The 55,183-nt window shown below is 71.5% G+C and carries 53 protein-coding genes and 2 pseudogenes (2 of these 55 running past the window's edge); 33 read left to right on the top strand and 22 right to left on the bottom strand.

Features of this window, described 5'->3' with window-relative positions; translation table 11 throughout:
- Nucleotides 1-650, top strand: the final stretch of a protein-coding gene (locus OEIGOIKO_RS15380; RefSeq protein ID WP_125054536.1) for a DUF2786 domain-containing protein. 679 nt of this gene lie to the left of the window's left edge; only the last 650 of its 1,329 coding nucleotides appear in the window; its start codon lies off the left edge, out of view; it ends in the stop codon at nt 648-650.
- Between the two features lie 60 nt (nt 651-710).
- On the opposite strand, the gene OEIGOIKO_RS15375 is transcribed toward OEIGOIKO_RS15380, so the two are convergent.
- Nucleotides 711-1,154: a MerR family transcriptional regulator gene (locus tag OEIGOIKO_RS15375; protein ID WP_125054535.1), complete on the bottom strand. Its 444-nt coding sequence runs from the start codon at nt 1,152-1,154 to the stop codon at nt 711-713.
- 59 nt (nt 1,155-1,213) lie between these two features.
- Here OEIGOIKO_RS15375 and OEIGOIKO_RS15370 point away from each other — a divergent pair, with 59 nt between their 5' ends.
- Entirely contained in the window at nt 1,214-2,167 is a 954-nt protein-coding gene (locus tag OEIGOIKO_RS15370) for an NAD(P)-dependent oxidoreductase (protein ID WP_125054534.1), read from the top strand.
- On the opposite strand, the gene OEIGOIKO_RS15365 is transcribed toward OEIGOIKO_RS15370, so the two are convergent.
- Nucleotides 2,164-2,616: an acyl-CoA thioesterase gene (locus OEIGOIKO_RS15365; RefSeq protein ID WP_125054533.1), complete on the bottom strand. Its 453-nt coding sequence runs from the start codon at nt 2,614-2,616 to the stop codon at nt 2,164-2,166. The two genes, OEIGOIKO_RS15370 and OEIGOIKO_RS15365, sit on opposite strands and share 4 nt — an antisense overlap.
- A gap of 109 nt (nt 2,617-2,725) precedes the next feature.
- Between OEIGOIKO_RS15365 and OEIGOIKO_RS15360 the strand changes: the two genes are divergently transcribed.
- Nucleotides 2,726-3,082, top strand: coding sequence for a DUF1330 domain-containing protein (locus OEIGOIKO_RS15360; protein WP_125054532.1), 357 nt, complete (start codon nt 2,726-2,728; stop codon nt 3,080-3,082).
- On the opposite strand, the gene OEIGOIKO_RS15355 is transcribed toward OEIGOIKO_RS15360, so the two are convergent.
- Nucleotides 3,076-3,492 carry a hypothetical protein gene (locus OEIGOIKO_RS15355; protein ID WP_125054531.1) on the bottom strand — a complete coding sequence of 139 codons (417 nt, stop codon included), beginning with the start codon at nt 3,490-3,492 and terminating at the stop codon, nt 3,076-3,078. The two genes, OEIGOIKO_RS15360 and OEIGOIKO_RS15355, sit on opposite strands and share 7 nt — an antisense overlap.
- Nucleotides 3,493-3,728: 236 nt before the next feature.
- On the opposite strand from OEIGOIKO_RS15355, the gene OEIGOIKO_RS15350 reads away from it, so the two are divergent.
- Nucleotides 3,729-4,898 carry a TerD family protein gene (locus OEIGOIKO_RS15350; RefSeq protein ID WP_125054530.1) on the top strand — a complete coding sequence of 390 codons (1,170 nt, stop codon included), beginning with the start codon at nt 3,729-3,731 and terminating at the stop codon, nt 4,896-4,898.
- A 23-nt stretch (nt 4,899-4,921) separates the two neighbouring features.
- Here the strand turns inward: OEIGOIKO_RS15350 and OEIGOIKO_RS15345 are convergent, their stop codons facing one another.
- The 3 genes from OEIGOIKO_RS15345 to OEIGOIKO_RS15335 form a co-directional block, all read right to left on the bottom strand.
- Nucleotides 4,922-5,293 carry a hypothetical protein gene (locus OEIGOIKO_RS15345; RefSeq protein ID WP_125054529.1) on the bottom strand — a complete coding sequence of 124 codons (372 nt, stop codon included), beginning with the start codon at nt 5,291-5,293 and terminating at the stop codon, nt 4,922-4,924.
- Nucleotides 5,286-5,951, bottom strand: coding sequence for a peptide-methionine (S)-S-oxide reductase MsrA (gene msrA, locus OEIGOIKO_RS15340; RefSeq protein ID WP_125054528.1), 666 nt, complete (start codon nt 5,949-5,951; stop codon nt 5,286-5,288). Before msrA ends, OEIGOIKO_RS15345 begins: the two co-directional genes overlap by 8 nt.
- A gap of 176 nt (nt 5,952-6,127) precedes the next feature.
- Nucleotides 6,128-7,234 (bottom strand): hypothetical protein, encoded by a 1,107-nt coding sequence (locus OEIGOIKO_RS15335; protein WP_125054527.1) that lies wholly within the window; start codon nt 7,232-7,234, stop codon nt 6,128-6,130.
- A gap of 193 nt (nt 7,235-7,427) precedes the next feature.
- Here OEIGOIKO_RS15335 and OEIGOIKO_RS15330 point away from each other — a divergent pair, with 193 nt between their 5' ends.
- A complete protein-coding gene (locus tag OEIGOIKO_RS15330) occupies nt 7,428-8,588 on the top strand; it encodes a cystathionine gamma-synthase (RefSeq protein ID WP_125054526.1) in 1,161 nt (386 codons plus the stop codon).
- Between the two features lie 209 nt (nt 8,589-8,797).
- On the opposite strand, the gene OEIGOIKO_RS15325 is transcribed toward OEIGOIKO_RS15330, so the two are convergent.
- The 3 genes and pseudogenes from OEIGOIKO_RS15325 to OEIGOIKO_RS15315 form a co-directional block, all read right to left on the bottom strand.
- On the bottom strand, nt 8,798-9,049 hold the full coding sequence (locus tag OEIGOIKO_RS15325; RefSeq protein WP_125054525.1) for a hypothetical protein: 252 nt from the start codon (nt 9,047-9,049) through the stop codon (nt 8,798-8,800).
- A gap of 201 nt (nt 9,050-9,250) precedes the next feature.
- A pseudogene (locus OEIGOIKO_RS15320) lies at nt 9,251-9,754 on the bottom strand (sigma factor-like helix-turn-helix DNA-binding protein); the annotation flags it as partial.
- Nucleotides 9,755-10,051: 297 nt separating this feature from the next.
- The gene (locus tag OEIGOIKO_RS15315; RefSeq protein ID WP_125054523.1) at nt 10,052-10,552 is read right to left on the bottom strand and encodes a MarR family winged helix-turn-helix transcriptional regulator; all 501 of its coding nucleotides are present in this window, start codon (nt 10,550-10,552) and stop codon (nt 10,052-10,054) included.
- 156 nt (nt 10,553-10,708) lie between these two features.
- Between OEIGOIKO_RS15315 and ilvA the strand changes: the two genes are divergently transcribed.
- From ilvA to OEIGOIKO_RS15300, 3 genes are all read left to right on the top strand, one after another.
- Entirely contained in the window at nt 10,709-12,115 is a 1,407-nt protein-coding gene (gene ilvA / locus OEIGOIKO_RS15310; RefSeq protein WP_246177352.1) for a threonine ammonia-lyase, read from the top strand.
- A 213-nt stretch (nt 12,116-12,328) separates the two neighbouring features.
- A complete protein-coding gene (locus tag OEIGOIKO_RS15305) occupies nt 12,329-13,477 on the top strand; it encodes an ATP-binding cassette domain-containing protein (protein ID WP_170251705.1) in 1,149 nt (382 codons plus the stop codon).
- Entirely contained in the window at nt 13,474-14,274 is an 801-nt protein-coding gene (locus OEIGOIKO_RS15300; RefSeq protein ID WP_050510703.1) for an ABC transporter permease, read from the top strand. Before OEIGOIKO_RS15305 ends, OEIGOIKO_RS15300 begins: the two co-directional genes overlap by 4 nt.
- Nucleotides 14,275-14,445: 171 nt before the next feature.
- Here the strand turns inward: OEIGOIKO_RS15300 and greA are convergent, their stop codons facing one another.
- Together greA and OEIGOIKO_RS15285 are read right to left on the bottom strand one after the other, a co-directional pair.
- Nucleotides 14,446-14,943, bottom strand: a complete 498-nt coding sequence (greA, locus tag OEIGOIKO_RS15295) for a transcription elongation factor GreA (RefSeq protein WP_031007894.1) — start codon at nt 14,941-14,943, stop codon at nt 14,446-14,448.
- 382 nt (nt 14,944-15,325) lie between these two features.
- A complete protein-coding gene (locus tag OEIGOIKO_RS15285; protein WP_125054521.1) occupies nt 15,326-15,733 on the bottom strand; it encodes a DUF4307 domain-containing protein in 408 nt (135 codons plus the stop codon).
- A 95-nt stretch (nt 15,734-15,828) separates the two neighbouring features.
- Here OEIGOIKO_RS15285 and mca point away from each other — a divergent pair, with 95 nt between their 5' ends.
- Both mca and OEIGOIKO_RS42765 read left to right on the top strand, forming a co-directional pair.
- Nucleotides 15,829-16,701 carry a mycothiol conjugate amidase Mca gene (gene mca / locus OEIGOIKO_RS15280; protein ID WP_125054520.1) on the top strand — a complete coding sequence of 291 codons (873 nt, stop codon included), beginning with the start codon at nt 15,829-15,831 and terminating at the stop codon, nt 16,699-16,701.
- A gap of 4 nt (nt 16,702-16,705) precedes the next feature.
- Nucleotides 16,706-17,020: a hypothetical protein gene (locus OEIGOIKO_RS42765; protein WP_246177351.1), complete on the top strand. Its 315-nt coding sequence runs from the start codon at nt 16,706-16,708 to the stop codon at nt 17,018-17,020.
- A 202-nt stretch (nt 17,021-17,222) separates the two neighbouring features.
- Here OEIGOIKO_RS42765 and OEIGOIKO_RS15270 read toward each other — a convergent pair whose 3' ends face one another.
- A complete protein-coding gene (locus OEIGOIKO_RS15270) occupies nt 17,223-20,510 on the bottom strand; it encodes a tetratricopeptide repeat protein (RefSeq protein ID WP_125054519.1) in 3,288 nt (1,095 codons plus the stop codon).
- Between the two features lie 242 nt (nt 20,511-20,752).
- Here OEIGOIKO_RS15270 and OEIGOIKO_RS15265 point away from each other — a divergent pair, with 242 nt between their 5' ends.
- A complete protein-coding gene (locus OEIGOIKO_RS15265; RefSeq protein ID WP_246177350.1) occupies nt 20,753-20,911 on the top strand; it encodes a hypothetical protein in 159 nt (52 codons plus the stop codon).
- A gap of 217 nt (nt 20,912-21,128) precedes the next feature.
- Here OEIGOIKO_RS15265 and OEIGOIKO_RS15260 read toward each other — a convergent pair.
- Nucleotides 21,129-21,425 (bottom strand): annotated as a pseudogene (locus tag OEIGOIKO_RS15260) (Uma2 family endonuclease); the annotation flags it as partial.
- A gap of 360 nt (nt 21,426-21,785) precedes the next feature.
- On the opposite strand from OEIGOIKO_RS15260, the gene OEIGOIKO_RS15255 reads away from it, so the two are divergent.
- From OEIGOIKO_RS15255 to OEIGOIKO_RS43510, 3 genes are all read left to right on the top strand, one after another.
- Nucleotides 21,786-23,825: a thioredoxin domain-containing protein gene (locus OEIGOIKO_RS15255; RefSeq protein WP_125054518.1), complete on the top strand. Its 2,040-nt coding sequence runs from the start codon at nt 21,786-21,788 to the stop codon at nt 23,823-23,825.
- 124 nt (nt 23,826-23,949) lie between these two features.
- A complete protein-coding gene (locus OEIGOIKO_RS15250) occupies nt 23,950-24,984 on the top strand; it encodes an MDR family NADP-dependent oxidoreductase (protein WP_125054517.1) in 1,035 nt (344 codons plus the stop codon).
- Between the two features lie 137 nt (nt 24,985-25,121).
- Nucleotides 25,122-25,637, top strand: a complete 516-nt coding sequence (locus OEIGOIKO_RS43510) for a MerR family transcriptional regulator (RefSeq protein WP_125054516.1) — start codon at nt 25,122-25,124, stop codon at nt 25,635-25,637.
- 131 nt (nt 25,638-25,768) lie between these two features.
- On the opposite strand, the gene OEIGOIKO_RS15240 is transcribed toward OEIGOIKO_RS43510, so the two are convergent.
- On the bottom strand, nt 25,769-26,401 hold the full coding sequence (locus OEIGOIKO_RS15240; protein WP_125054515.1) for an acyl-CoA-like ligand-binding transcription factor: 633 nt from the start codon (nt 26,399-26,401) through the stop codon (nt 25,769-25,771).
- A gap of 395 nt (nt 26,402-26,796) precedes the next feature.
- On the bottom strand, nt 26,797-27,525 hold the full coding sequence (gene trhA / locus OEIGOIKO_RS15235) for a PAQR family membrane homeostasis protein TrhA (protein WP_174857162.1): 729 nt from the start codon (nt 27,523-27,525) through the stop codon (nt 26,797-26,799).
- Nucleotides 27,526-27,768: 243 nt separating this feature from the next.
- Here trhA and OEIGOIKO_RS15230 point away from each other — a divergent pair, with 243 nt between their 5' ends.
- A complete protein-coding gene (locus OEIGOIKO_RS15230) occupies nt 27,769-29,592 on the top strand; it encodes a phosphoenolpyruvate carboxykinase (GTP) (RefSeq protein WP_125054513.1) in 1,824 nt (607 codons plus the stop codon).
- 100 nt (nt 29,593-29,692) lie between these two features.
- Here the strand turns inward: OEIGOIKO_RS15230 and OEIGOIKO_RS15225 are convergent, their stop codons facing one another.
- Nucleotides 29,693-30,109 carry an SCO4983 family protein gene (locus tag OEIGOIKO_RS15225; RefSeq protein WP_125054512.1) on the bottom strand — a complete coding sequence of 139 codons (417 nt, stop codon included), beginning with the start codon at nt 30,107-30,109 and terminating at the stop codon, nt 29,693-29,695.
- A 113-nt stretch (nt 30,110-30,222) separates the two neighbouring features.
- Entirely contained in the window at nt 30,223-31,434 is a 1,212-nt protein-coding gene (locus OEIGOIKO_RS15220; protein WP_125054511.1) for a pyridoxal phosphate-dependent aminotransferase, read from the bottom strand.
- Nucleotides 31,435-31,633: 199 nt separating this feature from the next.
- Between OEIGOIKO_RS15220 and OEIGOIKO_RS15215 the strand changes: the two genes are divergently transcribed.
- Nucleotides 31,634-33,493 carry a P-loop NTPase fold protein gene (locus OEIGOIKO_RS15215; RefSeq protein ID WP_125054510.1) on the top strand — a complete coding sequence of 620 codons (1,860 nt, stop codon included), beginning with the start codon at nt 31,634-31,636 and terminating at the stop codon, nt 33,491-33,493.
- On the opposite strand, the gene OEIGOIKO_RS15210 is transcribed toward OEIGOIKO_RS15215, so the two are convergent.
- Both OEIGOIKO_RS15210 and OEIGOIKO_RS15205 read right to left on the bottom strand, forming a co-directional pair.
- Nucleotides 33,429-35,045: an N-acyl-D-amino-acid deacylase family protein gene (locus tag OEIGOIKO_RS15210; protein WP_125054509.1), complete on the bottom strand. Its 1,617-nt coding sequence runs from the start codon at nt 35,043-35,045 to the stop codon at nt 33,429-33,431. The genes OEIGOIKO_RS15215 and OEIGOIKO_RS15210 overlap by 65 nt on opposite strands.
- A 232-nt stretch (nt 35,046-35,277) precedes the next feature.
- Nucleotides 35,278-36,618, bottom strand: coding sequence for an amino acid deaminase (locus tag OEIGOIKO_RS15205; RefSeq protein WP_125054508.1), 1,341 nt, complete (start codon nt 36,616-36,618; stop codon nt 35,278-35,280).
- Between the two features lie 154 nt (nt 36,619-36,772).
- Here OEIGOIKO_RS15205 and OEIGOIKO_RS15200 point away from each other — a divergent pair, with 154 nt between their 5' ends.
- The 4 genes from OEIGOIKO_RS15200 (at nt 36,773) to OEIGOIKO_RS15185 (ending at nt 40,780) form a co-directional block, all read left to right on the top strand.
- A complete protein-coding gene (locus tag OEIGOIKO_RS15200) occupies nt 36,773-37,978 on the top strand; it encodes a sugar kinase (protein WP_281288354.1) in 1,206 nt (401 codons plus the stop codon).
- Entirely contained in the window at nt 37,975-38,757 is a 783-nt protein-coding gene (locus tag OEIGOIKO_RS15195; protein WP_031007924.1) for an IclR family transcriptional regulator, read from the top strand. Before OEIGOIKO_RS15200 ends, OEIGOIKO_RS15195 begins: the two co-directional genes overlap by 4 nt.
- Entirely contained in the window at nt 38,754-39,164 is a 411-nt protein-coding gene (locus OEIGOIKO_RS15190) for a RidA family protein (protein WP_031007926.1), read from the top strand. Before OEIGOIKO_RS15195 ends, OEIGOIKO_RS15190 begins: the two co-directional genes overlap by 4 nt.
- Before the next feature lie 125 nt (nt 39,165-39,289).
- On the top strand, nt 39,290-40,780 hold the full coding sequence (locus OEIGOIKO_RS15185; protein ID WP_125054506.1) for a GntP family permease: 1,491 nt from the start codon (nt 39,290-39,292) through the stop codon (nt 40,778-40,780).
- A 1-nt stretch (nt 40,781) separates the two neighbouring features.
- Here OEIGOIKO_RS15185 and OEIGOIKO_RS15180 read toward each other — a convergent pair whose 3' ends face one another.
- On the bottom strand, nt 40,782-41,177 hold the full coding sequence (locus tag OEIGOIKO_RS15180; RefSeq protein WP_246177349.1) for a hypothetical protein: 396 nt from the start codon (nt 41,175-41,177) through the stop codon (nt 40,782-40,784).
- A 98-nt stretch (nt 41,178-41,275) separates the two neighbouring features.
- On the opposite strand from OEIGOIKO_RS15180, the gene OEIGOIKO_RS15175 reads away from it, so the two are divergent.
- Together OEIGOIKO_RS15175 and OEIGOIKO_RS15170 are read left to right on the top strand one after the other, a co-directional pair.
- Complete coding sequence (locus OEIGOIKO_RS15175; protein ID WP_125054504.1) at nt 41,276-42,124, top strand: helix-turn-helix domain-containing protein; 849 nt, start codon at nt 41,276-41,278, stop codon at nt 42,122-42,124.
- Between the two features lie 17 nt (nt 42,125-42,141).
- Complete coding sequence (locus OEIGOIKO_RS15170) at nt 42,142-42,699, top strand: class IV adenylate cyclase (RefSeq protein ID WP_174857161.1); 558 nt, start codon at nt 42,142-42,144, stop codon at nt 42,697-42,699.
- 50 nt (nt 42,700-42,749) lie between these two features.
- Here OEIGOIKO_RS15170 and OEIGOIKO_RS15165 read toward each other — a convergent pair whose 3' ends face one another.
- On the bottom strand, nt 42,750-44,096 hold the full coding sequence (locus OEIGOIKO_RS15165) for a M14 family zinc carboxypeptidase (RefSeq protein ID WP_125054502.1): 1,347 nt from the start codon (nt 44,094-44,096) through the stop codon (nt 42,750-42,752).
- A gap of 204 nt (nt 44,097-44,300) precedes the next feature.
- On the opposite strand from OEIGOIKO_RS15165, the gene OEIGOIKO_RS15160 reads away from it, so the two are divergent.
- Complete coding sequence (locus OEIGOIKO_RS15160; protein WP_125054501.1) at nt 44,301-45,218, top strand: S1 family peptidase; 918 nt, start codon at nt 44,301-44,303, stop codon at nt 45,216-45,218.
- A gap of 126 nt (nt 45,219-45,344) precedes the next feature.
- Here OEIGOIKO_RS15160 and OEIGOIKO_RS15155 read toward each other — a convergent pair whose 3' ends face one another.
- Nucleotides 45,345-46,400, bottom strand: a complete 1,056-nt coding sequence (locus OEIGOIKO_RS15155; protein ID WP_125054500.1) for a chitinase — start codon at nt 46,398-46,400, stop codon at nt 45,345-45,347.
- Nucleotides 46,401-46,724: 324 nt separating this feature from the next.
- On the opposite strand from OEIGOIKO_RS15155, the gene OEIGOIKO_RS15150 reads away from it, so the two are divergent.
- The 10 genes from OEIGOIKO_RS15150 to OEIGOIKO_RS15110 all read left to right on the top strand — a co-directional run.
- The gene (locus tag OEIGOIKO_RS15150; RefSeq protein WP_246177348.1) at nt 46,725-47,756 is read left to right on the top strand and encodes a hypothetical protein; all 1,032 of its coding nucleotides are present in this window, start codon (nt 46,725-46,727) and stop codon (nt 47,754-47,756) included.
- Between the two features lie 136 nt (nt 47,757-47,892).
- Nucleotides 47,893-48,615 carry a Flp pilus assembly protein CpaB gene (gene cpaB / locus OEIGOIKO_RS15145; RefSeq protein WP_174857160.1) on the top strand — a complete coding sequence of 241 codons (723 nt, stop codon included), beginning with the start codon at nt 47,893-47,895 and terminating at the stop codon, nt 48,613-48,615.
- Nucleotides 48,616-48,628: 13 nt separating this feature from the next.
- Nucleotides 48,629-50,005: an AAA family ATPase gene (locus OEIGOIKO_RS15140; protein WP_170251704.1), complete on the top strand. Its 1,377-nt coding sequence runs from the start codon at nt 48,629-48,631 to the stop codon at nt 50,003-50,005.
- Between the two features lie 36 nt (nt 50,006-50,041).
- Nucleotides 50,042-50,425, top strand: coding sequence for a TadE family protein (locus tag OEIGOIKO_RS41595; protein WP_170251703.1), 384 nt, complete (start codon nt 50,042-50,044; stop codon nt 50,423-50,425).
- Nucleotides 50,422-50,847 carry a TadE/TadG family type IV pilus assembly protein gene (locus OEIGOIKO_RS15135; RefSeq protein ID WP_125054499.1) on the top strand — a complete coding sequence of 142 codons (426 nt, stop codon included), beginning with the start codon at nt 50,422-50,424 and terminating at the stop codon, nt 50,845-50,847. The genes OEIGOIKO_RS41595 and OEIGOIKO_RS15135 overlap by 4 nt, the downstream gene beginning before the upstream one ends.
- A complete protein-coding gene (locus tag OEIGOIKO_RS15130) occupies nt 50,844-52,181 on the top strand; it encodes a CpaF family protein (RefSeq protein ID WP_125054498.1) in 1,338 nt (445 codons plus the stop codon). Before OEIGOIKO_RS15135 ends, OEIGOIKO_RS15130 begins: the two co-directional genes overlap by 4 nt.
- Nucleotides 52,182-52,291: 110 nt before the next feature.
- Nucleotides 52,292-53,236: a type II secretion system F family protein gene (locus tag OEIGOIKO_RS15125; protein WP_125054497.1), complete on the top strand. Its 945-nt coding sequence runs from the start codon at nt 52,292-52,294 to the stop codon at nt 53,234-53,236.
- Between the two features lie 51 nt (nt 53,237-53,287).
- Nucleotides 53,288-54,190, top strand: a complete 903-nt coding sequence (locus OEIGOIKO_RS15120; RefSeq protein WP_125054496.1) for a DUF5936 domain-containing protein — start codon at nt 53,288-53,290, stop codon at nt 54,188-54,190.
- 606 nt (nt 54,191-54,796) lie between these two features.
- Nucleotides 54,797-54,967 carry a membrane protein gene (locus tag OEIGOIKO_RS41590; RefSeq protein WP_030020674.1) on the top strand — a complete coding sequence of 57 codons (171 nt, stop codon included), beginning with the start codon at nt 54,797-54,799 and terminating at the stop codon, nt 54,965-54,967.
- Nucleotides 54,964-55,183: the 5' end (the start) of a pilus assembly protein TadG-related protein gene (locus OEIGOIKO_RS15110; protein ID WP_125058702.1), read on the top strand. Its footprint extends 506 nt past the window's final position; the window shows 220 of its 726 coding nt (coding positions 1-220); the start codon lies at nt 54,964-54,966; its stop codon lies beyond the right edge, outside the window. The genes OEIGOIKO_RS41590 and OEIGOIKO_RS15110 overlap by 4 nt, the downstream gene beginning before the upstream one ends.

The following is a 55,183-nucleotide window of genomic DNA, read 5'->3' as shown; positions in this document are numbered from 1 at the left end:
ACAGCATCGACGAGGCACTGCTCGAATACGCTGGTGCTGGTGCTGGTGCTGGTGCTGGTGCTGGTGCTGGTGCTGGTGCTGGTGCTGGTGCGGGCACGAACGGCGGCCGGAGCACCGCCTCCTCCACCCCTTCCGCCATCCGCATCGGCATCGAAGGCCCGTACGAGCAGGCGAAGGCCCTGCTGCTCGACGCCGTCGCCGCCGCCAACCGCTGCCAGGCCGTCTGGTCCGGCGACGTCGGCTTCTCCACCCTCATCGGCTTCGAAGCCGACCTGGAGGCCGCCGAACTCCTCTACACGTCACTGCTCCTCCAGGCGACCGGCGCCATGCACCGCGCGGGCGACGCCCACCACAGCCGCGGCCGCTCCCGCCGTACCCGCGACTTCCGCCAGACCTTCCTCGTCGCCTACGCCGACCGCATCCGCGCCCGCCTGGCCACCGTCACCGAAGAGACCACCGCCGAGGCCGCCACCGACGCCCCGGACCTCCTCCCGGTCCTGGCCGCCCGCGAGGTCGCCGTGGCGGAGACCACAGGCGCACTGTTTCCCGACACCGCCGCCGTCCGGATGCGGGGCGTGCGCGACGCCGACGGCTGGGAGCAGGGCGCCGCGGCGGCCGACCGCGCACGGCTGGGCCACCGAGAGGGCTGACCCCGGCGGCGGCCCCGAAGCGACCTCCGTACCAGCGTCAGTCGGAGGTCTGTACCAGCGTCAGACGGACGTCGAACCGAGCGGCGACGCAGCGACATCACCGGACCGCTTCACCGCGAAGCAGGCCCCCGGATCGTCATCGTCACCCCCGGCCGTCACTGTGGCGGCGATGACGGCGTCCAGCTTCTCCCGCGCGGCCAGCAGGCCGGCCACGGCCTCGTCGATGCGTTCACGTTCCCGGTGCAGGTCGGGCAGCATGCCGGAACAGGCCGGCGCCAGGATCTGCCCGTCGTCGATCATGCAGGGCATCAGTTCGGCGATCGTGGTGGTGCCGAGACCGGCGCCGAGCAGCATGCGGATGCCCCGGACGGTGGCGATGTCCTCTTCCGCGAATTCGCGATATCCGCTCGCCCGCCGCGACGGCTTGAGCAGCCCCTGCTCCTCGTAGTAGCGCAGCAAGCGTTGGCTGACCCCGGTCCGCCGGGAGAACTCCCCCATACGCATGTGACGACCACCACGTCCAGTTGACTCTCACACCGATGTGAGACAGCAGTCCAGGGCGCATGACCGACAGCCCATCAGCACCCGCCCGTCCCGCCCCCGTTACCGTCATCGGCCTCGGCCCCATGGGGCTCGCCCTCGCCGAGGCGCTGCTGCGACACGGCCACCCCACCACTGTCTGGAACCGCACCCCGGAGAAGGCCGACACTCTCGTCGCCAAGGGTGCCCGCCGCGCGGGGACGGCCGCCGAAGCGATATCCGCGAGCCCCGCCACGATCCTGTGCCTCAAGGACTACGCGACCATGTACGCGGTTCTCGACTCCGCAGCCGACGCCTTGCAGGGCCGTGCCTTGCTGAACCTCAACTCCGGCACCCCGAACGAGGCACGAGCGGCGCTCGATTGGGCGACCGAACGGCACATCGCCTATCTGGACGGCGCGATCATGGTGCCACCGCCACTCGTCGGGCACCCCGGCTCCGTCTTCCTCTACAGCGGCGCGCAGCAGGTCTTCGACGAGCACCGGGCGACGCTGACGAGCATGGGCGACCCCCGGTACCTCGGTCCCGACCCCAGCCTGGCGGTGCTGTACAACACGGCACTGCTCGACCTGATGTACGCGACCATGAACGGCTTTTTGCACGCCACGGCGCTGGTCGGCTCGGCGGACGTCCCGGCGGCCACGTTCGCCGGTATCGCCCTCGACTGGTTCATGCCCGCAGTGGTGACCGCGACCCTCACCGAACAGGCGCCCGCCCTGGACCAGGGCGACCATCCCGGCGACGCGGGCACCATGGAGATGAACCTCCACGCGCTCGACCACATCACCCGCACCTGCGTGGAACAGGGCGTTCACTCCGACCAGCCGCGTCTCATGAAGGCGATCGTCGAGCAGGCGATCGCCCAGGGCCACAGCGGCAAGAACTACCTGGCCGTACACGAAGTCTTCAAAAGGCCCACCCAGCCGACCCAGCCGCCCCAACCGACCCCGCCGACCCAACCCCGCCTTCCCGGCTAAACCCCCATCCCCATCCCCGTCCCCAGCACCTCCGCATCCCCCGCCAACGCCCGGAAGTACTCCACCGGCTCGCCGACCAGCTTCCGCGCCTCCAGGTCCATCAGCCCGCTCACCGCCGTCACCCGGGCCGCCACCACTGCGTCAGCCACCCGCCGGATCTCCTGCTCCACCCGGAACGTCTTGCCCGCACCCCACTCGAACGCGCAGGTCACCTCGGTCTCGTCACCGGCCCGCAGCTCCCGCAGATAGCGCACGGTGGTCTCCAGCACGACCGGCCCGACGCCCTTGGCCAACAAGTCGCTCTGCCGGATTCCGGCCGCCTGCAGCATCGACCACCTGGCGTGCTCCGCGTACTGCAGGTACACGCTGCTGTTCAGGTGCCCCTGCGAGTCCGTCTCGTACCCCCGTACCGAAACCCGTACAGCAAACACATCCCGTTCCCCGTCCACGCTTCCTCCTCCACCGCGGCCTTACCCCCGGGGTAATGGCCTCCGTCCGCCTTCTGCCGCCACAGTGACAACAACGAACCAGCCTCTACAAGCGACTTACGGAGGACCCGTGCCCGCCTACGCCTTCGCCCACCTCCGCGACCGCAGGCCCCACCCCGAGGTGTACGCGTACCTGGAGCGCATCCAGGCCACGCTCACGCCGTACTCCGGGCGCTTCCTCGCCCACGGCGACAAGCTGGAGGTACGGGAGGGGGAGTGGCCGGGCAGCCTCGTCCTGCTGGAGTTCCCCGGACTCGCCGAGGCCCGCGCCTGGTACGACTCCGACGCCTACCAGGAGATCCTCCCCCTGCGCACCCGCCACATAGCGGGCGACGTCATCCTCTTCCCCGGCCTCCCCGCCGACTACGACCCCACCACCCGCGCCGAAGCCCTGAAGGCGGCCGAGGCACGTACGCCGGCTCAGTGAACGACGACCCCGGGGATCAGGGCGACGAGCCCTGAGACGAAGCTCCCCAGCCCGGCCAGCGTGACGACGACGGCCTTGCCGTCCGAGAACAGCCCCGCGCAGAACGCGCGCACCTGCCGCCGGACGATCAGCATCTTCAGCTTCTGCCACCGGTGCTGACGGATGTGGCACCCCAACAGCAGCCCGTAGGCGTTGTTGCGACAGCCGTCCGGACGTCCGCGTACCGGGGCGCCGCACGGCATCGGCGCCTGAAAGAAGCTCCAGAGAAACACGGCGGCGGAAAGCACGATCACCACAGCCGGCCCCACCGCGGCATGAACCCACGCCGCGATCAACAAAACGCCGGCCAGCACACCCCACCACTGCCGCAGTCCACCGAGTTGCCCGCCCCGTGCCCCCGAAGTCGCCATGAGAAAAGGGTGACGGCTCGGGGGCGCGATGACGCCCGGAAAGACCCGTCAGTCTGAAAGTGAGACGGGGGCTTCCACAGCGGGCATTCCATCGGTCCGCCGGGCTGCCCCTCGGCCCCGCCGTCCTCGTCCGGCAGGCCGGCTCACAACCGAAGCCACGCACCGGTCATCAGTGTTCGCCGCACACGGAACAGTCCGGTGCCGCACGATGTACACACCATCGTGAGAGGCCACACATGATCACCACTCTTACCAAGGGCGGCAACGCACCCCTGACGTCCGGGACATGCCGTGTCTCCCTCACGTCGTCCGTCGGCATCGATGTCTCCGCCGTCCTCCTCGGGCCGGACGGCAAGGTGCGAAGCGATGACGATCTCGTGTTTTACAACCACCGGTGCCAGGACAGCGTCGCGGTGAAAGGACAGGCCGTCGTCGCGAACCTGGCGACAGTCCCGTCTGCGGTGGAACGCATAGCAATTGTCGCCAGCATCGATCCGGAGCTCCCCGTCACCCACTTCGATGCGGGTAACACCCCACAGGTCGTCATCCATTGCGAGGGCGCACGGATCAGTTTCGTGCCACCCCCTCTGAAGAATTCGGAGACCGTGGCCGTCCTGGTGGAACTGTACAGACGAGGTGGCGGATGGAAAGCGCGGGCAGTAGGCCAGGGCTGGGACACGGGATTGGCGGGGCTGGCTGCGGACGTGGGGATCGTCGTCGATGATCCCGGGCCGTCCCAGGCTCCGTCCCCGCCTGCCCCAGTGACGCCCCGGCCTGCGGTGCCGCTGGGCAAAGTCGCACTGTCCAAGGCCGGTCGGGCCACCATCGACATGCGCAAGGACGACCCGGAGCTCGTCGTCACGGCAACCCTTGAGTGGAACGGTGGAAGCGCTGCTCGACGGAAAGCCGGAGCCGACCTCGACCTGTACGCCCTTTTCGTCCCCCGAAGCCACGTCACACCACAAGGGAAGCGCCCGAACAAGACCGACGGCGTCGTCTACTACCGCCAACTCGGCTCGCTCTCGGCAGCGCCCTACATGGCCCTGGACGGCGACTCCCGAGTGCCCGGTCGTGAGACGGTCACGATCCGTCGCCCTGACCTGCAGGGTTACGTCCTCTTGTGTGCCTACAGCGCCGTGGAGAACGGCACGGGTTTATTCAAGTCCTACGGTGCCCGCGCGGTGATTACTGATGGGCGAGGCTCTACCGTGACGGTGCCGCTCTTCAACAATCGCAACCTGTCCTATTGGGTGGCCATCGCCCTGCTTGATTTCACTGTTCCCAGCGGTGTGCAGATCCGACACGTGGAAAAGTACAGCGGAAATCACGTCGAGGCCCGTCCGACGCTGTACTCCAGCGGGAACTTCCGGATGAGTACGGGGAAGGTCGAATTCAAGACCAGGTAGTAGGTGCCGAGCTCTTCGCCCGCTCAGCGCGGAGAGCTACCCGTGATCTGCGTTGAGCGGTGTTCGGCGAAGCGGGGCTCCGGCCACGTGGTGATCGGCTCGCTGGACGCGGAGTAGATCTCCAGCAGTGCGAGATAGCCGCCCTTCGTGAAGACCATCGCTCCGGCATCCTCCGGTTCCCCGTACCAGGCGTCGGCGGCCGGATTGCCGTGCGGGGGAGCCGGTGGGACCGCTGTGTGGTCCACTGCCAGGTCGACCGTCGCGCAGCCGCAACCGCACCTGCCCACCACCCGTGCGTACGGAAGCTGAGCACGCAGGGCGCCGCTCACCGGATCGGAGCCGGTCAGCAGCGCGCTCAGCGTCGTCGCGACCTCCGGCGGGAGGGCTTCAGCCATCGGCCTTGGCCACCCCCACCGGACAGCTCACCCCCGTCCCCCCGATCCCGCAGTACCCCGCCGGGTTCTTGTCCAGGTATTGCTGGTGGAATCCCTCGGCCGGGTAGAAGGGGCGGTCGGCGGCGGGGAGAATTTCGGTGGTGATGTCGCCGTAGCCGGAGGCGTTCAGGACGGACTGGTAGGCGGTGCGGGAGGCTTCGGCCGTCTGCTGGTCGGCGGGGGAGTGGGTGTAGATCGCGGAGCGGTACTGGGTGCCGGTGTCGTTGCCCTGGCGGAAGCCCTGGGTGGGGTCGTGGGACTCCCAGAAGAGCTCCAGGAGGGCGGCGTAGGAGGTCTTGGCGGGGTCGTAGACGACGCGGACCGCTTCGGTGTGGCCCGTCAGGCCGCTGCACACCTCTTCGTAGGTGGGGTGGGGGGTGTGGCCGCCCTGGTAGCCGGCCAGCGTCGTCCAGACGCCCTCGGCCTGCCAGAACTTGCGCTCGGCGCCCCAGAAGCAGCCCAGGCCGAAGTCGGCGGTGCGCAGGTGCTCGGGGTAGGGGCCGAGGAGCGGGGTGCCGAGGACCGTGTGCCGGTCGGGGACGGCGAAGTCGCGTTCGGGGCGGCCCTTCAGGGCCTCCTCCGGGGAGGGCAGGGCGTTCTTGAAGCGGTTGAAGAGCATGGCGTCTCGCTCCGGGGGTGAGGGAAGAGGACGGTGACCGGTTGCCGGGACAACGCCGGGCGTGGGAGACGCATTCCGGGGACGGGGACGGGGACGGAGACGGGGATCAGGGCGGGCACGGGGACGGGGATGAGGATGGGGACGAGGACGAGGGACATCGCCGGCCCCGCCGGTGGTCAGTGGTGCGGGCGGAAGCCGGACGGTGTGCCGCCGCCGCGCTCCCAGCCGGCCACGGCCAGGGCGCGGAACGCGGCGTACTCGGCGGCGGGGCTGCTGCCGTACGACCACGGGACGGCGCCGACATGGCCGTCGACCAGGCGGAGCTGTTCCACGGCTTCTTCGTAGCGCTCGGCGTGGACGAGGAACCAGATGAGGAGGTGCCGGACGTGCGGGGCCATGGGGTGGTCCGCCGGGGCCTCGCGCAGGGCGAAGTGGGCGCCTTCGATCGCACGTTCGACGACGGCGCTCTGGAAGAGACCGCGGACCATGTTGGCCTCGGGCAGGTGGTCGTAGACGGCGAAGAGCGGGAGAGCCGGGAGCAGGCTCTTGGCGGGAGCGGCCGAGGCAGCGCTCTCGGTGAAGGCGGCGGCCTCCTCCTTGGAGCCGTGCCACTTCTGCGACCAGTACGGCAGGGCGGCGAGATGCGCGCCCATGTGGTGCGGGGCACGCTGGGCGACCTTCGACCACAGGGCGTCGTAGTCCGCGCGGCGGTCGCCGAGGCCGCGGGCGACGGCCAGCTCGGTGATGTACGGGACGGGGCTGCCGGGGGCCAGCAGGGCCGCCTCGTGGCAGACCGTCCGGGCCTCCTCCAGGATCATGCGGAAGTCCTGCGAGCCGGGGTCGCGCAGCGCCTGGATGACGAGGAACTGGGCGTGGGTCTGGGCGCCGCCCGGGTCCTTGGGAGCCTCGGAGCGCCACGTACGCAGCCAGATGCCGCCCTGTCCGGGCCGCTCCGCCAGCTCGAACGCCGCGGCCCCGGCGAGCGTCTGCACCCGCTGCCAGCGGCGCTCCCAGTCCTCGCCGGTGGCGCTCAGCAGTTGTGCGGCCGGGCGCCAGTCGTGGCTGCGCCGGATCTCGTCGAGGGCGTCCTCCAGCTCCTGGTCGGGCCCGGGCAGCCGTACGTCGAGCTCCTGGGCCGGGACGAATCCGTAGCCCGCCATGGGGTCGGCGGCCACCGCCAGGCCCTGCTGGGCCTGCTGAGCGGCCTGCCGGCGCCGCAGCCAGGGCAGCAGGACGAGACCGCCGAGCGCGGCAGCGGCGAAGAGAACCAGCAGAACGTCCATGGGGTCAGTCTCGGATTCCGGTCGTGGGATGCGGGTGGGCGGGGCGGCGGGCGCCGGGGGGCGGAGCGGGGTGGAGCGGGGTGGAGCGGGGTGGGGCGATGTGGAGCGTGAATGTGTCTTGTATGTATCCACTCTCCAGCGAAGCAGAAAGTTCCGAAAAGTTCGCGGGTGTGGACGACTACCCTCGGCAGACATGAGCGATCAGCGCGAGCAGCGCCCCCAGAATTTCGAGACCCTTGCCATTCACGCAGGTCAGGAGCCCGACGAGGCGACCGGCGCGGTGGTACCGCCCATCTATCAGGTGTCCACCTACAAGCAGGACGGCGTGGGCGGGCTGCGCGGCGGCTACGAGTACAGCCGCAGCGCGAACCCGACCCGTACCGCCCTGGAGCAGAACCTGGCCGCCCTCGACGGCGGCCGCCGCGGCCTGGCCTTCGCCTCCGGCCTCGCGGCCGAGGACTGCCTGCTGCGCACCCTCCTGGTCCCCGGCGACCACGTGGTCATCCCCAATGACGCGTACGGCGGCACGTTCCGCCTCATTTCGAAGGTCGTCGAGCGGTGGGGTGTGGAGTGGTCGGTTGCCGACACCTCCGACCCGCAGGCCGTACGGGACGCGCTGCGCCCCCGTACCAAGGCGATCTGGGTGGAGACGCCCAGCAACCCGCTTCTCGGCGTCACCGACATCGCCGCGCTGGCGGCCGTGGCGCGCGACGCCGGGGTCCGCCTGGTCGTGGACAACACCTTCGCCAGCCCTTACCTCCAGCAGCCGCTGGCCCTCGGCGCGGACGTGGTGGTCTACTCCACGACCAAGTACATGGGCGGTCACTCGGACGTGGTCGGCGGCGCGCTCGTCGTCGACGACGCCGAGCTGGGCGACGAGCTGGCCTACCACCAGAACGCGATGGGCGCGGTCGCCGGGCCGTTCGACTCGTGGCTGGTCATGCGCGGTCTGAAGACGCTGGCCGTACGGATGGACCGGCACAGCGCCAACGCCGGCCGGATCGCCGAGCTGCTCGCCTCGCACGACAAGGTGACGCAGGTCTACTACCCGGGCCTGGAGGCGCACCCCGGCCACGAGGTCGCCGCCAAGCAGATGCGTTCCTTCGGCGGCATGGTGTCGTTCCGTGTGGCGGGCGGCGAGGAGGCCGCGGTGGAGGTCTGCAACCGCGCCGAGCTGTTCACCCTGGGCGAGTCGCTGGGCGGCGTGGAGTCGCTGATCGAGCACCCGGGCCGGATGACGCACGCGTCGACGGCGGGCTCGCTGCTGGAGGTCCCGAACGACCTCGTACGGCTCTCGGTCGGCATCGAGTCGATCGACGACCTGGTCGCGGACCTCACCCAGGCGCTGGGCTAGGAAGCGCCCGGACGCCGGGCCGGGAAGCGCCCGGACGTCGGACCGGAAAACGCCCGGACGCTGGGCCGGGAAGCGCTCAGGCACGGGGTCGGGAGGCGCTCAGGCGCTGGGCCGGGAAGCGTTCAGGCACGGGGGCGGAGGCGCTCAGGCGCTGGGCCAAGGGGTACTTCAGGCGCTGGGACAGCGGCGCCTGGGGCCCCGGCCCCCGTTCACCACCCTTCCAGCGGAGGGGTGGTGTGCGCCGGCGGCGGCAGCCACGGCTGGTCGACGGCCGCCCAGGCCAGGAGCGCCGCCAGCGCCGCCACGGCCAGCAGCCACAGCAGCCGGCGCGCCAGCCGCCGGTGGGCCAGCAGCCGCCGGCCGCTCGCGGCGGCGCGCAGCGCCAGGTCGGGCGGGACCGGCGGGTGCGGCCCGTCCAGCATCCGCCGCACCTCGGCCTCCTTGCGGTCCGGAAGGCTCATGGCGCCTCTCTGCGGTCCGGAAGGCTCATGGGGCCTCCTGGCGGTCCGGAAGGCTCATGGCGCGGCGGCTTCCGGGTGCGGGGCCGGTAGCAGTGGGTCCGGGGCGGAAGGCGCGGGTGATGCGGGTGGTGCGGGTGGTGCGGGTGATGCCTCAAGGGTCTCAGGTGCGTCCGGCACGCCGACGGGTTCCGGTGCCGGTGCGCCGACCCGTACCGGCGGCTCCGCGTGCCCGGCAGGAGGATTGCTGCGCATGTGTCCCACCGCCCGCAGGCACAGCGTGTGGACGCGTTCGGCGGGCAGGCCCAACTGCGCGGCGGTCTGCTCCTCGGCGACGCCCTCGTAGAGGCGCAGCACGAGCACCAGCCGCTCCTGCGGGGACAGCCGCCCCAGAAGGCCGCCGGGCGGTGGCCGCCTGCAGCGTCCCAGGGCGCGGGGAAGCCGTTCCCGCCAGGCGGAGTGCGCGAAGCGGGCGGCCATCTCCTGGCGCGTGCGGTCGTACGGGTCCTCGCCGCGCAGCCGGTCCCAGGCGGCGTACGTACGGGCCAGCGCGAGGGTGAGCAGCCGCTCGGCGGCGGGCGCGGGCCGGTCCTCCGGCTCGGCGGTCAGCAGCGTGGCGGCGCGCAGCAGACGGCCGGCCGCGCCCGCGACGAACGCCTCGAACTCCCGGGCACGACGGCGTTCCTGGGCTGCCCGCCGCTCTCGCACAGCTCCATGGCACGGCAGGCCCGGCACGCGGTCAAGAGGCGGCAGGGAAAAACCGGGGCGGGCAGGGCCGGACGCCGCTACGCCCTTGCTGCGCGGCGACCGGACCACCGGCCGCCGAGGAAGTGACGGACCAGGTCCCGGCCGCCGAGCAAGTGACGGACCAGGTCCCGGCCGCCGAAGAAGTGACGGACCAGGTTCCGACTGCCGAGGCAGCGGCGGACCGGGATCCGATCGCCGAGGAGCCGATGGACCAGGTTCCGGCCGCCCCGAGGAGCCGACGGACCAGGCCCCGGCCGCTCAGGAGCTCGACGACACCGGCGGCAGCGTCGCGGTGACCGTGGACAGGGAGGCGTTGAAGCGCGTCAGCAGGCTGCAGAAGGAGTCCCGCTCCTCCTCCGTCCACTCCTCCGTGACCAGCGCCATCAGGGCACGGCGGGAGGCCCGTACCTCTTCCAGCCGGGAGCGGCCGCGCTCGGAGAGCTGGAGCACGACCGCACGGCCGTCCTCGGGGTGCGAGGCGCGGTTGACCAGGCCGGAGTCGACCAGCGGGGCGACCTGCCGGGTGACGGTCGAGGAGTCGATGCCCATGCCGGCGGCCAGCGCCTTGACACCCATCGGGCCCTCTTTGTCCAGGCGGTTGAGGAGCAGGTAGGCGGCACGGTCCATGGAATTGCGTGCCTGGCCGACGCCGCCGAGCCGGCTCTGTTCGGCGCGGCGGGCGAAAACGGCGACTTGGTGTTGCAGCGCGTCGAGAAGAGCGGGGTCGGTGTGGGTCGTCATGTCCGAAGAGGTGGGCATGGCCGGGAGCTCGCTTCATGGGATGCGTACGGATTGGGGGACAGAGTACGCGGCCCCGACGCCGACCGTACCGGCGCTGTCCAAAGACGTGCCTGTGCTGCACCGGTCCGGCGGCTCCGGGACCCGGCCGCGGACCGAACTGTAAGACTGGGCTTCATGGCCGATCACACGCCGCACGAGCACACTTCTGCCCCCGGTTCCTCTTTGGATTCCGCTTCCGCTTCTGCCGCCGGTCAGCGACCCGGTCCGGCATCGGTCCCGGCGCGTGCGGAGGCGTCCGGCACCGGTGCCGAACCGGCGTCGAATTCCGGTTCCGCCTCCGTTTCCGGGCCGGGCGCGGGCCCGGCGGCCGCCGCCTCCGCCGCGCTCACCGTCGAGGACGTACGGGAGGCGCAGAAGATCCTGTCCGGCGTCTCGCGGTCCACCGCCTTGGAGGGGAGCCGGCACCTGTCCGGTTTGGTGGGGGCGCCGGTGCATCTGAAGTGCGAGAACCTGCAACGCACCGGCTCCTTCAAGATACGTGGCGCGTACGTGCGGATCGCGGCGCTCTCCCCGGAGGAGCGGGCGGCCGGCGTGGTCGCCGCCAGTGCCGGCAATCACGCGCAGGGCGTGGCGCTGGCGGCCTCGCTGCTCGGGGTGCGCTCGACGGTGTTCATGCCGGTCGGCGCGCCGCTGCCGAAGGTCGCCGCGACCCGTGAGTACGGCGCCGAGGTGCGGCTGCACGGGCAGGTCGTGGACGAGACGCTGGCCGCCGCCCAGGAGTACGCCGACGCGACGGGCGCGGTCTTCATCCACCCCTTCGACCACCGGGACATCATCGCGGGCCAGGGCACGGTCGGCCTGGAGATCCTCGAACAGTGCCCGGAGGTGCGCACGATCGTCGTGGGCATCGGCGGCGGCGGGCTCGTCGCGGGCATCGCCCTGGCGGTCAAGGCGCTGCGGCCGGACGTGCGGGTCGTCGGGGTGCAGGCGGCGGGCGCGGCCGCCTATCCGCCCTCGCTGGCGGCCGGGCGGCCGGTCTCGATCGAGGCGCCGGTGACGATGGCGGACGGCATCAAGGTCGGGCGCCCGGGCGACGTGCCGTTCCGAATTGTCGGTGATCTCGTCGATGAAGTCCGTACCGTGTCCGAGGACGAGCTCTCCAGCGCTCTGCTGCTCTGCCTGGAGCGGGCCAAGCTGGTCGTGGAGCCGGCGGGGGCGAGTCCGGTGGCGGCGCTGCTGTCGCGGCCCGAGTCCTTCGAGGGCCCGGTGGTCGCGGTGCTGTCCGGGGGCAATGTCGATCCGCTGCTGATGCAGCGCATCCTGCGGCACGGCATGGCCGCCGCCGGGCGTTACCTGTCGCTGCGCCTGCGGCTGACGGACCGGCCGGGGGCGCTGGCGACGCTGCTCGCGGTGCTGTCGGAGGTCGACGCGAACGTCCTGGACGTGAGCCACGTGCGGACCGATCCGCGGCTCGGGCTCACGGAAGCGGAGGTGGAACTGCATCTGGAGACCAAGGGTCCGGAGCACTGCACGGAGGTCGGTTCGGCCCTGCGGGCGGCGGGTTACACCGTCATGGGCTGATGTGGCGGTGTGGCGGTCAACTGGCGTGCGCCACGGCGCACGTCGGTCGACGTATGTCGCGATGTATCGCGTGTACGGTAAGGTCCGGGTCCACGGGGGAGCTGAGGCATGTTTCGGGGCCCCCTCGGTGTCGGGTATATGCCCGTAGAGCGGCGAATATCCGGCAAAAATGAAATTCTTCCTGGAGTTAACCCATACCTTGGGAGTACCCACATGCCAGGCGCCATTTACGCCGAGGGTCTGGTAAAGACCTTCGGCAAGGTGAGGGCTCTGGACGGCGTCGACCTCGACGTCCCCGAAGGAACCGTCCTCGGACTGCTCGGCCCGAACGGTGCGGGCAAGACCACCGCCGTACGGGTCCTGACCACCCTGCTCCAGCCGGACCGCGGCACCGCGGTCGTCGCCGGTATCGACGTCCTCAAGCACCCCGACGCGGTACGCCGTTCCATCGGCCTGTCCGGCCAGTTCGCCGCCGTCGACGAATATCTGACAGGCCGTGAGAACCTGACCATGGTCGGCCGGCTCTACCAGATGGGCGGGCGCGCGGCGAAGGCCAGGGCCACCGAGCTCCTGGAGCGCTTCCACCTCACCGACGCCGGCGACCGTCCGGCCAAGACCTACTCCGGCGGCATGCGGCGCCGGCTCGACCTGGCGGCCGCGCTGGTCGTCAGCCCGCCCGTGATGTTCATGGACGAGCCCACCACCGGCCTCGACCCCCGCAACCGCCAGCAGTTGTGGGAGGTCATCCAGGAACTGGTCGCCGGCGGCACGACGTTGCTCCTCACCACCCAGTACCTGGAAGAGGCCGACCACCTCGCGCACGACATCTGCGTGGTCGACCACGGCCGGGTCATCGCCCGCGGCACCTCCGACGAACTCAAGGCGCGTACGGGCGGCGAGCGGGTGGAGGTCGTCGTGCACGCCGCCGAGCACATCGGCACGGCCGACGAGGTGCTGCGCGGCTTCGGCAAGGGCGCGAGCAAGATCGAGCAGCACACGCGCAAGATCACGGTGCCGGTGACGGGCGGCGCCAAGCTGCTCGCCGAGGTCATCCGCGAACTCGACGTCCGCGGTGTCGAGATCGACGACATCGGACTGCGCCGGCCGACCCTGGACGACGTGTTCATCTCGCTGACCGGCCACGCCGCGGAGACGGCGGAGGGCAACGGCGGGGACGGCGACGGCGACGGCAAGGACAGGGACGGCAAGGACAGGGACGGCAAGGACAGGGACGGCGGCGACACAGCCGAGGGCGGCGAGGACGGAAACGGCAAGCCCGGGGACGGCGACGGCGGGGCCACCGCGGCCGGTGACGCGCCCGCGGGCCGGCGGTCCGCCGCCGGAAAGGGGCAGCGACGATGAGCACCATGACCGACTCCCTGGTCCTCGCCCGGCGGAACCTGATCCGCATGAAGCGGATTCCCGAGGTGGTGCTGTTCGGCCTCATCCAGCCGATCATGTTCGTGGTCCTCTTCACGTACGTGTTCGGCGGCTCGATCCAGGTCGGCGGCTCGCTCTCGCAGCAGACCTACCGCGAGTTCCTGATGGCGGGCATCTTCGCGCAGACCGTCACCTTCGCCACCGCCGGTGCGGGCGCGGGCATCGCCGACGACATGCACAAGGGGCTGATCGACCGGTTCCGCTCGCTGCCCATGGCGCGCGGCGCCGTCCTCACCGGCCGTACCCTCGCCGACCTCGTACAGACGACGCTCACCCTGATCGTGCTCGCCCTCGTCGCGCTCCTCATCGGCTGGCGCACGCACGAGAACATCGGCAAGGTCGTGGCCGGCTTCGCCCTGCTGCTCCTGCTCGGCTACGCGTTCTCCTGGATCGGCGCGCTGATCGGCCTGACCGTACGGACGCCGGAGGCCGCCACCTCGGGCGGGCTGATCTGGCTGTTCCCGCTGACGTTCATCTCCAACGCCTTCGTGGACTCCAACAAGCTGCCGACGGTCTTCCGGCACATCGCGGAGTGGAACCCGTTCAGCACCACCGTCCAGGCCGCCCGCGAGCTGTTCGGCAATCTGCCGCCCGGCTTCAAGACCCCGGACGCCTGGCCCATGCAGCACCCGATCATCGCCTCGGTGCTGTGGTCGGTGCTGATCCTCGTCTTCTTCCGGACGCTCGCGGTCCGCAAGTACCGCAAGGCGGCCGGCTGACCGGAGGCCGGGGCTGGGGGCGCACCACGGACGCGACCAGGGGCGCACCACGGACGCGACCAGGGGCGCATCACGGACGCGACCGGGGGCGCACTACGGACGCGACCGGCCCGGAGCCGCTGGGGCTCCGGGCCGGTCGTCGTCGGGCTACGGGCGGGTGCCGCCCGGCGCTCAGGCCGTGTACGGCTTGGCTTCGAGGATCTTCACCGAGGCCGTCTTGCCGTTGGGGAGCTCGTACTCGGCGGTCTCGCCGATCTTCTTGCCGTTCACTCCGGAGCCCAGCGGGGACTGCGGGGAGTAGGTCTCGATCTCCGAGCTCGCGTACTCCCGCGAGGCCAGCAGGAACGTCAGGGTGTCGTCCGGGTCTCCGTCGAACGCGATGGTGACGACCGTGCCGGGGGCCACGACACCAGTGGCGGCGGGCGCCTCGCCGACCTTCGCCGTCTCCAGCAGCTGCTTGAGCTGGCGCATCCGAAGGTCCTGCTTGCCCTGCTCTTCCTTGGCCGCGTGGTACCCGGCGTTCTCCTTCAGGTCACCTTCCTCGCGGGCCGCCGCGATCTTCTCGGTGATCTCGGCGCGTGCGGGACCAGACAGGTACTCCAGCTCGGCCTTGAGCTGGTCATACGCCTCCTGGGTCAGCCAGGTGACGTTGTCGCTGGTCTGGGTCACAGGTGCTCCTCGTCGGTGCTGGGGATAAATCAAACGCCCTACCAGGGAGGCTGCGCCTCCACGGGTGGGCGAAACCACGAGCCTAACAATTCCGGCACAAAACGGGGAAGGGGAATTTCGCCGGGAACGTCATCCGGCCGGATCGTGCCCGGTCAGCGCGCCGGCTCCGACCGGGCCCGGCGACACACCGGGCGGTGCGGGGCGCGGACCGGCCGCCGGGGGGCGCGGATACGGCTGCCGGGGCGTGGGCCGGCTTGCCGGAGGGGCCGGGCCGGGCACCGGAGCCGGGCGGCGGGCCGACGGCTTCGGGGCGGCCGCCGGGGTGCGCCGTGCCTACGGCTTCGGGTCAGCCGCCGGGGTGCGCCGGGCCGCCGGCTTCCGATCAGCCGCCGGAGGACGTGCAGCCGACCAGGACGGCGTTGGTCGCCCGCGCCGTCGTACGGATCGTGACCTCGACGTCCACCTGCTCCTTCGGAGCATCGACGGTGACGTCCTTGCGCCCCACCTCGGCGCCGCTGTCGGCCTGCGAGCGCAGCGTGCACGTACCGGTGTCGTCCTTGCCCTTGACGACTTCCAGATGCACCTTGACGGCACTGTCCGAAACCCGGTCCCAGGTGATCACCCGGCCGCTGAGTTCCTGCCCGGAGATGTAGGAGAAACCGGACCAGCCGACCACACCGAGCAGCGCCACGCCCAGCACGGCACCGACGATCTTCAGCTTGCGGTCGGCACGCTGGTCGGCGGAGCGTCCGTAGCGTCCGTCGGGCAGCCCTTCACGCACCGCGCCCATGATCGCTCCTCCTGCCGGGGGCTCCGGAATTAATCGCCCCGCGCTTCGGTCACTATAGGAAACATCTTCTCCGGCCTTTCACTGAGGATCGAGTCTTGACTGAGCAGCTGCGACTGATGGCAGTCCACGCCCATCCCGACGACGAGTCGAGCAAGGGCGCGGCCACCATGGCCAAGTACGTGTCCGAGGGGGTGGACGTGCTGGTCGCCACCTGCACGGGCGGGGAGCGCGGCTCCATCCTCAACCCGAAGCTCCAGGGTGACCCGTACATCGAGGAGCACATCCACGAGGTGCGCAAGAAGGAGATGGACGAGGCCCGGGAGATCCTGGGCGTCAAGCAGGAGTGGCTGGGATTCGTCGACTCCGGGCTGCCCGAGGGCGACCCGCTGCCGCCGCTGCCCGACGGCTGCTTCGCCCTCCAGGACGTGGAGGCGGCGGCCGAGCCGCTGGTGAAGCTGATCCGTGAGTTCAAGCCGCAGGTCATCACGACCTACGACGAGAACGGCGGCTACCCGCACCCCGACCACATCATGACCCACAAGATCACGATGGTGGCGTTCGAGGCGGCCGGCGACCCGGAGAAGTACCCGGAGGCCGGCGAGCCCTGGCAGCCGCAGAAGCTCTACTACAACCAGGGCTTCAACCGGCCGCGCACCGTCGCGCTGCACGAGGCGCTGCTGGAGCGCGGCATGGAGTCGCCGTACGGGGAGTGGCTGGAGCGCTGGAAGGAGTTCGAGCGCCGCGAGCGCACGCTGACCACGTACGTGCCGTGTGCCGAGTTCTTCGAGATCCGCGACAAGGCGCTGATCGCGCACGCGACGCAGATCGACCCCGACGGCGGCTGGTTCCGGGTGCCGATGGACATCCAGAAGGAGGTCTGGCCCACGGAGGAGTACGAACTCGCCAAGTCGCTCGTCGACACGTCCCTCCCCGAGGACGACCTCTTCGCGGGCATCCGCAACAATTGACTCCATGATGAGCGCGACTAGCACCCTCGCCGTGACGCACTTCGTCACCCTTGCCGACAGCTTCGACAAGGACAAGGTGACCCCGGGCGTCCTCGGCTTCATCGTGTTCGCGGTCATCGGCGGCGCCGTATGGCTGCTGATGAAGTCCATGAACAAGCGGATGAAGAAGGTCGACTTCGAGGAGACCCCGGAGGCGCCCGCCGCCTCCGGCGCGGCGGCCCCGGCCAAGGGCGCCGCGAAGGGTCAGGCGAACAGCCAGGCGAAGAAGAGCCAGGCGAAGGGGCAGCCCTCGGGGAAGGCACGGCCCGAGGCGGGCTGAGCACGTCCCCGGACGCCGGGCGGGGTGGGACATCGTCCCGTCGGCCCGTCCGGCGTCACGGCGCGTGGGGTCCGTCGGGAGACGGAACGCCTTGATCTCGTCGCCGCGCCGGGAACACCTCCGGCCACCCGGACCCGGTCACCCGGACCCGGTCACCCGGACCCGGTCACCCGGACCCGGTCGCCGGGGCCCGGTCATCCGGTCACTCCGACGAGGAGACGGCCACCCCCATGACCTCGCGCGCGTGGCGGTTCGGAACCATGCCGAGCCGCCATGCCTCCCACCCCGTTTCCGGCTCGACGCCGCGCTCCAGCAGCAGCGCGAACGTCTCCGCGCAGTCCTCCAGCTTCGAGTCCCGGCTCGGATGTCCTTCCTGCGCCAGCCGGGCCAGCTCCTCCTGGGCGACCGCCGCGCCGACCACCGAGCCGCCCGGTGAGGCGAACGGCAGCAGCGTGCAGCGCAGGAAACGGGCCCAGTCCTCGCCGCGCCGGTCCCCGTAACCGGCGAACGTCCGCGCCGCCTCGTCGGCCAGCTCCAGCGCCTGTGCCGCCCGCCCGTTGCCCGCGTCGATGATCACCAGCTCCAGGCAGGACCACGCCTCCCCGTGCGGGACGCCGATCCGCTGGAAGTCCTTGCGGGCGTCCTGGAGGAGCTGCCGGGCGAAGCCGCTGTTGCGCAGCGAACCGGTCTGCGCGGCCCGCAGGTCCCGGGTGACGCGCCCCGAGTGGTGCCGGGCGCAGGCGAGGCCGTAGCCGTCCTGCATCCGGCTGAACATCGTCCGGGACCGCTCCAGATGCCGCAGTGCCGCGTCCAGGTCGCCCTGCTCCTCCAGCGACTGGCCCAGGTAGTACAGCGTCCACGCCTCGCCGCGGGCGTCCTCGTAGCGGCGGTGCAGGGACAGGGCCTGGCGCAGCCGGTCCACCGCCGGGTCCGGGTCGCCGTCCACCAGCCGGGCCCGCGCCAGCTGGGTCATCGCCCACGCCTCGCCGCGGTCGTCGTGCGTACGGCCGTACAGATCCATCGCCGCGTGGAACTCGCGCTCCGCCTCCGGGACCTCGCCCATCCGCAGGTACACCTGGCCGAGCTGGAAGTGCGCCCACGCCTGGCCGTGCAGGCTCTCGCTCTCCCGGTGCAGCTCCAGGGACTCGCGCAGCAGCGCCAGCGCCTCCGCCACCTGCGCGCGGTCCCGCTCCACGGCCGCCAGCGCGTGCAGCGTCCACGCCCGGTCACCGCGCACCTCCGGACCGGACTGCATCTCCAGGGCCTCGCGCAGCTTGGCAGCGGCCTCCGTCAGATTGCCCTGCTGCTGGAGCGTGATTCCCAGGTCACGCAGGGCACGCGCGGCACCGACCGGGTGCTGCGCCTCGAAATACAGGTCGACCACCGAGGTCAGGGTCGTACGGGCCTTGTCCAGCTCACCGAGCTGCCGGGCCGCGACGCCGGTGCGCCACTGCACGGACCGTACGAGCAGCCCCCGGTCGGCGGCCTTGGTCAGCTCGCTCAGCTCGCCGAGGCGGTACAGGTCACCGCGCAGCAGACAGTAGTCGGCCAGGGCACCCAGCAGGTGCGAGACGGTCGCCTGGTCCACGTCCTGGTCGGCGTGGCGCAGCGCGGCGGTGATGAAGCTGGTCTCGTCGTCCAACCACTGGAGGGCGGCGTCCAGCGAGGTGAAGCCGTGCGAGCCGAAACGGTCGGCGCGGGTGGACGTACGGCCGTCCACCAGGCGGATCACCGAGTCCGCCAGCTCCGCGTAGCTGCGGATCAGCCGCTCCTGGGCCGTACTGCGCCCGGCGGGGTCCTCCTCGTCCACCAGGCGGGCGTGCGCGAAGTGGTGGACGAGGGCGTGCAGGCGGTAGCGGTCGCTGCGGACGTGCTCGATCAGGCCCGCGGCGGCCAGCGCCGACAGCTGCCGCTCGGCCTCCGGCGTGTCCACGCCCAGCAGCGCCGCCGCGGCGGCCGCCCCCAGACTGGCCCGCCCCACCAGCGCCAGCCGGCGCAGCAGTCGGCGGGCCGTCTCCGACTGGTCGCCGTAGCGCAGCCACAGCGCCGCCTCGGCCGGGGACGCCCCGGGCCCGGCGGCCGGACTCCGCGCGGCGCTCTCCGCCAGGTCCGCCGCCAGCGTGGCGGGCGACCTGGGGCCCAGCGACGAGCCGGCCACCCGCAGCGCCAGCGGCAGCCCCGCGCACAGTTGCGCGATCTGCTCGACGGACTGGTGGTCGTACGGTCCGGTCTCACCCTCGGACTCGTCGGCCGCGGCCCGCAGCAGCTCCTCGGTGCCCGCCGAGTCCAGCGCGCCCACCGGGAGCTGGTGCACCCACGCCGGGAGATCGCCGGGCAGGTCCATCGGCTCGCGGGTCGTCACCAGCACCAGGCTGTCGGAGCGGTCCGGCACCAGCAGGCGCACTTGTTCCGGGTCCGAGGCGTCGTCCAGCAGGACCGTGACGGGCAGGCCCGTCAGGTGCTTGTGATACAGCTCCGTGAGCCGTTTGACGTGCTGCTCCTGGGAGGGCCGCTCCCGGAAGAGCAGCTGCTCGCGCGGCGCGCCGAGCCGGTTGAGCAGATGCAGCAGCGCGTCGCGCGTCGGCAGCGGCGTCTCGCCCGGGGTGTCCCCGCGCAGGTCCACCACGCACGCGCCGCGGAACTGGTCCCGCAGTTGGTGCGCGGCCCGCACCGCCAGCGCCGTACGCCCCGAGCCGGGCTCACCGTGCAGCACCACGACCGTCGGCCTGGTCTCCGTGCTCGCCCGGGCCGCGTGCACCCACTGCGCGATCTGCGCCAGATGCGCCCGCCGCCCCGCGAACAGCTGCTCCGGCTGCGGCAAGTGCGCGAACGACTGCTCCAGCACGGACCGCTGGCGGGCCGCCGCGCTGCGGTCCGCGCCGCGCAGCTGCGGCACCCGGCTGCCGCGGGAGGCGGCGGGCGCGCCGGAGGAACTGCCGCGCGTCGCCGCCGTCAGCATCCGCTGCTGGTCCAGGAACGGCCGGATGCCGCGCACCTCCAGCGCGGTCAGCCACTGCAGCCGCAGCTGCTCGGGCCCGCCCGGCTGGCCGCGCATCCCCGCCTGCCGGTGGGCCGCCGGCCAGTGCCCCGCCGTCAGCTTCACGACCGTCGCCGCGGCGCCCGCGGCCGCCACCGAGACACCGACGCCGAGAGCCGTGCCGGGACCCGTCCCGAACGCGAGGTCCGTGCCGAAGGCGGCGACCGCCGCGACCGCCGTGGCCACCGCGGGGGTGCTGAGCTCCTTGCGCGACAGCCGCTCGGACAGCGGGCGCTGCCCGGCCGCGGACTCGTCCAGCGCGTGCACGTACGCGCCGTACTCCTCGGACGCCGCACCGGCCAGATCGTCCAGCACCGCGCGCGCCCGTGCCAGCAGGACACCCCGGTCGAGCGTCCCGCCCGAGCGCCGGACCTCCTCCTCGACGGCCCGCGACAACAGCCCGTCCGCTTCCGCCCGATGACGATCGCGCAGCACAGCCAGTGAGCCCGCCATGCCTTCCCCCTCCTGCAGTTCCCAGCGTCCCGGCAGATCCCGGTGCTCCCGGCTTCCTCCGGCCTCCCACCGCTCCCCGACGGCCGGGGCAGCGCCCCGCCCCCGGCCGTCGGTGATCGGTTCCCGTACCCACAGTCTTCCGCTTCCGCGCGAAATCCGGCAGGCCTGTGGATAACTCCCCGCGCGGGCCGTGGGCTATCCACCGAGGGGCTGTCGGGCTGCGTGGGCTGACCCGGCACGACGTGGCCGACCGCATGGGCGTCATCAAGGGGCGGGTGCCGCAGACCGAGCGAGGGTACATCTCCGGCCAGGACGTCCTCGCCCGCTTCGCCGTCGCGCTCGGCGGTCGGCTGCACCAGGCCATCTACTTCGTTGACGGGGACATAGCGGCGATCACCTGAGTCCGCGACACGCCCGTCGAGGACCGCGCATCGCCGCGAAGCGGGCCCCGCACGGCGTCCTGGCCGTGCCTCGCGCACCCTCGTCGTCGAACAGCTCCTGGTGTGCCGCTTCGATCTCCCGCTCGGTGAGCGCGCTGTGTTCGGCCGGGTGGGATGCGACGATCCCGTCCATCGCGAGCTGGTGATGGACGGCTTCAGCGTTGCTCTTCCAGCTCCGTCAGACGGTTCCCAGATCCACGGCGACGGAGAAGGGCGCGGCAGCCTTGATCACGCCGGTGAACATCTCGCCGTCCCGGTAGGCCCTGGTGGCGGGGTCGAGGACGTAGGTGTAGATGACGGGGACGCCGGTGGCGGCCTGTTCTACCCGCCAGTAGAAGGGGATCCTGGCCTCGGCGTACTGGTTCACCTTCACGACCCGGTCGGTGGTCTCCGAGCCGGGTGACACGACCTCGACGACCAGCAGTACGTGGTCGGGGCGGGTGGGCGTCAGGTCGATGGGCCCCGCCCGGTGTACCGCCTCCAAGGCGCCTCAACAGTTCCGGCGCTGCCGGGCTCAGCCCACTGCCCTGTGGTGTCGAGGTACCTGATACCGCAAGAGCGCGATCGTCCTTCCGCGCCGCTCCGTTCCGTTCCGTCCCGGCCCTGGCTCACCGGCAGCCCTGAGGCTGGCAGTTCTCCCTGGACTCGTCGACGTCCGCCCGGTGACCCCGGTGAGCCCGGTGAGTCGCCCTGACGCCCTCGCCCCGGGCGAGTTGTGACGGATGAGGAGGCCATCACCCACTCCACGACAGCCCACGAGCGCAATTCAGCCAAGCGAGGCAGCGCCCGTGCGCGCTTCGGCGGCCGGGTCGGGCACTGTGAGAGGCTGGACCGCATGAACCGGTTGGCTGGCGTGACCTCGCCTTATCTGCTTCAGCACGCGGACAATCCGGTCGACTGGTGGCCCTGGACGCCGGAGGCTTTCGAGGAAGCGCGGCGGCGCGATGTGCCCGTCCTGCTGTCGGTCGGCTACTCCGCGTGTCACTGGTGCCATGTGATGGCGCACGAGAGCTTCGAGGACGAGGCGGTTGCCGCCGTGATCAACGAGCACTTCGTGGCGGTCAAGGTGGACCGCGAGGAGCGGCCCGACGTGGACGCCGTCTACATGGAGGCCGTGCAGGCCGCCACGGGGCAGGGCGGCTGGCCGATGACCGTCTTTCTGACGCCCGAGGGCGAGCCGTTCTACTTCGGTACGTATTTCCCGCCCGCGCCGCGCCACGGGATGCCGTCCTTCCCACAGGTCCTCCAGGGCGTGCGGAGCGCCTGGACGGACCGCCGGGACGAGGTGGGCGAGGTCGCCGGGAGGATCGTCGCCGACCTGTCCGCACGGTCGCTCTCCGCGTCGCTGGCCGAGGGGGAGCCGACGCCGCCGGGCCCGGAGGACCTGGCCACCGCGCTGCTCACGCTGACCCGCGACTTCGACGCCGTGCACGGCGGATTCGGTGGCGCGCCCAAGTTCCCGCCGTCCATGGCGCTGGAATTCCTGCTGCGCCACCACGCCCGTACGCGGTCCGAGGCGGCCCTGCAGATGGTGCAGGCGACCTCGGAGGCGATGGCCCGCGGCGGGATCTACGACCAGCTCGGCGGCGGCTTCGCGCGCTACGCGGTGGACGAGACGTGGACGGTGCCGCACTTCGAGAAGATGCTGTACGACAACGCGCTGCTGTGCCGTACGTACGCGCACCTGTGGCGCGCCACAGGGTCGGACCTGGCCCGCCGGGTCGCCGTCGAGACCGCCGAGTTCATGGTGCGGGAACTCCGTACGGAGCAGGGAGGGTTCGCCTCCGCGCTGGACGCCGACTCCGACGACGGCAGTGGCCGGCACGTTGAGGGGGCGTACTACGTGTGGACGCCCGGGCAGCTGCGCGACGTCTTGGGGGAGAAGGACGCCGAGGTCGCTGCACACTACTTCGGCGTGACGGAGGAGGGCACCTTCGAGGAGGGCGCCTCCGTCCTGCAACTCCCCGACACCGACGACCTGGTGGACGCGGAGCGGATCGCGAGCATCAAGGAGCGGCTGCGCGCGGCCCGGGAGGCCCGGCCGCGCCCCGGCCGGGACGACAAGGTCGTCGCCGCCTGGAACGGCCTGGCCATCGCGGCCCTCGCCGAGACCGGCGCCTACTTCGACCGGCCTGACCTGGTGCAGGCCGCAACGGACGCCGCCGACCTGCTCGTCCGCGTCCACATGGACTGGCAGGCGCGGCTGCACCGCACCTCACGCGACGGCGTCGCGGGCGCCAACACCGGCGTCCTGGAGGACTACGCGGATGTCGCCGAGGGCTTCGTCGCGCTCTCCTCGGTCACCGGGGAGGGCGTGTGGGTGGAGTTCGCGGGCCTTTTCCTGGACACGGTGCTTGTCCACTTCACCGCCGAGGACGGCACGCTGTACGACACCGCCGACGACGCCGAGCAGTTGATCCGCCGCCCGCAGGACCCCACGGACAACGCCACGCCCTCCGGGTGGACCGCGGCCGCCGGCGCGCTCCTGTCGTACGCGGCGCTGACCGGCAGCGCCCCGCACCGGGACGCCGCCGAGCGCGCCCTCGGCGTCGTCAAGGCGCTGAGCGGCCGGGCGCCGCGCTTCATCGGGTGGGGGCTGGCCGTCGCCGAGGCCGTGCTGGACGGGCCGCGCGAGGTCGCGGTGGTCGGCCCGGACGGCGACCCGGCCACCCGGGCGCTGCACCGCGCCGCCCTGCTGGGCACCGCGCCCGGTGCGGTGGTCGCCCTCGGGGAGCCCGGGTCGGACGAGGTTCCGCTGCTGAAGGACCGGCCGCTGGTCGACGGCCGGGCCGCCGCGTACGTCTGCCGCCACTTCACGTGCGAGCGGCCGACGACCGACCCCGAGGAGCTGGGGGAGAGGCTCAGCGGCGGCTGAAAGGGAGGAGGGGAGGAGGGAGGAGGGAGGAGGGAGGAGGGGCGCGGGCTCGCGCTCCGTCCGAAGTGCTGGGCCGCAGGGCGGGCTTGAACTTCACGCGGGCGTCAACTTCTAGCGTGACGGCATGACGAACCGCACGCACCGCACCGGTGGCGGCCGCCCCGCCACCCACCATGAAGTCCGCCTCACCGGCCGCCCGCAGGGCCCGCTCACCGACGACCTGTTCGAGGTCGTCGAGGTGCCGGTGCCCGAGCCGCAGTCCGGGCAGGTGCTCGTACGCAACACCACCATGGCCGTCGCCGCCGTCATGCGGACGCTCATGGACGAGGCCACCACGGTCCCGATGCCGTCCTTCGTGCCGGGCGAGGCGCTGTACGGGTCGGTCGTCGGCGAGGTGGTGGACGCGCCGGGCACCGACTTCACCCCCGGCGACCTGGTGGAACACAACTTCGGCTGGCGGGAGTACGCCCTGGTGGACGCCGACGGGGTGCACCGCAGGGACCGGGACCAACTGCCCGACCCGGCCGCCTACCTGTCGCAGGGCCCGACCGCCTACATGGGCGTCGTGCGGGGCGCGGAGGTGCGCCCGGGGGACACGGTGTTCGTGTCCGGCGCGGCCGGCGGGGTCGGGTCGCTGGCCGGCCAGATCGCCCGGCTGCGCGGTGCCGGCCGGGTCATCGGCAGTACGGGATCGCAGCGCAAGGCCGACTACCTGGTCGGCGAGCTGGGGTACGACGCGGCGGTGATCCGCGGCGCCGGGCCGTTCGAGGAGCAGCTGCGCAAGGCCGCTCCGGAGGGTGTCGACGCGGTCTTCGACAACGTGGGCGGCGAGCAGTTGCAGGCCGCCATCGCGCTCGCCAACCGCGGTGCCCGTATCGCGCTCGTCGGCGCGCTCTCCAACCAGCTCTCCGACTCCGGCACGCACACCACCGAGATCGACACGCTGTCCCTGGTGGCGCGCGGCATCACCCTGCGCGGCATCGCGCTCTACGACCACCTCGAACTGATCCCCGAGTGGAACGAGGTGTTCGGGCGCGGCCTCCGGGACGGCACCCTCACCTTCCCGCACGCGCGGCTGCAGGGCATCCAGGAGGCGCCGCGCGCCCTGCGGGAGCTGGTCGAGGGGCGGCATCTGGGGGCCGTGCTCGTGGAGTTGTGAGGGGGCAGAGAGGGGGGAGGTGAGCGGTCTTCCCGTGGGGCGGGTCCGTGGGTGTGCCCCGGCCGACGACGTACGGTCTGAGTGAGTCGACGTACGCAGCGGGGCACACCGACCGGGCCCCGGCGGGGGAGGACCGGATGCGCATCGGGGACGCCGCGGCCGCGGCGGGCATGACGGCCAGGGCACTGCGCTACTACGAGGAGCACGGGCTGGTGATCGCCCGGCGTACGCCGTCGGGGCACCGGGTGTACGAGCCGGAGGACGTACGCAAGCTGCGCACGGTGCGGGAACTGCTCGACGCGGGGCTGACGGTGGGCGACATCCGTTCCTTCGCGCCGCTCCTCGACGCGCTGCCGCCCGACGGCATTCCGGAGCTGTTCTTCGCGCAAGGGGGTGCGCCGGATGGCGTTCAGGGCGGCGCCCGGGACGGTGACGGGGAGGGTGCGGCGGGCGGTGCGGCGGGCGGCGCGGCCGGTCTCGGACCGGAGCAGCACTGCCGTACGGCGACGGAGGTGGCCCGCCGCAGGCTGGCCGACCTGGACGCCCGGATCGAGCGGCTGACGCGGTTGCGCGGGCGGCTGGCCCGGCGGCTGGGGGAGCCGGCCAGGGAGCCGGGGCGGGTGGCGCCGTACGGGAGAGCTTTACGGGAGTGAGGCGGGGCGGGCGGAGGCCTGGCCCCGCGTTTCCGTCGGGAGGCGGGTGGAGAGCGGGGCACGCGTTTCCGTCGGGAGGCGGGCGGAGGCCTGGCCCCGCGCTTCTGCCGAAGGGTGGGCGGGGCGCGCGTTCACAACGTCAGGCCGCGGCCGAGCACGTTCATCGACCGGTCGATGAGGGTGCCGAGATCGTCCTGCTGGCCGTCCGCCACCCAGTGCAGCAGCGCCTCCTGGAGCCCGGCCAGGATCGCCGTGGAGATCACCCGGACTTCCAGGTCGTCGGCGGAGCGGCCGGTGCGCTCCGCCAGTACGGCGCTGATCATGGCGCTGTCCCGTGCGGTGTTCTCCGCCGTACGGCCCCGGATCGCGGGCACCTCGCGGATGAGCCGGGCGCGCTGGACCAGTTCGGCGTGCTCCTCGGCGGGGAGCCGCCGCAGCGCCTCGACGGCCACGTGCCGCATCGACTCGGCCATCGGCTCGTCGGCGGGCCTGGCCCGCAGTTCCGCCTCCGGCAACGGGTTGTACTCGTCGGTGAGCACGATGTCCTCCCGGGTGGGGAAGTAGCGGAAGACCGTGCTGGGGGAGACGTCGGCGGCCGCGGCGATCCGGTCGACGGAGGTCGCCTCGTACCCGTGCTCCGCGAAGAGCCGGTAGGCGGCCCGGCGGATGGCCCGCCGGGTCTGGATCTTCTTGCGTTCCCGCAGCCCGGTCTTGGGAGGGCCGGGCCGGTCGGCGGTCTTCTGTGCGGAGGCCATGCGCGTCATTGTCCGGCGGGGCGGCCCGCTTCCGCACGCAGGAGGGTGTCGGACCGGCGATGTTTCTTGATATGCCCTTGTCTGTCAGTGGTGTGTGTAACGCTTCAGCGAGGGCAAGGTCACCGTAAGTGATGCTTGGAGGGGGTGTTGCGGGTATGCGTACCGGGATTCATGTGTTCGCCGTGTTCGCGGCAGGGCTGTGCGTCGGAGGGTTCCTCGTCGGTGGCACGGCCGTGGTGGTCGCGCTGGTGCTGGCCGGAGTGGCGGCCCTGACATGGCAGGTGGCCGCGGCTTCGAGGCCGCGGCCACGTACGGGCACGGGGAGCGCGCGCCGGCGGAGCGGGGAGGCCGGCGCGCGCGGTGGTGCGGGTGTTCCCGGCGGGGCGGGCGCCGCGCCGGGCGCCTCAGGCGTGCGAATAGGCCACCAGTGAGATGCCGACGTAGTGCACCACGAACGCCGCCAGCGTCAGGGAGTGGAAGACCTCGTGGAAACCGAACCACCGCGGTGAGGGATTGGGGCGCTTGATGCCGTAGATGATGCCGCCGGCGCTGTAGAGGATGCCGCCGACGACGACGAGGACGAGGACGGCGATGCCGCCCTTGCGCAGGAAGTCGGGCAGGAAGAAGACGGCCGCCCAGCCCATCGCGATGTAGCAGGGTGTGTAGAGCCAGCGTGGCGCGCCCACCCAGAAGACGCGGAAGGCGATGCCGGCGAGGGCGGCCGCCCAGACGGCCCACAGGAGCGCCTGGCCCCGGCCGCCGGGAATCAGCAGCATGGTCAGCGGGGTGTAGGTGCCCGCGATGATCAGGAAGATATTGGCGTGATCCAGTCGCCGGAGCAGGGCTCCGGTGCGCGGACCCCAATTCCCGCGGTGGTACAGGGCGCTGATCCCGAAGAGCAGGCACGCGGACAGGGTGTAGACGGCGCAGGCGATCCGGCCTCGGGTGCTGTCGGCCAGCGCCGTGAGCACCACACCGGAGACGAGGACGGCGGGAAACATTCCCGCGTGCAGCCAGCCCCTGAGCTTGGGCTTGAGCGGCGCGGCCACCGCGGCGACCGCGGACACTGCGTCGGCGGCCGCGCTGGTCACGGAGGAAGAGCGGCTTTCGGCGGCATCGGGCGCGGAAGTCATGGCCGCCATGCTACCTACGCAACCGTAGGTTACAGATCGGTCCGGAAGTGGTGACGGTCACGAGAACCTCCTCTGGACAGATGCCCATGAGGATCGGATGATCAAATGAGTGCGGTCGGCACCGGATGAGCGGTCGCGAAGCATCCGGGTCGCAGCCCCCAAGGGGCAGGCATCTTCAGAAGCGGGCTCTGCCGGCGTGTGCGCGGACAGCGGTCCGTCCAAAACCCTCATCAAGGAGCGATCGTGGCGCGCGACAACGCGGCTCCCTCCCCCGTACCGACCAACCACCGGGAACTGATCTCCTGGGTGGACGAGATCGCAGCCGTCACCGAGCCGGACCGCGTCGTGTGGTGCGACGGCTCGGAGGCGGAGTACGAGCGCCTGTGCGAGGAGCTCGTCGCGAAGGGCACCTTCACGAAGCTGGACCCGGTCAAGCGCCCCAACTCCTACTACGCCGCGTCCGACCCGTCGGACGTCGCCCGGGTCGAGGACCGCACGTTCATCTGCTCCGAGAAGGAGGAGGACGCCGGGCCGACCAACCACTGGAAGGCCCCGGCGGAGATGCGCGACATCTTCACCGGCGAGCAGGGCATCTTCCGCGGCGCGATGCGCGGCCGGACGATGTACGTCGTCCCGTTCTGCATGGGCCCGCTCGGCTCGCCGCTCTCCGCGCTCGGCGTGGAGATCACCGACTCGGCGTACGTCGCCGTCTCGATGCGCACCATGACCCGGATGGGCCAGGCCGTCCTGGACGAGCTGGGCGAGGACGGCTTCTTCGTCAAGGCCGTGCACACCCTCGGCGCCCCGCTGGCCGACGGCGAGGCCGACGTGCCGTGGCCGTGCAACTCCACGAAGTACATCTCGCACTTCCCCGAGGACCGCGAGATCTGGTCCTTCGGCTCCGGCTACGGCGGCAACGCCCTGCTGGGCAAGAAGTGTTACGCGCTGCGCATCGCCTCCGTCATGGCGCGCGACGAGGGCTGGCTCGCCGAGCACATGCTCATCCTCAAGCTCACCCCGCCGCAGGGTGAGGCCAAGTACGTCGCCGCGGCGTTCCCGAGCGCCTGCGGCAAGACCAACCTCGCCATGCTGGAGCCCACGATCTCCGGCTGGACCGTCGAGACCATCGGCGACGACATCGCCTGGATGCGGTTCGGCGAGGACGGCCGGCTGTACGCGATCAACCCCGAGGCCGGCTTCTTCGGCGTCGCGCCCGGCACCGGTGAGCACACCAACGCCAATGCCATGAAGACCATGTGGGGCAACTCGGTCTTCACCAACGTCGCGCTGACCGACGACGGCGACGTGTGGTGGGAGGGCATGACCGAGGAGCTGCCCGCGCACCTGACCGACTGGAAGGGCAACGACTGGACGCCGGAGTCCGGCACCCCGGCGGCCCACCCCAACGCCCGCTTCACCGTGCCGGCCGGCCAGTGCCCGATCATCGCGCCCGAGTGGGAGGACCCCAAGGGCGTACCGATCTCGGCGATCCTCTTCGGCGGCCGCCGCGCCAGCGCCGTACCGCTGGTGACCGAGTCGCTGACCTGGCAGCACGGTGTCTTCCTCGGCGCGAACGTGGCGAGCGAGAAGACCGCCGCGGCCGAGGGCAAGGTCGGCGAGCTGCGCCGGGACCCGTTCGCCATGCTGCCGTTCTGCGGCTACAACATGGGCGACTACATGGGCCACTGGATCAAGGTCGGCGCCGACAAGGACCAGGCCGAGCTGCCGAAGATCTACTACGTCAACTGGTTCCGCAAGGACGAGTCGGGCCGCTTCGTGTGGCCGGGCTTCGGCGAGAACAGCCGGGTGCTCAAGTGGATCGTGGAGCGCCTGGACGGCAAGGCGGAGGGCGTCGAGACGCCGATCGGCATCCTGCCGACGAAGGAGGCGCTGGACACCGACGGCCTCGGCCTGGACGACGCCGGGCTGGACTTCCTGCTCACCGTCGACAAGGACGTGTGGCGCGAGGAGGCGGCGCTCATCCCCGACCACCTGAACACCTTCGGTGACCACACGCCGAAGGAGCTGTGGGACGAGTACCACGCGCTCGTACGCCGACTGGGCTAGTACGGGAACGGCCCGGCGCGGACCGGGCCCCACGGTCGGCGGCCGGGGTCACGTGCACGAACACGTGACCCCGGCCGTCTCTTGCTTTCCGCGCGGCCTCTCAGGCCGTGGCCAGCTCCTGTACGGCGGCGTCGGCCTCATGCGCCTCCATGCGCTCCGCCGCCAGCGCGGCGGCGGCCCGGTCGCCCCGCGAGGTGGCGACAGCCAGGGCGCTGCCGGCCAGCATCCGGGCGCGCCGGTGCAGCCGGGGCGCGCGGGCCGGATCGCCACCGCCGGTGGGCGCGGCACGCAGCGGGTAGACCCCGCCGCGCAGCCGCGTCACCTGCTCGGCGATGCGCTCGGCGGCGTCGTCCAGGGCGGGGCCGGGCACGGCGGCGCGCAGCTCGTCGGTGACGGTGAGCAGCGCGGTCAGGTGGCCGGCGAGGCGGATGTCCAGCTCCTCCGTGCGGGAACGGTGCGGGACCTCCTGGTCGGCGGCCATGGAGTGGACCGACTTGGTGCGGATCGGTTCGTACATCGGACGGCCTCCTGGCAACACTCAACGGCTAGGAGACCATCCTAGCTTAGACTCTGTCTAAAGTTGTGATCCGTACAGCCGGAGTTCGGGCGTGGTGTGCCGTCCGGCCGCGCTCAGTACTGTCCGTAGCCGTCCAGGAACCGGCCGATCCGGGTCACCGCGTCCGTCAGATCGTCCTTGTTCGGCAGCGTGACCAGGCGGAAGTGGTCCGGCTCCGGCCAGTTGAAGCCCGTACCGTGCACGATCATGATCTTCTCGGCGCGCAGCAGGTCCAGCACCATCTGCCGGTCGTCCTTGATCTTGTAGACCTTCGGGTCCAGCCGCGGGAAGGCGTACAGCGCCCCCTTGGGCCTGGTGCAGGTGATGCCCGGGATCTGGGTGAGCAGGTCGTACGCGGTGTCCCGCTGCTCCAGCAGACGTCCGCCCGGCAGCACCAGGTCGTTGATCGACTGGTGCCCGCCGAGGGCGGTGGCCACGGCGTGCTGCGCCGGCATGTTGGCGCACAGCCGCATGTTGGCGAGGATCGTCAGCCCCTCGATGTACGAGGCCGCGTGCGCCTTCGGGCCGCAGACCGCCATCCAGCCGCTGCGGTAGCCCGCCACCCGGTAGGACTTGGAGAGCCCGTTGAAGGTCAGGGTCAGCAGGTCGGGGGCGAGCGCGGCGAACGGGGTGTGGGTGACGCCGTCGTAGAGGATCTTGTCGTAGATCTCGTCGGCGCAGACGATCAGGTTGTGCCGGCGGGCGATCTCGGCGATGCCGCGCAGCAGCTCGTCGTCGTACACCGCGCCCGTCGGGTTGTTCGGGTTGATGACGACGATGGCCTTGGTGCGGTCGGTGACCTTGCGCTCGATGTCGGCCAGGTCCGGCATCCAGTCCGCCTGCTCGTCGCAGCGGTAGTGCACCGCCGTGCCGCCGGACAGCGAGACCGAGGCGGTCCACAGCGGGTAGTCCGGAGCCGGTACGAGCACCTCGTCGCCGTCGTCCAGCAGCGCCTGCATCGACATCTGGATCAGCTCGGAGACGCCGTTGCCGAGGTAGACGTCGTCGACCGACAGCTCGATGCCCTTGGTCTGGTAGTGCTGCATCACCGCGCGCCGGGCCGAGAGCAGCCCCTTCGCGTCGCCGTAGCCGTGGGCGGTGCCGACCGTACGGAGGATGTCCTCCAGGATTTCCGGCGGGCACTCGAATCCGAACGCCGCCGGGTTGCCGGTGTTGAGCTTGAGGATGCGGTGTCCCGCTGCTTCGAGCCGCATCGCCTCCTCAAGGACCGGACCCCGGATCTCGTAGCAGACGTTGGCGAGCTTCGTTGACTGGATCACCTGCATGCCAGCCACCATACGGGCGCGTAACACGCCCTGCCTGGTGTTTTAGTTCACCCTGGACAGCTGGTGGTGTGGGGTTGCTCACCCGCCGTGACGGAGCGGCGCCCCGAATGCCGGTGGGGGCGTGCGCGAACGGCTCCCGCGCCCGGCGCACCGGCGGTACGCTCCGGGGCGGTGGTCGGGCGATCATGGGGGCGGCGGCATGGCGGCATCGGAACAACGGCTCGCACTACTCAACGACGAGCCGGTGGACTCGGCCGCCACCGACCTGCTGGGCGCGGGCCGTGCCGCCCGGCAGCTCACCGAGCTGCTGGTCGCCTCCCGCGCCTCCACCCCGTTCACCCTCGCCGTCGACGCCGGGTGGGGCATGGGCAAGAGCAGTCTGATGCAGCTGGTGCGCGCCGAGCTGGCGAACGCGCCCGAAGTGCACACCGTCTGGTACAACGCCTGGACCTCGTCCGGCGCCGACGCCCTGGAAGGGCTGATCAAGTCGGTCCTGATGCGCTTCGACCGCAGGCTGCTGCGGCGGGCGCTGCACCGGGTCTCCGAACAGCGGGCCCTGCTGCGTGCCCTGCGCGCGCTGGCGGCCCTCGTGGCCGGTCCGCTGGGCGCCGCCGGGCTGGTCAACGAGCTGTGGAGCAATCTGTCCGTCAACTCCCAGGCCCGCAACGAGATGCGCGACGCCATCCGCGATCTGGCCCAGGAGTGGGCCGAGACCGCGGACTACTCGCCGCGCCGGATGCTCGTCGTCTTCATCGACGACCTGGACCGCTGCTCCGAGGAGACGGTGCTCGCGGTGTGCGAGGCGGTCAAGGTCTATCTGGACGTGCCGGGGCTGGCGTTCGTCATCGGCTGCGACCGCTCGGCGATGGGGCCGGGCGGCCTGCTGCGCGACCTGTCCCCGGCCGGTGCCGCCTTCATGGAGAAGATCTTCCAGACCAGTTACCGCATCCCGGTGGCCGACGGCCGGGGCGTACAGGAGTACATCGAGTGGTGCGCGCGCACCGCCGGTATCGAGCGCCTGCTGGACGCGCCCCTGGTCGAGCTGCTCGCCGAGCGCTCGGCCCGCAACCCGCGCCGCATCAAACGGCTGGTCAACGGTTTCGTCCTGGAGGCCACCCTCAACCCGATGTGGGCGGACCACCCGCCGGAGGCCGTCCTCCGTACGTTACTGATCCAGTACTTCTACGCCGACTTCTACCGGATGATGACGAGCCCGCCGGGGGCCGACAGCGGGGACGTGATCGCGGATTTCTGTACGTACCGGCGGGTGCGCATGTTGCTGCGGGCGTCCGCGTCCTGGTCCGACGAGGAACAGGCGTCGGTCGACGCCTTCCTGGCGCTGCGCGACGTGGCACCCGTCCCGGGGAACTGGCGCGCGACCTTGGAGGCGGTGGAGCGCGAACTCCCCACTGTCTTCCCAGGCATGGTCACCGACTCCGCGTTCAATTCCCTGCTCGACGGACTGCTCGGTCTGCCACGCTCCGAGGAGCTGGTGCGCAGGTTACGTGAGGGCGGTCCGGCGATGGTGACGCTGCCGCAGCGGGAGCCGGAGCCCGGGACGGCGGGGGTACCCGTGCGGACCGGGGTGTACGAGGCGCAGGCCGGCGCGATCGAGTACGCCTCGACCACATCCCGGCCCCCCGCCGAGCCCTTCACCGGCCACACGATTCTCTGGGTCGACGACCACCCTGAGAACAACACCGCCCTGGCCGCGTGGTGCCGGAGCAGAGGGGCGACGGTCGAATGCGCTGAGGACTCCCGTACCGCCGACGCCGCCATCGCCGAGCGAACGCCGTCCCTGATCATCTCCGACATCGCCCGCGGCACGGACGACCGGGCCGGATTCACCCACGTGGAGGCGCTGCGCCGGGACGAGCGGTACACCGGCCCGGTCATCTTCTACGCGGGCCGGGTCACCCCGGCCCGCCAGGACACCGCCCGCGCCCTGGGCGCACTGGGCGTGGCAGCCGGCGGCGACGACCTGACCCGCCTGATCAGGACCGCGCTCGCCGCACCGCCCGCCCCGCCAGCACATCCGTCCGCCGCCCGTCCTCGATGACGAACCGCCCGTCGATCAGCACGTGCGGAATGCCCGTCGGCAGGGTGCGCGGCGCGTCGAAGGTGGACCCGGCGCCGACCGTCTCCGGGTCGAAGAGGACCAGGTCGGCGCGGTAGCCCTCGCGGACCAGGCCGCGGTCGGGCAGCCGCAGCCGGGCGGCGGCGCGCGAGGTCAGATGCGCGACGCACTCCTCCAGCGACAGCACGCCCAGCTCCCGTACGTAGGTGCCCAGGTACTTCGGGAACGTGCCGTACGCCCTCGGGTGCGGCTTGTGCCCCTGGAGGATGCCGTCGCTGCCGCCGGTGTGCACCCGGTGGCGCATGATCGTGCGGACGTTCTCCTCGTGGCCGACGTGCTGGAGGATCGTCGAGCCGAGCCGGTCCTCGACCAGCAGCCGGCGGGCCGTCGTCCACGGCTCCTCGCCGCGCTCCCGCGCCGACTCGGCCACCGTCCGGCCGACGTACCCCGCCAGCTCCGGGTGCGAGACGCCCGAGATCTCGATGGTGTCCCACTCGATCGGCACGCCGTGGCAGCCGTCCGCGCCGTCCACCTCCATGACGTGCCGGATGCGCTCGGCGGCCGCGTCGTCCCGCAGCCGGTCCAGGATCGCGTCGGGCCCGCCCTCGCTAGCCCAGCTCGGCAGCATGGCGACCAGGGTCGTGCAGCCGGGCGTGTACGGGTAGGTGTCGAGGGTGATGTCGGCGCCGTCCTCCAGGGCGCGGTCCAGGAGGGCGAGGAGTTCGGGGGCGCGGCCCTTGTTCACGCCGAAGTTCATGGTGGCGTGGGCGAGGTGCAGGGCGCAGCCCGCCTGGCGGGTCAGGCCGACCATCTCCTCGTACGCGCCCAGCGCGCCCGCGCCGTACGAGCGGTGGTGCGGGCAGTAGTAGCCGCCGTAGCGGGCCACGACCCGGCACAGCTCCGTCAGTTCGGCGTCGTCCGCGTACATGCCGGGGGTGTAGGTGAGGCCGGAGGACAGGCCGACGGCGCCCTGCCCCAGGCCCTCGGCGACGAGCTGCCGCATCCGGGCCGTCTCGGCGGGCGTGGCCGCGCGGTCGTCCCAGCCGAGGGCGAGCATCCGGACCGTGCCCTGCGGAATGAGGTACGCCGCGTTGACAGCGATGCCCTGCCCGCCGAAGCCGTGGTCGAGGCGGTCCAGGTACTCGCCGACCGTGCGCCAGCTGAAGTCGATGTCCGAGCCGTCCCCGTTCCAGCCGGTGATCTGCGCGCGGACCTCGGCGAGCGTACGGTCGTCGACCGGCGCGTACGACAGGCCGTCCTGGCCGATCACTTCGAGGGTGACGCCCTGCGCCGCCTTAGCCTCGTGCGACGGGTCGCGCAGCAGCGCCAGGTCGCTGTGCGCGTGCATGTCGATGAAGCCGGGGGAGAGCGCCAGGCCCGCGCCGTCCACCACCCGGGACGCGCCGGGGCGCGGCCCGGCGTCCGTCTCCCGGCGGATCTCGGCGATCCGGCCGCCGTCGAGGGCGACGTCCGCCCGGTAGGAGGGGGTGCCGGTGCCGTCGATGACGCGTACGTCGCGGACCACGGTGTCCATGACCGAACTGCCTTTCCTGTCGAACAAAGGCTGCGCGCCGGGCCGCGCCGCGCGGCCGTGGCGTACGGGCCCCGCTCCGGCATCGGGGGGATGAGCCGGAGCGGGACCCGGGCGCGCCCCGGGGGGTGGGGCGCGCCGGCCGGGGGCGGGGGTGCCCCCGGTGTTCGGCACGGAACTCGGGGGTGGTGTCCCGCGCCGAAGTCTCGCGGCCTTCAAAAGGCCGTGGTGACCGTCAGAAGAACGTCCGGACGTAGTCCACGACCGTGCCGTCCGCCTCGGTCACCGGGATCAGCTGCCACTTGTCGAAGGATGTGCACGGGTGCGACAGGCCCAGCCCGACCCAGTCGCCGACCTCCAGGTCACCGGCGCGTTCCGTACGGACCCAGGCGTGCTGGTCGGACAGCCCGGTGACGGTGACGCCGTCCGCGGACCGCTCGCTGCCGTCCCGGCCGGAGCGTACGACCTGGGCCTGCGGCAGGTCGAGGTCGTACGCCGCGTCCCGCTTGCCCGCGTTCAGGAACGCCTGCTCCGGCGTCGGGCGGGAGACGACCTGGGACCAGAGCCGGAAGGCGGGCTGCAGGGCGCCCTCGTCCGGGACGCGGTTGAAGGGCGTCAGGCGGCGGTAGTGGCCGTCGTCGTGCGAGACGTACGCGCCGGAGCGCAGCAGCTTCAGCAGCGGCCGGGACAGCTCGGGCGCCTCGTCGAACACCTCGGCGACCGCGTCGAACCAGGCGCTGCCGCCCGCGCTGAGCACGATCTCGTCCAGGTCGGCGAAGCGCCCGGAGCGGTCGAGGGCGACGGTGAGCGCGAGGAGGCGGCGCAGCCAGGCGGTCACCCGCTCGTGCGTGGCGTCGGGCACCTCGCCCTCGTACCCGGCGATGCCGACCAGACGCAGGGTGTCCACACCGGCCACGGCGTCGGCCAGTTCGACGCACTCCTCGTCGGTCCGCACGCCGGTACGGGCGCCTTCACCCGCGGCCAGCTCGATGACCACGTCGACCGGGCGGGTCGCGCCCGCCTCGCGCAGGGCGGCGTCCATCAGCTCGATGCCGCGCAGCGAGTCGACGTAGCAGACGCAGTGGAAGCCGGGGTCGGCGTCCAGTTCGGCGGCGAGCCAGCGCAGCGCGGCGGCGTCGACGACCTCGTTGGCGAGGAAGATCCGCTGGATGCCGTAGGCGCGGTAGACGCGGGCCTGGTGGGGGACGGCGGCGGTGATGCCCCAGGCGCCGTGCGCGAGCTGGCGGGCGAAGAGCTGCGGGGCCATGGAGGTCTTGCCGTGCGGGGCGAAGGCCAGGCCGTGCCGGGCGGCGTAGGTCTCCATCAGCGCCAGGTTGTGTTCCAGCGACTCGGCGGACAGGGCGAGCACGGGAGTGGTGAAGCCGCCGGTGAACAGGTTCCGGCGGTCGGCCGCCAGCTCGCCGACGGTACGGCCCGCGGCATCCGGGGGAAGCCCCTTGAAACGGTGGTCGACCCGCTCGTCCGCGAGGGTCCTCGCGCGGCGCTCGGCGGTGGCTGCGTCGGCGCCGGACGCGGCGCCGGTGGCGCTGCGGTCGGCGTGGGGCGCGGCGGCCATGGGGGCCTCCTCAAGTTCATGTTGCACTCTCTGCAACACCCATTGCGCATATCGCTTACTGCTGTCTAACATCCGAGCCATCGCCGGGTCAATGGTGCGTAACACGTCGCGGAACGGCTCAACACGGCCCGTACGCAAAGGAGTGCAGGAAATCGTGACCACGTCCAGCAACGTCAGCGCCGACGGCAACGACGCGACGGACGGCACCGCGCCCGCCCGCGACGAGGCCACGGACGGCCCGCCGCCCGCCCGGCCGCACACCGGTGCCGTCGATGTCGTCTGTCTCGGCGAGACCATGGTCACCTTCATGCCCACCGGGCCCGGGCGACTCGCCGACGTGTCCTCCTTCGAGCGCGGCATCGGCGGCGCCGAGTCCAACGTCGCCTGCGCCCTCGCCCGCACCGGCCACCGCACCCGCTGGGTCTCCCGGCTCGGCGCCGACGCCTTCGGCGACCACGTCCGCGACGCCGTGGCCGCCTGCGGCGTGGACGTCTCGCACGTCCGGCGCGACCCGGCCCGCCCCACCGGCGTCTACTTCCGTACCGCCGGCGAACGCGCCACCGGTACGGAGACCGAAGCGGGCGAGGCCGAGGTGGCGTACTACCGCGCCGGGTCCGCGGCCTCCGCCATGTCCCCCGAGCTGCTCGACGCCGACGCCCTCCGCGACACCCGCGTCCTGCACCTCACCGGCATCACCGCGGCCCTGTCCGACAGCTGCCTGGACGTCCTGCGCACTCTCACCGAACCGGCCCCCGGCCGCCCCCTCGTCTCCTTCGACGTCAACTACCGCGTCGGGCTCTGGCGCGACCGCACCGTACGCGGCCCCGGACTCCTCCTCGACCTCGCCCGCCGCTGCGACCTGGTCTTCGCCGGCGAGGACGAGGCCGCGGCCGCCTGGGACCTGCACGGACCCGACGCCGTACGCGCCGCCCTGCCCGAGCCCGCCGTCCTCGTCGTCAAACAGGGCGCCGGCGGAGCCACCGCGTACGCCCGCCAGGCCGACGGCACCGACACGGTCACCACCGCCCCCGCCCTCACCGTCGACGTCGTCGCCCCGGTCGGCGCCGGCGACGCCTTCGCCGCCGGATTCCTCTCCGCCACCCTTCGCGACCTGCCCGTCTTCGCCCGCCTCCGGCACGGCCACCTGATGGCCGCCGCCTCCCTCACCGTCCCCGGCGACCTCGGCACACCCCCCTCCCGCGACCTCGCCGACCACCTTGCGGGCCTCGACCCCGCCGCCTGGGGGAGACTGCGACTCGGCCCCGGCTGGACCACCGACGGTGACGCACCCGCTGACCGCAGCAGCGGCACCACCAGCCACGGGGTGCACAACCCACGGGTGGAGGTCCGTACCCCATGAGTCAGACAGTCGACCGCGCACTGAGCATCCTGCCCCTGCTGGCGGAAGGCCCGGCCAACCTCGAACAGGTGGCGGGCCGTCTCGGCGTGCACAAGTCCACCGCGCTGCGCCTGCTGCGCACACTCCACGAGCACGGCATGGTCTACCGCCAGAGCGACCAGCGCTACCGCCTCGGCGCCCGGCTCTTCGCCCTCGCCCAGCAGGCCGTGGAGAACCTCGACGTCCGCGAGATCGCCCACCCGCACCTCGTCGAACTGAACGAGAAGTGCGGGCACACCGTGCACCTCGCGGTGTACGAGGAGAACGAGGTCCTCTACATCGACAAGGTCGAGAGCCGCTACCCGGTACGGATGTACTCCCGCATCGGCAAACCCGTCGCCATCACCGTCGCCGCCGTCGCCAAACTGCTCCTCGCCGACCTGCCCGAGCCCGAGCGCCGCGCGCTCGCCGAAAAGCTCGACTACCCCCTCTACACGTCCCGTTCGACACCCAACGCCACGGCGTTCCTCGCCGAACTGGCCAAGGTGCGCGAACAGGGCTGGGCCACCGACCTCGGTGGCCACGAGGAGTCCATCAACTGCGTCGGGGCCCCCGTCCGCGGCGCGGACGGCCGGCTCGTCGCCGCCATGTCGGTCTCCGCGCCGAACGTCGTCGTCACGGCCGAGGAACTCCTCACCCTGCTCCCGCTGGTACGCCGCACCGCGGACGCCATCAGCCGGGAGTACTCCGGAAACACCCGCGTACCCGACACGCAAGACCAGAAGGAAGCCCGACCATGACCGAGAAGACCGCCCTCACCCCGGCCACCCACACCACCCCGCCCGCCAAGTTCTCCCACGGCGTCAAGAAGGGCAACATCCTCCAGGTCGCCGGCCAGGTCGGCTTCCTGCCCGCCGTCGAGGGCCAGGCCCCCACCCCGGCCGGCCCCACCCTGCGCGAGCAGACCCTCCAGACGTTCGCCAACGTCAAGGCGATCCTCGAAGAGGGCGGCGCGAGCTGGGACGACGTGATGATGATGCGCGTCTACCTCACCGACACCGACCACTTCGCCGAGATGAACGAGATCTACAACGCCTACTTCGAGGCCGAGGGCCTCAAGGAGGCACCGGCCGCCCGTACGACGGTGTACGTCGGCCTCCCCAAGGGCCTCCTCATCGAGATCGACGCCCTCGCGGTACTGGGCTGACCGGGACCTCCCCTTGCCGTTACCGCCGCTGAACCCGCCGCACGGCACGGCGCCCCACCCGCCCGGGGCGCCGTGCCGCGGTCCCCCCTGCCTGGAACCACCCTGTCTGACAACGGAGTCGTCACATGGTCCACGCTGCTCTCGCCACTGCCGCGGCCCCCGCCGCACCACCCGCCCCGCCCCACACCGGCGGTCTGCTGGCCCTGATACCGGGCACCCCCGGCCTCCTGACCGTCGCCGCCCTCGGCATCCTCCTGCTCCTCTTCCTCATCATCAAAGTCCGCCTCCAGCCCTTCGTGGCGCTGCTGGGCGTCTCCATAGCCGTAGGCCTCGCAGCCGGTCTGTCCGTCACCGAACTCTTCGGCACAGTCCAGAAGTCCTCCCTCCCCTCCCTCATCGAGAGCGGCATGGGCGGCATCCTGGGCCACGTCGCCATCATCATCGGCCTGGGCACCATGCTCGGCGCGATCCTCGAAGTCTCCGGCGGCGCGGAAGTCCTGAGCGCGCGCCTCCTGGGTCTCTTCGGCGAACGCCGCGCCCCCCTGGCCATGGGCCTGACCGGCCTCATCTTCGGCATCCCGGTCTTCTTCGACGTGGGCATCTTCGTCCTGGCCCCCATCGTCTACGCAGCGGCGAAACGAAGCGGCAAATCGATCCTCCTCTACTGCATGCCCCTGCTCGCCGGCCTCTCCATGACCCACGCCTTCCTCCCGCCGCACCCCGGCCCGGTCGCCGCCGCCGGCCTGTTCAAGGTGGACCTCGGCTGGATCATCCTCATGGGCATCGTCTGCGGCATCCCCGCCGTCCTGGCCGCCTGGGCCTACGCCGCGTGGATCGGCAAGCGCCTCTTCGTCCCCGTACCGCAGGACATGGTCGAGGCCGCGGACGAAGCCCGCGCGGCAGTGATCGCCGAACAGACAGCGGCAGGCGTACAGCCCCACGAGAAGCCGGCCGCCCTCGGCACCGTCCTCACCATCATCGGCACCCCCCTCGTCCTGATCCTCCTCGCCACCTTCTCCTCCATCGCCCTGGCCCCCTCCACCCTCCGCTCGGTCGTCGAGTTCTTCGGCAACCCCTTCGTGGCCCTGACGATCGCCCTCCTCCTCGCCTACTACCTCCTCGGCATCCGCCGCGGCTGGTCCCGCAAGTCCCTGGAGACCGTCTCCACCGCGTCCCTCAAGCCGGTCGGCAACATCCTGCTGGTGGTCGGCGCGGGCGGCATCTTCGGCGCCGTCCTCAAGGGCAGCGGCGTCGCCGACGCCCTCTCCGACACCTTCCACAACGTCGGCCTCCCCGTCATCCTGCTCGCCTGGCTGGTCTCCGTCGTCCTGCGCGTGGCCCAGGGCTCGGCCACCGTCGCCATCGTGACGACCGCGGGCATCGTCCTCCCCCTGGTGGACGGCCAGCACCTCTCCCAGCCCCACCTGGCCCTGATCATCATGGCCATCTCGGCCGGCTCGATCTTCGCCTCCCACGTCAACGACGGCGGCTTCTGGATGGTCGCCAAGTACTTCGGCATCTCCGAACGCGACACACTGAAGTCGTGGACGGTGCTGGAGACGGTGCTGTCGGTGGTGGGGTTCGTGGTGGCGGCGGGGGTGAGTCTGGTGGTGTAGCTCAGCCGCCCCCACGACCGAGATCCGCCAGTACCGCGTGCGCCTGCTCGTCGGAGTCACCGAAGGTGGTGGCTGTACAACCGTGGGCCCGGGCGACGCGCTGCTGAAGTGCGCGGCGCTGTGCCTCGTCATGAGCGAGCCTGCACCAGTGGTGCACGAGGCAGATTGTGGCCCGGCGGCCTGCTTGGACGCGCATCGTCTCGACAAGCGCCGAGAAGTGCGGCCGCGTGCGGCTGAGGGCGTTGTCCCCCCGGTCAACCCACAACCCCGCGATCTGCCAGCCATGGCGGTCGGCGTAGTTGACGCAGCCGGAAAGACGGAGATCGAGGATGGCGCTGGATCGCGTCGCGTTGCGGTCGTAGATGAAGACGAGCGGAGACGGGGTAACTGTGTTCACCCCGTCAGATTCGCGCTTTGCGACTCGGATCTCGATACCTGGCCGGTAATCTCACGGTGGGATGACTTTCCATCCCACCGTGAGCACGAGGGGCGCCGATGGCGACGGCGGTGGTGCCGGTCGAATTGCCGGACCGTGCCTGGCAGCACGCGCATGTACGCCAGGCGTTGAGATCACGGGACATCGGTGCCGTGTTCCGGCATGTGCAGCGGTACGGCGGCGCCAGCCAGGCCCGTATCGCCATGGCGGTAGGAATGACACAGGCACGCGTCAACGAGGTCATCAACGGGCGCCGTGAGGTCGTACGTCTCGACGTGTTCGAGCGGATCGCCGACGGGCTGAACCTGCCGGACGACGCACGGCACCTGCTCGGCCTGGCGACAGGCCGGGAACGCCGTACTGGTGGTCCGGCCTTCGACCTGGCGTCGTTTCCCGAAGTGGTCCGCGTCTACCAGACACAGTCGGCGGCGGCGCAGGACATTCGTGAGCAGGCGCGTACCGCGTCGGAGTGGGACGTACTGGCCGTACGCGGACTCGGCCTCATCGGGTTGAAAGACTCGCTGCTGCGCCCTTGCCTGACCGGGCCGCAGGGAGCGTCGCCGCGCGTGCGGGTTCTCCTGCTGGACCCCGCGGTACCTGCTCTGGCACACCGGGCGGCCGAAATCGGTGAGTCGGCGGAATCATTGGCCGGTGGGGTACGACTCGCCGAGGCGCGACTACGAGAACTTGCCGACGGCGGTGAGGTAGCAGTGTACCGGTACAGAACCTTGCCCACGTGGCGGATCATCCGGCTGGACTCCACCATGTTCGTGTCTGCTTTCGATTCCGGATGGGAAGGACACGAGTCCGCGACATACAAGGTCATGGAGACGCCGCACGGTCCGTTGTTCCGCGGCTTCCGGCGCATGGTGGAAACGGCCGTGGCCGACGGTGAACGTACGGTATGACGACTGGGGGCAGGGACGTGATCGAAGCCGAACTGAAAGCGCATGTGCGCGACCCTGCGGTGGTGCGGGAGCGTCTGGACCGGTTGGCCGCCGGGCGTGACGAGGTGTATCGGGACACGTATTTCGACACTCCGGGCGCGCATCTGGAGGCGGGCGACCGGGAGCTGAGGCTCCGTACAGTGGTCGGACCGGACGGGACGCGGTCCCTGCTGACGTACAAAGAAGCGCGGGTCGATGAAGCGTCGGGGTCGAAGCCGGAGTACGAGACGGATGTCGGCGACCCGGAAGCCGTCCGGGCCGTGCTCAACGGTCTCGGATGCATCGAGGCGATCGCCTTTGTGAAGCACTGCCGGAATTACGAATTCATCGCGTACCGACGGCAGATGCTCGCCACACTCGTCCGAGTCCCGGAAATCGACGGGACCTATGTCGAGTTGGAGACGCAGGTGGTGGGCCGAGAGGAATTACGTGACGCTCTGGGGGACGTGCGGGCGGTGCTCGCCGGGTTGGGGATCGGAGAGGGTGACCTGACCACCGAGTTGTACACCGACGCCGTACGGGCACGACGTTCCTGAGGTGCGTGACCGGGGCCGCCCATGGCGAGCCCCGGCCGCAAAGGTCACCCTCACTTGCAGTACTGCGCCTCCTTCCCGATCGACCGGTACATGCAGTCGCTGTTCTCCAGGAGTTGCAGGACCGCGTCGCGGTTGCGGGAGGTTTCGCGGGCGATGACCGAGTCGCGGGGGTAGAAACCGCCCGCGCCCGCGGAGGACGGGTACATCTCGAAGGTGTAGCCGAAGATCTTCTGGTTGCCCCAGAGCCAGTCGTCGATGGAGCCGTCGGTGATGTAGAGGTCGCTGGACTGTTCGGGGGTGTAGCCGTTGCTGGCCGCCATGGACTTGCCGACGGCCGCGAAGGCGTCGCGGTCGTCCTGGGTCATGCCGGGGGCGGTGTCGTTGTAGGTGTAGCCGTACGGCCACAGGACCAGTTCGCTGTACGTGTGGAAGTCGATGGCGGTCTTGATCTGCTGGACGCCGCCGACGATCCGGCTGCGGACGAAGTTGGTGACGACCTTGACCTCGGGGGCCGAGGCGGCGGACGGGCCGCGGTAGGTCTCCGAACCGGTGCTGCCCGAGGAGCCGCCGCAGCAGCCCCACTTGAAGTCCCAGTTGCGGTTCAGGTCGGTGCCGACGTTCGAGGAGCCGCTGTTGGGCTGGCGGTTCTTGCGCCAGCTGCGGAAGGAGCCGGTGGCGATGTCGTAGGCGCCGCCGTCCGGGTTCACGTCCGGGACGACCCAGATCTCGCGGGAGTCGAGCATCTTGGTGACGCGCGGGTCGCTGCCGTACTTGGACGTGTAGTCGTTGAGCAGGTAGAGCGCCATCTCGACGGTGAGGTGTTCGCGCGCGTGCTGGTGCGCGGTGAAGAGCACCTCGGGTTCGTTCTCGTCCTGGGCGACGTTCTTGCTGAGCTTGAGGGCGAGGATGTCCCGGCCCTCGTAGGTCTTGCCGATGACGCGCTTGCTGAGGATGGCCGGGTACTTGGCGACGAGCGCGTTGATCTCGGCGGTGGCCTCGGCGTTGTTGTGGTACTTGCCGTAGCCGGAGGGGAAGTCCTTGACGCGGTCGCCGGTGCCCGTCGGGGGCGCCGGCAGGGCCCGCAGCCGGTGGCCGAGCTTGCGTACGAGGGCGGCCTGCGCGGCGTCCGCGGTGATGACGACGGTGCGGCCGTGCACCTCGTCGATGGACACGCCGGTGGAGGCGAGGGCGCTGCGCTGGGCCGCGTTGGCGAGGCCGGTGATCTCGTACTGGCGGGGTGTGCCGGAGTCGGCCGCCGTGGTGCCGGCCGCGGCGGTCCTGGTGGGAATGTCCTGACGAGGGGAGTCCTCCGCGCGGGCGGCGAGGGGTGCGGCCAGTGCGAGGGAGACGAGCGCGGTGAGGACGGTGGTCCGTCTGCCGCGTGACCGTGGTCGCATGGTGTGACCTCCGTGGGGGTGTGAGGCTGGCGACGGCGTCAGTGTTTTGCCTTGGCATGGCTCGGTCAATGCCTTGCGTTGACACAAACACGCCAAATTCACACGGGTTTCCGGAAGATCCTTGCCAGCGGCCGGTGCCGCACCAACAATGCGCACGACAAGTCCGGCGGCACGCCGGACTCACCAGTGTGAGAGGACCCCCACATGAACAGACCTCTCGTCGGCGCCCTGGCCACGGCCGTCCTGAGCGCCACGGCACTCATCGGTGCCACCGGCACGGCCGGCGCAGCCACGACGGCGGACGCGGCGGCCACGGCGAACCCGACCGCGGCGCGGGCCGCGGCGACGGCGCAGCTCCAGGCGGTGCGGGACGTCCGGGTGAAGCCCAAGGCCGTGAACTTCGCGGGTACGGTCGCGCTCAGCAACTGCTCGGGTTCGATCGTCCGGATGCCCACCTCGACCGACAACGACCCGGCCTTGGTCATGTCCAACGGCCACTGCCTGGAGAGCGGCATGCCCGACCCGGGCGAGGTCGTCGTCGACCAGCCCTCCAGCCGCAGCTTCACCGTGCTGAACGCCTCGGCCGGCAACCTCGGCACGGTACGCGCCACCAAGGTCGTCTACGGCACGATGACCGACACCGACGTGTCCTTCTACGAACTTTCCTCCACCTACGCCCAGATAAAGCAGCGTTACGGCATCAAGGCGCTGGACATCGCCACCAGCCACCCGGCCAAGGGCGCGGGCATCACCGTCGTGTCCGGTTACTGGAAGAAGACCTTCTCCTGCAACATCGACGGGTTCGTCCCGCAGTTGAAGGAGGGCGGATATCTGATGAAGGACTCCGTCCGCTACACCTCCGCCTGCAAGACGTACGGCGGTACGTCCGGCTCGCCGGTCATCGACAACGCCACCGGCAAGGTCACCGCGATCAACAACACGGGCAACGAGGACGGCGCCCGCTGCACGATGAACAACCCGTGCGAGATCGACGAGAACGGCAAGGTCACCGTCCGCAAGGGCATCAACTACGCCCAGCAGATCTACACCATCCCCAAGTGCTTCGGGACCGGCAACAAGCTGGACCTGGGGCGGGCGGGGTGCGTTCTGCCGAAGCCGTAACGGCCAAGGTCGAGGGCCCGCACAGTCCTTGAGACACGAGCCGGCCGCGCGGTGCTCCGGGCATCGCGCGGCCGGTCGTCTGCCGGGTGTGTACGGCGGGTGCGTACGGCGGGTGCGTACGGCCGGTTACGGCAGGCCGTGCACGTGCGCCCCCACCTGGCCCGCGAACGCGTTCCCGTTCGCGGCGTCCCAGTTCGTGGACCAGGCCATCGCGCCCCGCAGCCCCGGGTAGGTCTTCGACGGCTTGAACGTGCCGCAGTTCTTGCCCTGCGTCAGACAGTCCAGCGCCGCGTTCACCACGGACGGCGGCGCGTACCCGCCGCCCGCCGCGCGGGACGACGCCGGGACGCCGATGCCGACCTGCGACGGGGCGAGCCCGCCTTCCAGTTGGACGCAGGCGAGCGAGGTGAGGAAGTCGACCGTGCCCTGGGCGTACACCTTGCCGTCGCAGCCGTTCATCGAGCCGCTGTTGTAGTACTGCATGTTGACGACCGTGAGGAAGTCCTTGATGTTCAGCGCCGTCTTGAAGTACTCGTTCTGCGGCGACTGCATGTCGGTCGTCTGCGGCGCCATGGTGATCACGACGTCGCTGTGCTGCGCGTGCACGGCCTTGAGCGCCTTGGTCATGTAGGTCGCGTCGAGGCCGTTCTCCAGGTCGATGTCGACGCCGTCGAAGCCGTACTCGTCCATGAGCTTGCCGAGGGAGTCGGCGAAGTTCTTCGCGGAGGCGTCGTCGCTGACGGACACGGCGCCCTTCTCGCCGCCGACCGAGATGATGACCGATTTGCCAGCCGACTGCTTGGCCTTGATGTCCGCCTTGAAGGCGTCGGCGGAGTCGTAGCCGACCGCCGGATCGAGGTGGAAGTCCAGGCCGCCGGGCGTGCTCGTCGCCTCGGCGAAGGAGACCGCGATGATGTCGTAGGCGTCCGGGACGTCCTTGAGCTTCTGGACCGTGGCGCCGTTGTCGAAGTTCTGCCAGTAGCCGGTGACGGCGTGCTTCGGTACGGCGGTGGTGCGGGGCGCGGCGGTGGTGCGGTCCGGGGCGGCGGTGTGGGGCGGGGCGCCCGCCGCGACGAGGCCGGCCGAGGCCAGTGCCGCGGCGGCCAGGCCCGCCAGGGCCCGGACGGTGCGCCGGGCGGGACGTCCTGTGTGTGCTGCTCTTCCTGATCGTGCGCGTACCACTGGTGCCTCCGTGGGGGGAGTTGGGCAGGGTGGTGCTGCTGCGCGTTCAGGGGCCCCTGAGCTGCTGTGGTGCTGGTGTTGTGTGTGGTGCGTCGTGCTGGCGTACAAGGTGGTCCAGACCAATGTGCGTGTCAAGAGGTCGTGCGGAACCGGGAATTCCCCGAAAGGCGGGGAGGGGCGGGGGAGCGGAAGCGCCAAGTCGGACGGCCAGTACCCCAGAACGTGTTCTCCCGGGCGGAACTCGTGGATAAGGTGCTGAGCCAACAGCAGTGCCGACAGCGCCAACAGTGCCGACAGCGCCAGCAGCGCAGTGGGGGACGCGACGTGCCGACCGCGATTGCAGTCACCAGCGCCGATCTCGCGCTGCCCGCCACCGACCGGCAGACCCCGGCCGCCGTCGTCGTCCGGCCCCCGCACGCCCAGCCGCTGGACGAGGCGCTCAACGAACTGGGCGCGGTGCTGGAGCACCACGGTCACCTCGTGGCGCTCTACTCCACCGCCTGCCCGCCGGACCACGTCCGCCGGCTGCACACCCTGCGCGCGGTCCTGGAGAGCGACCGGTTCGCGATCCTGCCGACGGACCTGCCGCCGCTCGGCCTGGCCGTGCTGGCCCAGCAGCTCCGGCAGTTGTCGCTGTGCGACTTCAGCCCCGGGCTGCTCGCCTGCGCCGCCCGCCTGCTGGCGCACTACGTGCACGCGGGCGCCCTGCTGGGCAGCGTCGCCCGCCTCGACAAGGTGCCGATGGACCTCCGTTCCCACCTGCTGTCCTGGGTGCCCGGCGCGCACTTCGCGGTGCTCGCCAACCCGGAGCCGCACCTCGTCCGCCTCGACCGGCACGCCGAACGGGCCGCCGAGGCCGGCCTGCCCGCCCCCGGCTTCGCCACCCGCCTCGTCTGGGCACGCGGCCAGGTCTCCGGCGAGTGGGTCGGCGGCGTCCTGGCGCGCTCCTGGCAGGTGCAGGGGGCGTACGAGGTGCCGCTGCCCGCCGAGTCGGCGGCGTGGTGGGGCACGCACAAGGCCGCCGAGTTCGCGGCGGCCATTCCGGATCTTTCGGTGCTCTACCAGCTCGTGGCGTCCGTACGGAGAGAGGAGTGCCGCTGGTGCGGTCTCGAACTCATCGGCGACCGGTGCGCGTTCTGCTGTGCGCCGACCGCCGTACCGGGTGCGGCGGCCGACGCCGGACACCGTACGGGCGGGACCGCGCGGCCCCGCACCGGAAACGGGCCGGGCGGCGCACCGGAGGCCTCCGCCACGCCCGCCTCCTCCCTGCTGCGGCGCCGGGGCCTGGCTCCGGTGTCGCCGGGCGGTGTGCCGGGGCCCGAGCCGGGGCGGCGGACGGCCGTACGGGCACGCTGATCCGTCCCGTAACGGCTCCGGCCCGCCCGTACGGACCGTCCCGCGCGAGACGGCTCCACCGGGTCCGGCCCGCCCGCCCCGCTCCCGTCCCCTTCCCCACCCCCGCCCGCACCGATCCCCACGAGGTCCCGCACCCATGAACTCACGCCAGCGCCGCGGAGTGATCCTGCTGCTCCTGTCGGTCCTCTGCGCGCTCGGCGCGTTCGTCGGCGTGCTGTCGGTGATACGCAACGTGGAGTCCAAGGTCGGCCCCGAGCGCACCGCGTACCGGCTGAAAGCGGACGTGGCCGCCTACCAGGCGCTCGATCCGGGCCAGTTCGAGAAGGTGGAGATACCGGAGCGCTGGCTGCCGTCCACCGCCGTCACCGACCTGGCCCGGGTCCGCGGGAAGATCGCCGTGACACCGCTGCACAAGGGCTCGCTCCTCCAGGACGACATGGCCGTCGACCGCCCCGCGCTCAAGCCGGGGCAGCAGGAGATCGCCATCATGATCGACGCGGCCACCGGCGTGGCCGGGAAGATCAACCCCGGGGCCCGGGTGAACATCTACGCCACCTTCGAGGGCAAACGCTCCCAGGACCGGCCCGTCTCCAAGGTGATCGTGGCGAACGCCCTGGTCATCGACCGGGGCAAGCTCACCCCGCTGGAGAGCAAGGACCCCGGCGACACCCGCTCCTCCAGCACCCGCCGCGCCACCGACGCCGTACCGATCACCTTCGCGCTGAGCACCCAGGACGCCCAGCGCGTCGCCTACGCGGAGTCCTTCGCCACCCACGTACGGCTCGCCCTCGTCGCCCCCGGCACCGAGGCCGACATCCCGCCCGCGGAGCGCACCTACACGCTCGACGGCGACAAATGACCCGGAGGCCCTGGTGACCATCCGCATCCTCCCGGCGGTCGGCGACCCCGACGCAGCCCGTGCCGTGTCGTCGCTGCTCAGCCAGTTGCCGGGCGCCGAGCCCGGGCCGCCGGTCACCGACTCCACCGCCCTGGTCAACGCGCTCGACCAGGCCGTCTCCCGGGCGGCCGCCGGCTCACCGGACCGGCCGGGGCCGCCGTCCGCCGTGGACGAGCTGCCCGAGGTCGTCCTCGTCCATGAGCGCATCGGTCCGGTGCCCGCGCTGGAGCTGATCCGCGACATCGCGCTGCGCTTCCCCGCCGTCGGCGTCGTGCTGATCACCACCGACGCGGGCCCGGCCCTGTTCGCCGCCGCCATGGACGCGGGCGCGCGCGGCATCGTCGGCCTGCCGCTCGGCTACGACGAACTGGCGGCCCGGGTGCAGGCCGCAGCTCAGTGGGCGGCCGGTGTACGGGTCCATCTGGGCGGCGGGCAGGAAGCGGCGCTCGGACCGGCGGGCACGCTCGTCACCGTCACCGGCGCCAAGGGAGGTGTCGGTACGACCGTCACCGCCGTGCAGCTCGCGCTCGCCGCGCGCGCTGCCGGACGCAGCGTCGCGCTGGTCGACATGGACCTCCAGTCCGGTGACGTGGCCTCCTACCTGGACGTCCAGTTCCGCCGTTCGATCGTCGACCTCGCGGACATCCAGGACATCTCCGTACGCGTGCTCCAGGACGCCGTGCATGCCCACCACACCGGACTGGGCCTGCTGCTGGCGCCGGAGGAGGGCGAGCGCGGTGAGGAGGTGGACGACCGGGCCGCCCGCACGGTCCTGGCGGCGCTGCGCTCGCGCTACGAGCTGGTGGTGGTGGACTGCGGTTCCCAGATGCAGTCGGCCAGCGCCGCCGCCGTCGAACTCTCCGACACCGCCCTGCTCGTGACGACGCCGGACGTGGTCTGCGTACGGGCCGCCAAGCGCCTCGTACGGCTCTGGGACCGGTTGCAGATCCGCAAGGCCGAGGACACCACGACCGTCGTCAACCGCCTCACCCGTAACACCGAGATCCAGCCGCCGCTGGTCGGCAAGGCCACCGGCACCCGGGTCGCCCGGACGCCCGTACCGGCGGCCTTCAAGGAGCTCCAGCCGTACGTCGACGCGGGCCGGATGCAGGACCTGGACGCCCGGTCCACGGTCCGGCAGGCGCTGTGGGCGCTCGCCGGGGAGCTGGGCCTGGTCGACGCGCCGGCCGCGGCCCGGCAGGGGCGGGGCAGCCACCGCGCCCGTACGCCGCTGACCGGCCGGCGGCGCAAGGCGCTGACGGCCGGGCCCGCCGCCGGGGAGCCGGGAGTGCCGGGTGCCCCTGGCGCCGCGGGTGCCTTCGGCCCGGCCGGTCCGTACGAGGAGGGCTGAGGGATGCGCCGCCACCGGCCGGGCGATGACCGAGGGATGCGCCGCCCACAGCTGGGCGACGACCGCGGCCAGGTCTCCGTCGAACTGCTCGGGCTGGCCCCGCTGATTCTGGCCGTCCTCGCCCTGCTCTGGCAGTTCGTGCTCGTCGGCTACACGTTCACGCTCGCCGCCAACTCGGCGGACAAGGGCGCGCGGGCGGGCACCGCGACCGAGACGGGCGGCCCGGCCGCCTGCGAGGCGGCGGCCAGGAAAGACCTGCCCGGTGCGTGGGAGGGCGGCGCGCAGATCTCGTGCACTCCCGAGGGCGGCCTGTGGAAGGCGCGGGTGGCGCTCCAGGTGCCGGTGCTCTTCCCCGGCGCGGTGAACTTCCCGTGGCGCGTCGTGGGCACGGCGGGCGCGGCGGAGGAGGAGGGGACGTGACGACGACCGTGCGCATCCGGGGGCGGCGAAGGGCGCGCCGCCGGCGCGACGACCGCGGCCAGGTCTCCGTCGAATTCCTCGGCTTCCTGCCGATCCTGCTGGTCATCGCCCTCGCCGTGATCCAGCTCGGCCTGGCCGCGTACGCCGTTCAGCAGGCCGGTACGGGAGCGCGCGCCGCCGCCCGTACGGCCACCCTCGACGAGGCCGACCGGAAGACCACCCCGGAGGCGGCGGGCAAGGCGGCCATGAGCGGCTGGATCGCCGCGGACGCCGGCGTCCAGGCGTCCGAGGGCGGCGGCGAGGCCGTGGCGACCGCGACGGTCAAGATCCCGTCCGTCATTCCCGGCGTCGAGTTCGGGCCCGCCACCCGCAGCGCCACCATGGCCCTGCCCGCCGAACCCGGAGGAAGCACCGCCCCATGAGTCTCAAAGCCCGCATCGCCGCGCCGGAGGCCCCTCCGACGGGCCGCGAGGACGGCCACCTCGTCGCCGTCTACCGCGCCAAGCTGCTGGAGGAGATCGACCTCGCCGAGATGTCGGCGCTCGCCGCCGCCGAGCGCCGGACCCGCCTGGAGCGCGTCCTCGGCCACATCATCAGCCGCGAGGGCCCGGTCCTGTCCACCGCCGAACGCGCCCAGCTCATCCGCCGCGTGGTGGACGAGGCGCTCGGCCTCGGCGTCCTGGAACCGCTGCTGGAAGACGCCTCGGTCACCGAGATCATGGTCAACGGGCCCGACCAGGTCTACGTCGAGCGGCACGGCCGGGTGGAGCTGGTCCCCGTCCGCTTCGCCTCCCACGAACAGCTCATGCAGACGATCGAACGCATCGTCTCCACCGTCAACCGCCGGGTGGACGAGTCCAACCCGATGGTCGACGCGCGGCTGCCCTCCGGCGAGCGCGTCAACGTCATCATCCCGCCGCTCGCCCTGAACGGCGCCACCCTGACCATCCGCCGCTTCCCCCGCGCGTACACGCTGCCCGAACTGATCGGCATGGGCACCCTCGACGACCAGATGGTGATGCTGCTCGCCGGGCTGGTCCGGGCCAAGTTCAACGTCGTCGTCTCCGGGCCCACCGGTGCCGGCAAGACCACCCTGCTCAACGCGCTCTCCGGCCTCATCCCCGAGGGCGAGCGGATCATCACCGTCGAGGACGCCGCCGAACTCCAGCTCCAGCAGACCCACGTGATCCGCCTCGAATCCCGGCCGCCCAACGTGGAGGGCAAGGGCCGGATCACCATCCGCGACCTCGTACGCAACTCCCTGCGCATGCGCCCCGACCGCATCATCGTCGGCGAGGTCCGCGGCGGCGAGACCCTCGACATGCTCCAGGCGATGTCCACCGGCCACGACGGCTCGCTGGCCACCGTGCACGCCAACAGCGCCGAGGACGCCCTGATGCGGCTCCAGACGCTCGCGTCCATGTCCGACGTCAAGGTGCCCTTCGAGGCGCTGCGCGACCAGATCAACAGCGCCGTCGACTGCCTCGTACAGATCTCCCGGCACGCCGACGGCTCCCGCCGCATCGGCGAGATCGCCATCCTCGACTCGCACGGCCACGCCGACTACCGCCTCGCCACCGTCTGCCGCTTCGAGGCCGAGCCGAGCGGCGCCGACCGCACCGTACGCGGCCGTTTCCGCTACCACCCGCTGCCGCGCCGCGTCGCCGAACGCCTCTACCTCGCCGACGAACCCGTACCCCCGGCCTTCGGCGTCGCGGCCACCGCCGATCAGCTCGCCACCCGGGAAGCCTCGTGAAGCCGTGGGCGGCCGGGTGAAGACCTGTTGACGCCTGTTGCCCCCTGTTGACCCTTGTTGCCCCCTGTACGCCCCGTAGCGGCTCACCACCGGAGGACGGACCCGCGCCCATGCCCCTGGACGACATCGCCCTGCTCACCCTCGGCGTCACCCTGCTCTGCGCGGTGCTGGCCGTCGTGGGCCTGCGGCTCTACGCGACCGGACGCGAGCGGCACCGGGCCCTCGTCGACCGGCTCTCCGACGACCACGGCCTGCCCCGGCCCGGCCACGGCCGCCGCTTCGCCGCCGTCGACCGCCGGCTGCGCGCCACCCGGCTCGGGCGCGGCCTGGAACTGCGGCTGGCCGCCACCGGCCTGGACGTGACCCCCGGCGAGTTCTTCGTCGGCCTGCTCGCCGTGGTCGCCGGGGTGTGGATCGTCGCGCAGGCGGTCCTGGCGCCCTTCTTCGGGCCGATCGCGGCCCTGGCGGCCGTCTGGTCGGCGTACGCCTTCCTCAACTGGCAGCGGCAGAAACGTATCGAGAAGTTCATCAACCAGCTGCCCGAGCTGTCCCGCATCCTCGCCAACGCCACCCAGGCCGGCCTGGCGCTGCGTACGGCCCTGGGCATGGCGGCCGAGGAACTGGAGGCGCCCGCCGGGGAGGAACTGGCCAAGGTCTCCGACAAACTGGCCGTCGGCCACTCCCTCGACGAGGCCCTGGACGAACTCGCCGCCCGGCTGCCCTCGCGCGAACTCGTCGTCCTCGTCACCACCCTGGTGCTGTCCAACCGCGCGGGCGGCACGGTCGTCGGCTCGCTGCGCAACCTCACCAAGACCCTGGAGGAGCGCAAGGAGACCCGGCGCGAGGTGCGTACCCAGCTCTCCCAGGTCGTCGTGACGGCGTACGTCGTGCCGTTCCTCGGCCTGGGCACGCTGCTGCTGATGAACCGCATCGCGCCCGGGGCCATCGACCGGATGACGGCCACGTTCCTGGGGCAGGCCGCGGTGGTCGTGGCCTTCGCCCTGTACGCCGTCGGCTTCTTCGTGATCCGCCGCATCTCCAAGATCGACGTCTGACGGCCCCGCCCGTCACGCCCCGCCACCCTCCCCACCCGAAGGCACCCACCCATGGGAACCGTAACCACCGGCCTGCTCCTCGCCCTCGCGCTCGCCCTCTCCGTTGCGGGCATCTGCTACGGCCTCGCCCTCTACCGCCGCGAGGCCAGACTGCCCCCGGACATCGCCGTCGCCCTGGAGGTCGGCTCGACCCGCATCACCGTCGTCGGATCGGCGGTGGACCGGGCGGGGATGCGGTACGCACCCCTCGTCCTACGCCTGATGGGCGAGAAGCGGGTGGCCAAGGTGCGCAGGCGCATCGATCAGGCGGGTAATCCCGGCGGCCTGACCGTGGACCGCTACGCCGCCCGCCGCGCGGTGTACGGCTTCCTCGGCTTCGGCGGCGCGCTCGTCATGCTGCTGCGCTCCCAGTACCTGCTCGCCCTCCTCCTCGTCGCCTTCGGCCTGTTCTGGAACGAGGTCGGCATCTGGGCCGCGATTCGCCAACGCAAGGACACCATCGAACGGACGTTGCCCGACTTCCTGGACGTGCTGGCCGTCGTGGTCAGCGCCGGGCTGGGCTTCCGGCAGGCCCTGGACCGGGTGGCCGACAAGTACGAAGGTCCGTGGGCCGACGAGCTGCGGATCACGCTGCGGCAGCTGGACATGGGCGTCAGCCGCCGCGAGGCCTTCGAGGAACTGCGCAGACGCAACGACTCCGAGCAGGTGGCCCAGTTCGTCACCGCGCTCCAGCAGGGCGAGGAACTCGGCTCCCCGATCGTCGACACCCTCATCCAGATCGCCGACGACATGCGCCGCACCGACGCGCAGAACGCCCGGCGGCGCGCCGCCCGCGCGGTGCCCAAGGCGACCATGGTGGTCACCACGTTCATGGTCCCCGCCACGATGATCCTGCTCGTCGCGGGCTTCTTCCTCGGCTCCGGCACCGACTTCGGCTCGCTGATGGGCGACTGACGCGCCCCGGCCCGGCGCGCGGGTCAACTCCCGCGTCCCGCCGCCCCCTTACGCGTCTCGAAACGGCTCCTGTTGGGCAAACGTCCTTCGCGTACGCAACGGTATGTGGGACAGTCGGCATCCATGTGTTCCCCGGACCCGGACGCACCGCCGGGCACACCGGGACGGGTGGCAACGGCGCTGCCGACGATGGACGGGCGGGGGTGGAGAGGATGCCGTCGGACGGGACGGGCGTACCGGGCGATCCGGCTGCAGCGGGTGGTCCGGCCGTACCGGATCTCCCCGTCGCTCCCCGCAAGTCTCTCTTACCGGACGATCCGGGCGATTCCTTCACCTCGCACCACCGGCCGATGCTTCAACCCGCGCTCGCGGGAAAGGAATGCGGGCGGACGCCCTGTTCCGGGACCGGTGTTCCGGCGTACTTTTCTCGTGTCGCGAGCGCGTGTGTGCGTAGCGTGCTCACGTCCGGTGTACGCGTGTTCGGTGTGCGCCCGTACGGCTCTCGCCCGTACGGCGTTCCTCCGTACGACGTGTACGCACGGGCCGGCACCACGGGGGCAGACCATCCGGACCGGAGCGGCCCGGCCGCCCATGGAGGGGAACACGATGGCGAAGCGGTTGTGGGGAAAGGGCGACGACCGGGGGCAGACCTCGATCGAGTACCTGGGCATCATCGCCGTGGTCGTGGCGATCGTGCTCGTCCTGTCGACCACGGACTTCGGCAGTCAGATCGCGACGGCCATCTCCAACAAGATCTCCGAGGTCGTGGGGATCTGACCCGGGCGGCGCCCCGCCGCCGGACCGGAGACGCCGGTCAGGCGTTTCCCCTGTACATCGTGGCCGTGGCCGGTCTGCTCCTGCTCGCCTTCGCGTTCTTCGCGGTCGGGCAGGCCGCCGCGACACGCAACTCCGCGCAGACCGCGGCCGACGCGGCGGCGCTGGCGGCCGGACAGAAGTACCGGGACCGACTGAGCACGGAACTCCTCGACGCGA

It is taken from the genome of Streptomyces paromomycinus, from assembly GCF_003865155.1.
Classification (GTDB): Bacteria; Actinomycetota; Actinomycetes; order Streptomycetales; family Streptomycetaceae; genus Streptomyces; species Streptomyces chrestomyceticus.
This window is presented reverse-complemented; position numbering and strand designations above follow the sequence as displayed.

Bases quoted from the DNA above. Each gene is read 5' to 3' on its own strand.
- OEIGOIKO_RS15375 (WP_125054535.1), bottom strand. From the start codon at position 1,154: ATGCGTATGGGGGAGTTCTCCCGGCGGACCGGGGTCAGCCAACGCTTG.
- OEIGOIKO_RS15370 (WP_125054534.1), top strand. From the start codon at position 1,214: ATGACCGACAGCCCATCAGCACCCGCCCGTCCCGCCCCCGTTACCGTC.
- OEIGOIKO_RS15355 (WP_125054531.1), bottom strand. From the start codon at position 3,492: ATGGCGACTTCGGGGGCACGGGGCGGGCAACTCGGTGGACTGCGGCAG.
- OEIGOIKO_RS15350 (WP_125054530.1), top strand. From the start codon at position 3,729: ATGATCACCACTCTTACCAAGGGCGGCAACGCACCCCTGACGTCCGGG.
- OEIGOIKO_RS15345 (WP_125054529.1), bottom strand. From the start codon at position 5,293: ATGGCTGAAGCCCTCCCGCCGGAGGTCGCGACGACGCTGAGCGCGCTG.
- msrA (WP_125054528.1), bottom strand. From the start codon at position 5,951: ATGCTCTTCAACCGCTTCAAGAACGCCCTGCCCTCCCCGGAGGAGGCC.
- OEIGOIKO_RS15335 (WP_125054527.1), bottom strand. From the start codon at position 7,234: ATGGACGTTCTGCTGGTTCTCTTCGCCGCTGCCGCGCTCGGCGGTCTC.
- OEIGOIKO_RS15330 (WP_125054526.1), top strand. From the start codon at position 7,428: ATGAGCGATCAGCGCGAGCAGCGCCCCCAGAATTTCGAGACCCTTGCC.
- OEIGOIKO_RS15325 (WP_125054525.1), bottom strand. From the start codon at position 9,049: ATGAGCCTTCCGGACCGCAAGGAGGCCGAGGTGCGGCGGATGCTGGAC.
- OEIGOIKO_RS15315 (WP_125054523.1), bottom strand. From the start codon at position 10,552: ATGCCCACCTCTTCGGACATGACGACCCACACCGACCCCGCTCTTCTC.
- ilvA (WP_246177352.1), top strand. From the start codon at position 10,709: ATGGCCGATCACACGCCGCACGAGCACACTTCTGCCCCCGGTTCCTCT.
- OEIGOIKO_RS15305 (WP_170251705.1), top strand. From the start codon at position 12,329: ATGCCAGGCGCCATTTACGCCGAGGGTCTGGTAAAGACCTTCGGCAAG.
- OEIGOIKO_RS15300 (WP_050510703.1), top strand. From the start codon at position 13,474: ATGAGCACCATGACCGACTCCCTGGTCCTCGCCCGGCGGAACCTGATC.
- OEIGOIKO_RS15285 (WP_125054521.1), bottom strand. From the start codon at position 15,733: ATGGGCGCGGTGCGTGAAGGGCTGCCCGACGGACGCTACGGACGCTCC.
- OEIGOIKO_RS42765 (WP_246177351.1), top strand. From the start codon at position 16,706: ATGATGAGCGCGACTAGCACCCTCGCCGTGACGCACTTCGTCACCCTT.
- OEIGOIKO_RS15270 (WP_125054519.1), bottom strand. From the start codon at position 20,510: ATGGCGGGCTCACTGGCTGTGCTGCGCGATCGTCATCGGGCGGAAGCG.
- OEIGOIKO_RS15255 (WP_125054518.1), top strand. From the start codon at position 21,786: ATGAACCGGTTGGCTGGCGTGACCTCGCCTTATCTGCTTCAGCACGCG.
- OEIGOIKO_RS15250 (WP_125054517.1), top strand. From the start codon at position 23,950: ATGACGAACCGCACGCACCGCACCGGTGGCGGCCGCCCCGCCACCCAC.
- OEIGOIKO_RS43510 (WP_125054516.1), top strand. From the start codon at position 25,122: ATGCGCATCGGGGACGCCGCGGCCGCGGCGGGCATGACGGCCAGGGCA.
- OEIGOIKO_RS15240 (WP_125054515.1), bottom strand. From the start codon at position 26,401: ATGACGCGCATGGCCTCCGCACAGAAGACCGCCGACCGGCCCGGCCCT.
- trhA (WP_174857162.1), bottom strand. From the start codon at position 27,525: ATGACTTCCGCGCCCGATGCCGCCGAAAGCCGCTCTTCCTCCGTGACC.
- OEIGOIKO_RS15225 (WP_125054512.1), bottom strand. From the start codon at position 30,109: ATGTACGAACCGATCCGCACCAAGTCGGTCCACTCCATGGCCGCCGAC.
- OEIGOIKO_RS15220 (WP_125054511.1), bottom strand. From the start codon at position 31,434: ATGCAGGTGATCCAGTCAACGAAGCTCGCCAACGTCTGCTACGAGATC.
- OEIGOIKO_RS15215 (WP_125054510.1), top strand. From the start codon at position 31,634: ATGGCGGCATCGGAACAACGGCTCGCACTACTCAACGACGAGCCGGTG.
- OEIGOIKO_RS15210 (WP_125054509.1), bottom strand. From the start codon at position 35,045: ATGGACACCGTGGTCCGCGACGTACGCGTCATCGACGGCACCGGCACC.
- OEIGOIKO_RS15205 (WP_125054508.1), bottom strand. From the start codon at position 36,618: ATGGCCGCCGCGCCCCACGCCGACCGCAGCGCCACCGGCGCCGCGTCC.
- OEIGOIKO_RS15195 (WP_031007924.1), top strand. From the start codon at position 37,975: ATGAGTCAGACAGTCGACCGCGCACTGAGCATCCTGCCCCTGCTGGCG.
- OEIGOIKO_RS15190 (WP_031007926.1), top strand. From the start codon at position 38,754: ATGACCGAGAAGACCGCCCTCACCCCGGCCACCCACACCACCCCGCCC.
- OEIGOIKO_RS15185 (WP_125054506.1), top strand. From the start codon at position 39,290: ATGGTCCACGCTGCTCTCGCCACTGCCGCGGCCCCCGCCGCACCACCC.
- OEIGOIKO_RS15175 (WP_125054504.1), top strand. From the start codon at position 41,276: ATGGCGACGGCGGTGGTGCCGGTCGAATTGCCGGACCGTGCCTGGCAG.
- OEIGOIKO_RS15165 (WP_125054502.1), bottom strand. From the start codon at position 44,096: ATGCGACCACGGTCACGCGGCAGACGGACCACCGTCCTCACCGCGCTC.
- OEIGOIKO_RS15160 (WP_125054501.1), top strand. From the start codon at position 44,301: ATGAACAGACCTCTCGTCGGCGCCCTGGCCACGGCCGTCCTGAGCGCC.
- cpaB (WP_174857160.1), top strand. From the start codon at position 47,893: ATGAACTCACGCCAGCGCCGCGGAGTGATCCTGCTGCTCCTGTCGGTC.
- OEIGOIKO_RS41595 (WP_170251703.1), top strand. From the start codon at position 50,042: ATGCGCCGCCCACAGCTGGGCGACGACCGCGGCCAGGTCTCCGTCGAA.
- OEIGOIKO_RS15130 (WP_125054498.1), top strand. From the start codon at position 50,844: ATGAGTCTCAAAGCCCGCATCGCCGCGCCGGAGGCCCCTCCGACGGGC.
- OEIGOIKO_RS15125 (WP_125054497.1), top strand. From the start codon at position 52,292: ATGCCCCTGGACGACATCGCCCTGCTCACCCTCGGCGTCACCCTGCTC.
- OEIGOIKO_RS15120 (WP_125054496.1), top strand. From the start codon at position 53,288: ATGGGAACCGTAACCACCGGCCTGCTCCTCGCCCTCGCGCTCGCCCTC.
- OEIGOIKO_RS41590 (WP_030020674.1), top strand. From the start codon at position 54,797: ATGGCGAAGCGGTTGTGGGGAAAGGGCGACGACCGGGGGCAGACCTCG.